General features: G+C 69.8%; 47 protein-coding genes and 2 pseudogenes (2 of these 49 cut by a window edge). 23 read left to right on the top strand and 26 right to left on the bottom strand.

Translation table 11 applies throughout. From position 1 onward, the window contains the following. Window positions 1–488, top strand: partial view of an ABC transporter permease gene (locus tag WMF26_RS08265; RefSeq protein ID WP_437336644.1) — the 3' portion only. It extends 322 nt beyond the left edge of the window; the window shows 488 of its 810 coding nt (coding positions 323–810); the start codon falls outside the window, past its left edge; the stop codon is at window positions 486–488. Then, complete coding sequence (locus WMF26_RS08260; protein WP_437999866.1) at window positions 485–1,315, top strand: ABC transporter ATP-binding protein; 831 nt, start codon at window positions 485–487, stop codon at window positions 1,313–1,315. The genes WMF26_RS08265 and WMF26_RS08260 overlap by 4 nt, the downstream gene beginning before the upstream one ends. Here the strand turns inward: WMF26_RS08260 and WMF26_RS08255 are convergent. From WMF26_RS08255 to WMF26_RS08245, 3 genes are read right to left on the bottom strand one after another with little or no spacing between them, the layout of a single operon-like run. Then, window positions 1,293–2,312 (bottom strand): hypothetical protein, encoded by a 1,020-nt coding sequence (locus WMF26_RS08255; RefSeq protein WP_437999865.1) that lies wholly within the window; start codon window positions 2,310–2,312, stop codon window positions 1,293–1,295. The two genes, WMF26_RS08260 and WMF26_RS08255, sit on opposite strands and share 23 nt — an antisense overlap. Before the next feature lie 3 nt (window positions 2,313–2,315). Then, on the bottom strand, window positions 2,316–3,569 hold the full coding sequence (locus WMF26_RS08250; RefSeq protein WP_437999864.1) for a FecR domain-containing protein: 1,254 nt from the start codon (window positions 3,567–3,569) through the stop codon (window positions 2,316–2,318). After that, entirely contained in the window at window positions 3,566–4,168 is a 603-nt protein-coding gene (locus WMF26_RS08245) for an RNA polymerase sigma factor (RefSeq protein WP_437999863.1), read from the bottom strand. Before WMF26_RS08245 ends, WMF26_RS08250 begins: the two co-directional genes overlap by 4 nt. Window positions 4,169–4,340: 172 nt before the next feature. Between WMF26_RS08245 and WMF26_RS08240 the strand changes: the two genes are divergently transcribed. The 3 genes from WMF26_RS08240 (at window position 4,341) to WMF26_RS08230 (ending at window position 8,712) form a co-directional block, all read left to right on the top strand. Then, the gene (locus WMF26_RS08240) at window positions 4,341–6,077 is read left to right on the top strand and encodes a hypothetical protein (protein WP_437999862.1); all 1,737 of its coding nucleotides are present in this window, start codon (window positions 4,341–4,343) and stop codon (window positions 6,075–6,077) included. Window positions 6,078–6,382: 305 nt separating this feature from the next. After that, window positions 6,383–7,417, top strand: a complete 1,035-nt coding sequence (locus WMF26_RS08235) for a pectinesterase family protein (protein ID WP_437999861.1) — start codon at window positions 6,383–6,385, stop codon at window positions 7,415–7,417. Window positions 7,418–7,470: 53 nt separating this feature from the next. Further along, window positions 7,471–8,712 (top strand): pectate lyase family protein, encoded by a 1,242-nt coding sequence (locus tag WMF26_RS08230; RefSeq protein ID WP_437999860.1) that lies wholly within the window; start codon window positions 7,471–7,473, stop codon window positions 8,710–8,712. A gap of 78 nt (window positions 8,713–8,790) precedes the next feature. Here the strand turns inward: WMF26_RS08230 and WMF26_RS08225 are convergent. The 5 genes and pseudogenes from WMF26_RS08225 to WMF26_RS08205 all read right to left on the bottom strand — a co-directional run. Then, window positions 8,791–8,880 (bottom strand): annotated as a pseudogene (locus WMF26_RS08225) (hypothetical protein); the annotation flags it as partial. A gap of 183 nt (window positions 8,881–9,063) precedes the next feature. Continuing rightward, on the bottom strand, window positions 9,064–11,490 hold the full coding sequence (locus WMF26_RS08220) for an ATP-binding cassette domain-containing protein (protein ID WP_437999859.1): 2,427 nt from the start codon (window positions 11,488–11,490) through the stop codon (window positions 9,064–9,066). Window positions 11,491–11,554: 64 nt separating this feature from the next. Further along, window positions 11,555–11,773 carry a hypothetical protein gene (locus WMF26_RS08215; protein WP_061624545.1) on the bottom strand — a complete coding sequence of 73 codons (219 nt, stop codon included), beginning with the start codon at window positions 11,771–11,773 and terminating at the stop codon, window positions 11,555–11,557. Next, on the bottom strand, window positions 11,770–12,210 hold the full coding sequence (locus WMF26_RS08210) for an SRPBCC family protein (protein WP_061624546.1): 441 nt from the start codon (window positions 12,208–12,210) through the stop codon (window positions 11,770–11,772). Before WMF26_RS08210 ends, WMF26_RS08215 begins: the two co-directional genes overlap by 4 nt. Next, window positions 12,207–12,536, bottom strand: a complete 330-nt coding sequence (locus tag WMF26_RS08205) for an ArsR/SmtB family transcription factor (RefSeq protein ID WP_437336633.1) — start codon at window positions 12,534–12,536, stop codon at window positions 12,207–12,209. The genes WMF26_RS08210 and WMF26_RS08205 overlap by 4 nt, the downstream gene beginning before the upstream one ends. A 141-nt stretch (window positions 12,537–12,677) precedes the next feature. Here WMF26_RS08205 and WMF26_RS08200 point away from each other — a divergent pair. Then, a pseudogene (locus WMF26_RS08200) lies at window positions 12,678–13,205 on the top strand (SDR family NAD(P)-dependent oxidoreductase); the annotation flags it as partial. Window positions 13,206–13,291: 86 nt separating this feature from the next. Here WMF26_RS08200 and WMF26_RS08195 read toward each other — a convergent pair. Further along, window positions 13,292–13,990 (bottom strand): O-methyltransferase, encoded by a 699-nt coding sequence (locus WMF26_RS08195; RefSeq protein WP_437999858.1) that lies wholly within the window; start codon window positions 13,988–13,990, stop codon window positions 13,292–13,294. 150 nt (window positions 13,991–14,140) lie between these two features. Here WMF26_RS08195 and WMF26_RS08190 point away from each other — a divergent pair, with 150 nt between their 5' ends. Continuing rightward, window positions 14,141–14,986 (top strand): AraC family transcriptional regulator, encoded by an 846-nt coding sequence (locus tag WMF26_RS08190; protein ID WP_437999857.1) that lies wholly within the window; start codon window positions 14,141–14,143, stop codon window positions 14,984–14,986. 56 nt (window positions 14,987–15,042) lie between these two features. Here WMF26_RS08190 and WMF26_RS08185 read toward each other — a convergent pair whose 3' ends face one another. The 3 genes from WMF26_RS08185 to WMF26_RS08175 all read right to left on the bottom strand — a co-directional run bounded on the left by WMF26_RS08185 (window position 15,043) and on the right by WMF26_RS08175 (window position 19,168). Beyond that, on the bottom strand, window positions 15,043–16,620 hold the full coding sequence (locus WMF26_RS08185; protein ID WP_437999856.1) for a DUF1552 domain-containing protein: 1,578 nt from the start codon (window positions 16,618–16,620) through the stop codon (window positions 15,043–15,045). A 52-nt stretch (window positions 16,621–16,672) separates the two neighbouring features. Continuing rightward, window positions 16,673–18,274, bottom strand: coding sequence for a DUF1592 domain-containing protein (locus tag WMF26_RS08180; protein ID WP_437999855.1), 1,602 nt, complete (start codon window positions 18,272–18,274; stop codon window positions 16,673–16,675). 138 nt (window positions 18,275–18,412) lie between these two features. Then, window positions 18,413–19,168, bottom strand: a complete 756-nt coding sequence (locus WMF26_RS08175) for an RNA polymerase sigma factor (protein WP_437999854.1) — start codon at window positions 19,166–19,168, stop codon at window positions 18,413–18,415. Between the two features lie 658 nt (window positions 19,169–19,826). On the opposite strand from WMF26_RS08175, the gene WMF26_RS08170 reads away from it, so the two are divergent. Together WMF26_RS08170 and WMF26_RS08165 are read left to right on the top strand one after the other, a co-directional pair. Continuing rightward, window positions 19,827–20,891 carry an aldose epimerase family protein gene (locus WMF26_RS08170; protein WP_437336625.1) on the top strand — a complete coding sequence of 355 codons (1,065 nt, stop codon included), beginning with the start codon at window positions 19,827–19,829 and terminating at the stop codon, window positions 20,889–20,891. Between the two features lie 96 nt (window positions 20,892–20,987). Continuing rightward, a complete protein-coding gene (locus WMF26_RS08165; RefSeq protein ID WP_437999853.1) occupies window positions 20,988–22,202 on the top strand; it encodes an alpha/beta hydrolase in 1,215 nt (404 codons plus the stop codon). A 76-nt stretch (window positions 22,203–22,278) separates the two neighbouring features. Here the strand turns inward: WMF26_RS08165 and WMF26_RS08160 are convergent, their stop codons facing one another. Then, the gene (locus WMF26_RS08160) at window positions 22,279–22,884 is read right to left on the bottom strand and encodes a Uma2 family endonuclease (protein WP_437999852.1); all 606 of its coding nucleotides are present in this window, start codon (window positions 22,882–22,884) and stop codon (window positions 22,279–22,281) included. Window positions 22,885–23,201: 317 nt separating this feature from the next. Between WMF26_RS08160 and WMF26_RS08155 the strand changes: the two genes are divergently transcribed. From WMF26_RS08155 to WMF26_RS08145, 3 genes are all read left to right on the top strand, one after another. Then, entirely contained in the window at window positions 23,202–23,978 is a 777-nt protein-coding gene (locus tag WMF26_RS08155; RefSeq protein ID WP_437999851.1) for an SDR family NAD(P)-dependent oxidoreductase, read from the top strand. 183 nt (window positions 23,979–24,161) lie between these two features. Further along, complete coding sequence (locus WMF26_RS08150; protein ID WP_437999850.1) at window positions 24,162–24,944, top strand: AraC family transcriptional regulator; 783 nt, start codon at window positions 24,162–24,164, stop codon at window positions 24,942–24,944. Between the two features lie 176 nt (window positions 24,945–25,120). Then, window positions 25,121–25,762: a glutathione S-transferase family protein gene (locus WMF26_RS08145; RefSeq protein ID WP_437945530.1), complete on the top strand. Its 642-nt coding sequence runs from the start codon at window positions 25,121–25,123 to the stop codon at window positions 25,760–25,762. 36 nt (window positions 25,763–25,798) lie between these two features. Here WMF26_RS08145 and WMF26_RS08140 read toward each other — a convergent pair whose 3' ends face one another. Beyond that, window positions 25,799–27,277, bottom strand: coding sequence for an RCC1 domain-containing protein (locus WMF26_RS08140; RefSeq protein WP_437999849.1), 1,479 nt, complete (start codon window positions 27,275–27,277; stop codon window positions 25,799–25,801). Window positions 27,278–27,513: 236 nt separating this feature from the next. On the opposite strand from WMF26_RS08140, the gene WMF26_RS08135 reads away from it, so the two are divergent. After that, window positions 27,514–28,836 (top strand): RICIN domain-containing protein, encoded by a 1,323-nt coding sequence (locus WMF26_RS08135; RefSeq protein ID WP_437999848.1) that lies wholly within the window; start codon window positions 27,514–27,516, stop codon window positions 28,834–28,836. Window positions 28,837–28,937: 101 nt separating this feature from the next. On the opposite strand, the gene WMF26_RS08130 is transcribed toward WMF26_RS08135, so the two are convergent. The 3 genes from WMF26_RS08130 to WMF26_RS08120 are packed head-to-tail and all read right to left on the bottom strand — an operon-like array spanning window position 28,938 to window position 31,931. After that, a complete protein-coding gene (locus tag WMF26_RS08130; protein ID WP_437336619.1) occupies window positions 28,938–29,996 on the bottom strand; it encodes a hypothetical protein in 1,059 nt (352 codons plus the stop codon). Continuing rightward, entirely contained in the window at window positions 29,993–31,312 is a 1,320-nt protein-coding gene (locus WMF26_RS08125) for a FecR domain-containing protein (protein ID WP_437999847.1), read from the bottom strand. The genes WMF26_RS08130 and WMF26_RS08125 overlap by 4 nt, the downstream gene beginning before the upstream one ends. After that, entirely contained in the window at window positions 31,302–31,931 is a 630-nt protein-coding gene (locus WMF26_RS08120) for an RNA polymerase sigma factor (protein ID WP_437999846.1), read from the bottom strand. The genes WMF26_RS08125 and WMF26_RS08120 overlap by 11 nt, the downstream gene beginning before the upstream one ends. Window positions 31,932–32,751: 820 nt before the next feature. On the opposite strand from WMF26_RS08120, the gene WMF26_RS08115 reads away from it, so the two are divergent. The 5 genes from WMF26_RS08115 (at window position 32,752) to WMF26_RS08095 (ending at window position 38,817) form a co-directional block, all read left to right on the top strand. Beyond that, complete coding sequence (locus WMF26_RS08115; protein ID WP_437999845.1) at window positions 32,752–34,377, top strand: DUF1592 domain-containing protein; 1,626 nt, start codon at window positions 32,752–32,754, stop codon at window positions 34,375–34,377. Window positions 34,378–34,412: 35 nt separating this feature from the next. Continuing rightward, a complete protein-coding gene (locus WMF26_RS08110; RefSeq protein WP_438002387.1) occupies window positions 34,413–35,759 on the top strand; it encodes a DUF1552 domain-containing protein in 1,347 nt (448 codons plus the stop codon). Window positions 35,760–35,819: 60 nt separating this feature from the next. Next, entirely contained in the window at window positions 35,820–36,578 is a 759-nt protein-coding gene (locus WMF26_RS08105; RefSeq protein WP_437999844.1) for a hypothetical protein, read from the top strand. Between the two features lie 465 nt (window positions 36,579–37,043). Next, entirely contained in the window at window positions 37,044–37,694 is a 651-nt protein-coding gene (locus WMF26_RS08100; protein ID WP_437999843.1) for a glutathione S-transferase family protein, read from the top strand. A 196-nt stretch (window positions 37,695–37,890) separates the two neighbouring features. Beyond that, window positions 37,891–38,817, top strand: coding sequence for a LysR family transcriptional regulator (locus WMF26_RS08095; protein ID WP_437999842.1), 927 nt, complete (start codon window positions 37,891–37,893; stop codon window positions 38,815–38,817). A gap of 12 nt (window positions 38,818–38,829) precedes the next feature. Here WMF26_RS08095 and WMF26_RS08090 read toward each other — a convergent pair whose 3' ends face one another. The 7 genes from WMF26_RS08090 to WMF26_RS08060 form a co-directional block, all read right to left on the bottom strand. Then, window positions 38,830–39,897 (bottom strand): alcohol dehydrogenase catalytic domain-containing protein, encoded by a 1,068-nt coding sequence (locus tag WMF26_RS08090; RefSeq protein WP_437999841.1) that lies wholly within the window; start codon window positions 39,895–39,897, stop codon window positions 38,830–38,832. A 336-nt stretch (window positions 39,898–40,233) separates the two neighbouring features. Then, window positions 40,234–41,139 (bottom strand): hypothetical protein, encoded by a 906-nt coding sequence (locus tag WMF26_RS08085; RefSeq protein WP_437999840.1) that lies wholly within the window; start codon window positions 41,137–41,139, stop codon window positions 40,234–40,236. 56 nt (window positions 41,140–41,195) lie between these two features. Beyond that, window positions 41,196–42,119 carry a hypothetical protein gene (locus WMF26_RS08080; RefSeq protein ID WP_437999839.1) on the bottom strand — a complete coding sequence of 308 codons (924 nt, stop codon included), beginning with the start codon at window positions 42,117–42,119 and terminating at the stop codon, window positions 41,196–41,198. Window positions 42,120–42,129: 10 nt separating this feature from the next. Then, the gene (locus WMF26_RS08075) at window positions 42,130–46,029 is read right to left on the bottom strand and encodes an RHS repeat-associated core domain-containing protein (protein ID WP_437999838.1); all 3,900 of its coding nucleotides are present in this window, start codon (window positions 46,027–46,029) and stop codon (window positions 42,130–42,132) included. A 24-nt stretch (window positions 46,030–46,053) separates the two neighbouring features. Next, entirely contained in the window at window positions 46,054–46,416 is a 363-nt protein-coding gene (locus WMF26_RS08070; protein ID WP_437999837.1) for a hypothetical protein, read from the bottom strand. Between the two features lie 230 nt (window positions 46,417–46,646). After that, window positions 46,647–47,126: an SRPBCC domain-containing protein gene (locus tag WMF26_RS08065; protein ID WP_437999836.1), complete on the bottom strand. Its 480-nt coding sequence runs from the start codon at window positions 47,124–47,126 to the stop codon at window positions 46,647–46,649. Between the two features lie 108 nt (window positions 47,127–47,234). Then, entirely contained in the window at window positions 47,235–47,951 is a 717-nt protein-coding gene (locus tag WMF26_RS08060; RefSeq protein ID WP_437999835.1) for a hypothetical protein, read from the bottom strand. A 161-nt stretch (window positions 47,952–48,112) separates the two neighbouring features. Here WMF26_RS08060 and WMF26_RS08055 point away from each other — a divergent pair, with 161 nt between their 5' ends. Then, window positions 48,113–48,526, top strand: coding sequence for a hypothetical protein (locus tag WMF26_RS08055; protein ID WP_437999834.1), 414 nt, complete (start codon window positions 48,113–48,115; stop codon window positions 48,524–48,526). 9 nt (window positions 48,527–48,535) lie between these two features. Here WMF26_RS08055 and WMF26_RS08050 read toward each other — a convergent pair whose 3' ends face one another. Both WMF26_RS08050 and WMF26_RS08045 read right to left on the bottom strand, forming a co-directional pair. Further along, the gene (locus WMF26_RS08050) at window positions 48,536–49,027 is read right to left on the bottom strand and encodes a hypothetical protein (protein WP_437999833.1); all 492 of its coding nucleotides are present in this window, start codon (window positions 49,025–49,027) and stop codon (window positions 48,536–48,538) included. 559 nt (window positions 49,028–49,586) lie between these two features. Beyond that, on the bottom strand, window positions 49,587–50,453 hold the full coding sequence (locus WMF26_RS08045; protein ID WP_437999832.1) for a hypothetical protein: 867 nt from the start codon (window positions 50,451–50,453) through the stop codon (window positions 49,587–49,589). Window positions 50,454–51,128: 675 nt separating this feature from the next. On the opposite strand from WMF26_RS08045, the gene WMF26_RS08040 reads away from it, so the two are divergent. The 4 genes from WMF26_RS08040 to WMF26_RS08025 form a co-directional block, all read left to right on the top strand. After that, window positions 51,129–51,269 (top strand): helix-turn-helix transcriptional regulator, encoded by a 141-nt coding sequence (locus tag WMF26_RS08040; protein ID WP_437999831.1) that lies wholly within the window; start codon window positions 51,129–51,131, stop codon window positions 51,267–51,269. Window positions 51,270–51,381: 112 nt separating this feature from the next. Next, window positions 51,382–54,117, top strand: a complete 2,736-nt coding sequence (locus tag WMF26_RS08035; protein WP_438002386.1) for a DUF499 domain-containing protein — start codon at window positions 51,382–51,384, stop codon at window positions 54,115–54,117. After that, window positions 54,117–55,133, top strand: a complete 1,017-nt coding sequence (locus tag WMF26_RS08030) for a hypothetical protein (protein ID WP_437999830.1) — start codon at window positions 54,117–54,119, stop codon at window positions 55,131–55,133. Before WMF26_RS08035 ends, WMF26_RS08030 begins: the two co-directional genes overlap by 1 nt. Window positions 55,134–55,159: 26 nt before the next feature. Next, on the top strand, window positions 55,160–57,671 hold the 5' portion of the coding sequence (locus WMF26_RS08025) for a DUF1156 domain-containing protein (protein WP_437999829.1). Its footprint extends 701 nt past the window's final position; only the first 2,512 of its 3,213 coding nucleotides appear in the window; the start codon lies at window positions 55,160–55,162; the stop codon falls past the right edge of the window.

The raw sequence follows: 57,671 nt of genomic DNA, 5'->3' as shown, positions 1-57,671 counted from the left end.
TGCTCGCCTTCGGGCGGCGCGGGCTCCTCGCCGGCTGGCTGTACCCGGAGGGGTGGTCGGTGACGTTCACGACCGCGGCGGTCGTCATGGCCGAGGTGTTCGTCTCGGCGCCGTTCTTCGTGCAGGCGGCGACGAGCGCGTTCCGGCGGGTCGACCCGAAGCTCGTGGTGGTGGCGCGGACGTTCGGCGCGTCGCCGCTCCGGGTGTTCTTCCGCGTGGCGCTGCCGCTCTCGGCCCCGGGGCTCGTCGCGGGGGCGGCCATGAGCTGGGCGCGCTCCCTCGGCGAGTTCGGCGCGACGCTCATGTTCGCCGGGAACCTGCAAGGCCGGACGCAGACGCTGCCGCTCGCCATCTACACGGCGCTCGAGTCGGACATGCGCGCGGCGCAGGCGCTGTCGATGGTCCTCGTCGCCGTGGCGTTCGCGCTGCTCCTGTTCGTGCGGGCCGCGGCGCGGCGCTCCGCCGGGCGCGGCGAGGCGGCGCCGTGACCGGCGCGGAGGGGCTGCGCGCCCGCGTGACGGCGCGGGTCGGGCGGCTGCGCGTCGACGCGGAGATCGAGACCGGAGCGGGGACGCTGGCCCTCGTGGGGCCCAACGGCGCGGGGAAGACGAGCCTGCTCTCGCTCCTGCTCGGCGTGCTCCCCGTGGACCGGGGGCGGGTCGAGATCGGGGGCGCGGCGCTCCTCGACACGGCCGCCGGCATCGACGTGCCGGTCGAGCGGCGCGGGATCGGCTACGTACCGCAGGACTACGCGCTGTTTCCGCACCTCACCGTCCGGGAGAACGTCGCGTTCGCGGTGAAGAGCGATCCATCGCGCCGGAGGGGCGCGTCCGTCGGCGCGCGCGTGGACGCGGTGCTGCACGACCTCGGCATCGCCGAGCACGCGGACCGCCGGACCGAGGCGCTCTCCGGGGGCGAGAGGCAGCGCGTGGCGCTCGCGCGCGCGCTCTCCGTGAGCCCGCGGGCGCTGCTGCTCGACGAGCCGCTGGCCGCGCTCGACGTCCATTCCCGCCGCGAGGTGCGGGCGTTCCTCGCGGGGTACCTGGAGGCGCTCGCCCTCCCGACGATCGTCGTCACGCACGACGCGGCCGACGCGCGGCTCCTCGGGAGGCGCATCGCCGTGCTCGAGGCGGGGCGCGTGACGCAGGCCGGGACGTGGGAGGAGCTTTCGGCCCGGCCGGCGTCGCGCTTCGTGGAGGAGCTCGTCGCGTCGGCGCGCGGCGAGGAACCCAGTCGATGCCCTGAGCCACGGCCGACCTCGGAAAACGAGCTGCCGCCCGCGCGCCGCTCCGTCAAAACGCGACGCCCAGGCTGAGCGCGCCCAGGGCTTGAGCGATGAGGGGACCAGAGCGCGCCTCGTCGACGGCGATGACGGGGCGCGGCAGGAGCGTGAGACAGGTGAGCTCGAAGCCGAGGCTCACGCTCGGAAGAAAGAAGAACTGGGCGCTCAGCCCCACGTCGGCGGCAAAGAAGAAAAACCCCTCGCTGCGCCCCACGAGCGGCAACGTGACGTCGCCGGTGGCCTGGAGGTGATAGGCGCCGATGCCGAGGAGCGGCCCCCATTCCCAGTGAGGACCGGCAGCTGCTTGCGCGAGGTTCCAGCTGGCCCGGAGGAGCGCGAGCTCCTGGCGCACCTGGGCAGCGCCGCCTTCACCGCGGAACTCGGCGCCGAAGAGGGGGCCGCCCAGGAGCAGACCGAGACGGAGGCTCTCGTCGACGCGATAGTGCGCCCCGATCTGCGCCCCCGCGCCGCCGCCGATCGGAGGCGTGAAGAGGACGAGCCCTCCGGTGCGCAGGTGGAAGCGGGGAGGCTTCTGGGAGAAGCGGAGCACCTCGGGGGCGGGCGGCTGCGCCTCGACGCCGAGCACGTCCCGCGCGGGGGCTTCGCCCGAGCCGAGCTCGAGGAGGCTCGCGCGCAGCAGATCGACGGCGCGCACGGCGAGGAGCATCGGGCCATCGCTCGAAGGGTCGATGAGGAGCCTGCGCGTGGTCGTCTTGCCGGTCACGCGATCCACGATGCACACCTCGGCGGCCGTGCCGCTGCCGTCGCGGCTCAGCGCGACAGCCGCGAAGGCCTCGCTCTCCTGCGCCTTTCGCTCGAGCTCCTCGGCCCCGGGAGGGCGCGCGCCGCTCCCGAGCGCGATCACCTCGAAGGACTGCAGCTCGAGCTCGGCGCTGAGCCGTCCGAAGGCCTCGAAGAGCGTGGCGTCGCGCGGGGGCGGCCGCACGACGAGCACCCGCTGCGCCCAGGCCAGTCGAGGGCAGACGAGCAGCAGCAGCAGGACGAGGAGCGTTCGCGCCCGCTGACCCATGGATCAGGGCTGCGCGGCGAGCTGTCGGGCCGTCTTGGCGTGGACCCCGCTCGGAAAGAGGCGCAGGTACTCCTGCGCCACCACGCGCGCCGCGGCGGGCCCCTCGAGGATCTGGACGGTGCGCATCTTTCCCGCGAGCGATTCGGCGGCGAAGGGGCCGCTCGGCGCCTCGCGGAGCGCCGTCTCGTACCAGGTCCTGGCGCGCGCGGCGGCGCCGCGGCCCTCGTGCAGGCGCCCGAGCAAGAAGGCGGCACGACTCCCTGCGGCCTTCGCGTAGCGCGAGCGCAGGGCCAGCAGGGCCTGCTCGGCGAGCTCGCCCTGCCCCACATAGCGGGCGGCGTCGGCCAGGGCGTTCAGATCGGCGGCGTCGCAGGAGGCGAGACAAGCCTGCTCGCCCCGCGCCGCGGCCTCCTGGACGACGCGCCGGAACTCGCCCTGAGAAACGAGCTTGGTCCAGGACGGTTTGCCGCTCGTCGGCGCGGCCAGGGGCGCCGGATCTTCGGAGGAGCTCGGCTCCGGGGAGCTCGCGGGCTCGGGCGGTGCCGGCGCGACCTCGGCGCCCTCTCCCTGCGCGGCGGGAGGCGCGGGCTCGGGGCCGTGCGCCGCGGCGTCGCTGACGAGGAGCGTCCTCGCCGACGCGTCCCCCACGAAGCGCTGCCCCGCGCGCACGCTCACGGCGCCGAAACCGGCATAGCCCTCCACCTCGACCGAGCCCTCGTGCAGGATCACCTCGAGCCGCTCGCGGTCGGCGTCCCAGTGGAGCTCGAAGCGCGTGCCCGTGACGCGGACCACGAAGGGACCCGCCACGAAGCGCCAATCGCTGTGCCCGGTGTGCGTGATCTCGGCGTCGACTCGGCCGCGCTCGACCGAGACGCGGGCGCCGCTCTCGTTCTTGATCTCGTCGATGCGAAGCCGCGCCCCTGCCGCCGCCCGGATCTGCGTCCGATCGGAGAAGGTGATGGCGGCCGGGTGATCGAGGGGCACGCGCACATAGCCGCTCTCCTCCTCCGCCCCTTCAACGACATAGTCGAGGCCTCGCTCCGGCAGCCAGAGGAAGAGAGCGAGCAACACGCTCCCGGCGAGGGCGAGCGGCGCTGCCCAGCGCACGACCGCCCGCGGCTTGCTCGCGCGAGCCTGCTCCTCGTCGACGCGGCGCAGGAAGGCGGCGCGCGCCTCGATGCGCTCTGTCTCGCTCAGCCGAGCGGCGCGCTGCAGGAGCTCCGCAACGGGATCGAGCTGTCGTCCGGGGTCGCTCATGGCCAGAGTCCTTCACGCTGAGACAAAAACTCCTGGAGGGCTGGCTCACGCGCCTTTCGCAAGAGCTCGCGTGCGCTCTCGAGCTCCCGGCGCAACGTCGATTCGGACACGCCGAGGGCCGCGGCCGTCTCGAGCATGTCGAGGCCTTGGACGTGGCGCAGCACGAAGGCCATGCGCCGGCGCGTGCTCAGCCTGTCGAGCGCGCGGTGGAGAGCGCGGAGCACCTCGCGATGCTCGAAGTCGACGCGCTCGAGGGCGCGCTCGGGGAGCTCCCCGCTCGGGGAGAGGCCCACCCAGCGGCGTATCTTGCGCTTCCGGATCTCGAGCGCCGCTTGCCGCGCCGCGATGGTCGCGAGATAGCCACGGAGGGCCTGCCCGTCCTGGATGCGCGCGGCGCCCTGGATCAGGGACAGGAACACCTCCTGGACCAGATCTTCGAGGCTCGTATCGGGGCCGAGGGCGCCATAGAGCACACCTCGCACGAGGCCGGAGTACCGATCCCAGATGACGGCCATGGCCTCGCGCTCTCCTGCGGCCGCGCCGGCGACCAGGCTCGCGTCCGACCGCTTTTCAGCGGGAAAGCGGGCCAAGGTGGGCACCGGCGGCGGTGATACGGAGCGCGTGGGGTGAGCCACTCCCTCCTAGTTACTTGGGGGCGTCTCGACCCGCCAGAAAAATTCGGCAGCTGCCGGCCCGCGGGGTCGAGGCAGGAAACTCGGAGCATTTTGCTTGCGCTCCACGGCATGGCCTCCCAGCTTTGCCTCGTTCCTTATGCGTCTCTCCCGCAGCACCTGGGTCCTCGGAGTCGCCGCGCTCTCGGCCGCGGCCTGGGGGTTTTCCTGTGAGGACCAGCTCATCCAGACGGCCACGCGGCTCCCCGGGGACGCGGGCCTCGGCGGCAGCTCTCCTTCCCTCGCGGACCTCGCTTGCGAGGGAGATTCGCCCGACGACGAGCTCCCTCCGGGCGCCGCCTTCGGGGAAGGAGAGGAGCTCGCGCGGTCGCCGCTCGTCAGCGAGAGCTATGGTGCGCTCGAGGGCCCCGGTCTCTCCATCACGGCGCGCGATACCTTCCGCGTCTATTGGAACGGCGCCCTCATCGCCGTGAGCGAATCGGCGCGCGCTCCGCGCTTCGTGCCCCTCTCCTTGCTCCCGGGCGACAACGTGATTGCCGTGAGCGTCCATGCCGCAGCGGGGACCCCCGCGGCGCTCGTCCAGATCGACGAGCTCGAGCGCAGTTACGGGAGCGGCAGCGACTGGAAGCTGAGCACGGCGCCGGAAGGAGACTGGACGGCGCCTGGCTACGACGACAGCGGCTGGATGGCGGCGCACGAGCTGGGGAGCGCGGGAGATCTGCCGGGCTGCGATCCCGGGGGTTCCTTTCCATCGAACACGACGGCTCGCTGGATCGGGCCGGCGCCCGGGACGAGGGGGCCCATCGCCCTCCGGAAGGTGATACGGGTCGAGCCGGTCGGCTTCGGCGAGGGCACCACCGGCGGCGCAGGCGCGACGCCCGTGCTCGTCTCGAGCTGGGCCGATCTCGAGAGGCTCGCCGGCTCCGACGCGCCGGCGGTGCTCCTGCTCGCCGAAGGCACCCACGATTTCCGCCGCAGGGGAGCGGACGTCGCGGACATCGAGGTGTGCCCGAGCGCCTGCGCGGAGGATGCCGAGAAGACGTTCTATCAGGTCCTCACCGGGGATGCGACCTGCGCGAGCCCGCTCGTCGGCGCGACGCGGAACGATCGCATCCTCCGCTTCGGCTCGAACAAGACGCTGGTCGGGCTCGGACGCGGCGCGGCGCTGCCGGGCGTGACCATGGCACTCGACGGGAGCCAGAACGTCATCATCCGCAACCTCGCCCTCTACGATCTGAACGCCGGCATTCTCGAAGCGGGCGATGCGTTCACGCTGACAGCCCCCTCCAGGGTCTGGATCGATCACGCGACCGTCAAGTGGATCAGCGACGCCTTTACCGACATCCTCGCGGGCACGAGCGCGGTCACCGTCTCCTATGTCCACTTCGACGGGAGCAACGAGGCGGAATGCGGCGGCCGCGAGCGCTGGGCCTCCACGATCACCGACTCCGAGGTGACGATGCACCACTGTCGCTTCGATGAAGCGAGCACGCGCGCCCCCCTCGCGGTCGGCTCCCGGGCGCGCGTCCACCTCTTCAACAACGTGTTCTCGAACATCTCGGGGTGGGCGGTCGGCGCTTCGTGCGAGGGGCAGCTGCTGCTCGAGGCGAGCGTGTTCGAGAACGTCGAGGCAGCGACGCGGCGCTCGATCTGCAGCGACTCGACGGGCATTGGGCTCCTCTTGGCCGTCCCTGGCTCGAACCTCTACCGCGACGGGAGCGGCGTTCACCTGGGCGGCGGGGGCGAGGAGCCAGCCGATGAAGTCTTCACGCCTCCTTACGGCTACGCGCCCGAGCGGGCGAGCGACGCCTTTCCCCAGGTGCTCTCTCGCGCCGGCGCGGGAGGGCCCTGGGCGCTGCCGCTCGCGCGCGAGTAGCGCCCGCTTTTTTTTTGACGGGTCCGACCTCCCTCGAACAACCACCCGTCGTGTTGCCCTTCAGCGCGCTCTTCCGCCATTCCGGCGGTGGTCGAAACTTCCATCATCGTTCGCTCGGGGCGGTCGCGTGGATCTGCGCGGGCCCTCTCGCTCTCGTTGGCTCGTTCGCCTGTTCGAGCGAGCAGGACGCCGCCCCGCTGACCTCCGCGGCCGGAGGCGGCTCATCCGCCGCATCCGGCGGGCCCTCGAGCGGCACGACCGCGTCCGGCGGGCCCTCGAGCGGCACGACGGGGAGCGGAGGCGCGGTGTCGCCCGGCGGCTCGGGCGGCGCTGGCACCGGCGCGAGCGGCAGCTCGGGGACCGGCGGCGACGGGGGCGGCGGCTCAGGCGCAGGTGGCTCGGGCGGCGGCAGCGGCGCGTCCGACTGCAACAGCGTGACAGGTGGGCCGCTCGTCGAGGTGAACCGGGATGGCTCGGGGGGTTTCACCTCGGTTCAAGCCGCGATCAACAGCGTCGCCAGGTCGAACACGACGCCCACCGTGATTCGCATCGCCCCTGGGACCTACACCGAGAAGCTCGTCGTCGACCGCCCCCACCTGACGCTCTGCGGCCAGGCAGGTCAGGCGGAGACGACCGTGCTCACCTACGGCGACAGCGCCAGTACCTCGAACGGCGCAGGGGGCACGCTGGGCACCTCGGGGAGCTTCAGCGTCAACATCTCCGCGAGCGACGTCTCGGTCGAGAACATCACCTTCGTCAACAGCACGGGCCCAGGCATCCAGGCCGTCGCTCTCCTCGTCTCCGGGAGCCGCGTGCAGTTCCGTCGCTGCCGGGCCCTCGGTTACCAGGACACGCTCTACGTGAAGAACGGCACGCAGTACTTCAGGGACTGTTACATCGAGGGCAGCGTCGACTTCATCTTCGGGGGCGCCACGGCCGTCTTCGAGAACTGCACGATGCACAACGCCGCGGGCGGGACGGCGATCACGGCGCCGAGCACGGACGAATCGATCCCTTTCGGGATCGTGTTCCTCGGAGGACGGGCCACGGCGGCCGGCTCGGTCAGGTCCGGCTCGGTCGCCCTCGGTCGCAACTGGAGGCCCTACGGCGCGACCGCCTACCTCGGGACCGAGCTCGGCGCGCACATCGCGCCCCAGGGCTGGGTCCGCATGGGCGACAACACGCTCGCGACCGCGCGCTTCGCCGAGCACATGACCACGGGACCTGGCGCGAAGCCGAGGGAGCGAGCCCCGGAGTCCAGGCAGCTCAGCGCGGCCGAGGCTGCGAGCTACACGGTCGAGAGCATGCTCGCGCCCTGGAGGCCCACGTTCGCGGACTGAGAGCGCCTCTCATCGACCCTTGTCCCTCAAGACCAAAGAAAGTTCAAAGCGCGATGAAACAGAACCTCTTCGCCTCCTTCCTCCTCGCGCTCTCCCCTCTCGGCCTCGCCCTCGCCTGCGGGACTTCAGCGCCCGACGGCCCGGGAGGCATCGACTCGCTGGCAGGGGGAAGCGGGAGCACGGGCGCGACGACGGGAGGCGCGGCGAGCGGAGAGAGCTCGGCCGCCGGAAGCTCGGTCACGGGTGGAGATCCGAGCCCGGGAGGCACGGGGGGCGGCGGCTCGGCGAGCACCTCGGGGGGAGCGGACGGCGGCGCGCCGGGCGCGGGTTCGGGGGGTGCGGGCGGCGACGGAGCCGGAGGCGCGGGCGGCGCCGTCGACAGCGAGGGTTGTCCCCTGACCCTGGAGGGCTTTGCCAGCGTGAGCGGCGAGGGCCAACACGGGACCTATGGCGGACGAGACGGAGAGACGGTCACGGTGACGACGCAGGCCGATCTCGAGAAGTACGCCGGCGCGGCCGAGCCCTATGTGATCCGGGTCCAGGGAAAGATCACGATGTCCCCCAAGGGCAAGGAGATCTCGGTCGCATCGGACAAGACCATCGTGGGCGTGGGCGCGACGGCCGAGATCTCCCAGGGGGGGTTCTTCCTGGGAAGCGGGGTGCACAACGTCATCCTGCGGAACCTGACCATCGGGGACACCTTCGTCGAAGGAGACTGGGAAGGGAAGACGCAGGACTTCGACGGCGTCCAGATGGACACGGCCCACCACGTCTGGATCGATCACTGCCATTTGCACCACATCGGCGACGGCATGATCGACAGCCGCAAGGACACCTCGTACTTGACGGTGTCCTGGAGCATCTTGAGCGACCACAACAAGGCGTTCGGGATCGGCTGGACGGAGAACCTCACCGCGCAGATGACCATCCACCACAACTGGTTCCGCGACCTGAACCAGCGCAACCCCAGCACGGACAACGTGCTCCGCGCCCACCTCTACAACAACTGGCTCCAGCGCATCGACTCCTACGGCAACTACGCGCGCGGCGGCACCAACATGGTGCTCGAGAACAGCGTGTTCGACACGGTGAATCGCCCGCATTACTATGACGACGGCACGCTGGTCGCCACGGGGAACATCTACCGTTCCACGTCGGGGGACAAGGAGTCGAGCGGCTCCGCGGTTTCCTTCTTCGATCCGAACGACTTCTACGAGTACTCCCTCGATCCCGCGGACCAGGTCGAGGCGCTGCTCACCAGGTGCGCAGGGCCGAGACCTGAGCTCGGCCTTTGAGCCACCGACCTCGATCCGGGCGAGCTCGATCTCGAGCTTCGCCTCGCGGGTGCGGGCCCTCGACTCGAACACGCGCAGGATGACGGCGGTCCGATCGAGCACGTCGACGCCGAGCGCCCCCTCGAGGTTCCGCAGCTGGCCAGGGCCGAGTTCGTCGTCGGCGACCACGATGAGGTGCTGCGCCGGCCGGGGCGCCGCGCGGTCGGCCCGGCGCGCGTCCGGTCCGCGCGGGACCTCGCCCGTGCCCCCGGTGAGGGCGGCGAGCTCGCGGAGCTTCCCCTCGCCGAGGTACGTGGGGGACGAGCGCGCGCTTTATCGCGGTCGGGGATCGCGGACAACCGGCGAGCGAGGTCACGCCCTCTGACGACGCGCCCGCGGCGGCTCCGGCGCGCCGCCCGAGGCGGCCTTCGGACGGCCGCCGACGAACGCCGCCAGATGCTCGCCGGTCAGCGTCGACTTCGCCGCCACCAGGTCGGCCGGGGTGCCTTCGAACACGATCCGCCCGCCGTCGTGGCCCGCGCCCGGCCCGAGGTCGATGATCCAGTCGGCGTGCGCCATCACGGCCTGGTTGTGCTCGATCACGATGACCGACTTGCCGGCGTCGACGAGCCGGTCCAGGAGCCCGAGCAGCTGCTCGAGGTCGGCCAGGTGCAGCCCGGTGGTCGGCTCGTCGAGCACGTAGACGCCGCCGTCTTCGCCCATGTGCGTCGCGAGCTTGAGCCGCTGCCGCTCGCCGCCCGACAGCGTGGTGAGCGGCTGGCCGAGCCGGAGGTAGCCGAGCCCCACGTCGGCCATGCGCTGCAGGATCGCGTGCGCGGCCGGCGTACGCGCCTCGCCGGCGCCGAAGAAGCGGGCCGCGTCGTCGACCGACAGGTCGAGCACCTCGGCGATGTTGAGCCCGCCGAACCGGTATTCCAGCACCGACGCCTGGAACCGCCGGCCCTCGCACTCCTCGCAGACCGTGGCGACGCCGGCCATCATCGCCAGGTCGGTGTAGATCACCCCGGCGCCGTTGCAGGTCGGACAGGCGCCCTCCGAGTTGGCGCTGAACAGGGCGGGCTTCACGCCGTTGGCCTTCGCGAACGCCTTGCGGATCGGCTCCAGCAGGTCGGTGTACGTCGCCGGGTTGCTCCGCCGCGAGCCGCGGATCGGGGTCTGGTCGACCGCCACCACCCCTTCCCGGCCGCACACCGAGCCGTGGATGAGCGAGCTCTTGCCCGACCCGGCCACGCCGGTCACCACCACCAGCACGCCGAGCGGGATGTCGACGTTGACGTTCTGCAGGTTGTGCGTGCGGGCGCCGCGCACTTTGATCACCCCCGACGGCTTCCGCACCGACGGCTTCAGGGAGGCCCGGTCGTTCAGGTGGCGGCCGGTGAGCGTGCCGCTGGCCCGCAGCGCGTCGACGGTGCCCTCGAAGACCACCTTGCCGCCGGCGGTGCCGGCGCCGGGGCCGAGATCGACGACGTGGTCGGCGATCGCGATCACCTCCGGCTTGTGCTCGACCACGAGGACGGTGTTGCCCTTGTCGCGCAGCCGCCGCAGCAGGTCGTTCATCCGCTGGATGTCGTGGGGGTGCAGCCCGGCCGTCGGCTCGTCGAAGACGTAGGTCACGTCGGTGAGCGACGACCCGAGGTGGCGGATCATCTTGGTGCGCTGCGCCTCACCGCCCGACAGCGTGCCGGACGGCCTGTCGAGGCTGAGGTAGCCCAGCCCGATCTCCACGAACGAGTCGAGCGTCTCCCGCAGCGTCGCCAGGAGCGGCGCGACGGACGGCTCGTCCAGGCCGCGCACCCACGCGGCGAGGTCGCTGATCTGCATCGCGCAGGCGTCGGCGATGTTGATCCCCTTGATCTTGGAGGACCGGGCGGCCTCGTTGAGCCGGGTGCCGCCGCACTCGGGACAGGTGGTGAAGGTGACCGCGCGGTCCACGAACGCCCGGATGTGCGGCTGCAGCGCGTCGACGTCCTTGGACAGGTACGACTTCTGGATCGACGGGATCAGCCCTGCATAGGTGAGGTTGATGCCGTCGACCTTGATCTTGGTCGGCTCCTTGTGGAGCAGGTCGTGCAGCTCTTTCTTGCTGAACTTGCGGATCGGCTTGTCCGGGTCGAAGAAGCCGCAGCCCCTGAAGATGCGGCCGTACCAGCCATCCATGCTGTAGCCGGGGATCGTGATCGCGCCCTCGTTGAGCGACTTCTTGTCGTCGTACAGCTGCGACAGGTCGATGTCGGAGACCGAGCCCATCCCCTCGCATCGCGGGCACATGCCGCCGTTGACCTCGAACGTGCGCGCCTCGGTCTTCTTCCCGCCGGCCTTCTCGACGACGATCTGCCCGGCGCCGCGGACCGAGGGGACGTTGAACGAGAAGGCGTTGGGCGACCCGATGCGCGGCTTCCCGAGCCGGCTGAAGAGGATGCGCAGCATGGCGTTGGCGTCGGTGGCCGTGCCGACCGTCGACCGGACGTTGGCGCCCATCCGCTCCTGGTCGACGATGATCGCGGTCGTCAGCCCTTCCAGGACGTCGACCTCGGGCCGGGCCAGCGTCGGCATGAACCCCTGCACGAACGCGCTGTAGGTCTCGTTGATCAGCCGCTGCGACTCCGCCGCGATGGTGCCGAACACGAGCGACGACTTGCCCGATCCCGAGACGCCGGTGAACACGGTCAGCCGCCGCTTGGGGATCTCGACGCTGACGTCTTTCAGGTTGTTCTCCCTGGCGCCCTGGACGCGGATCAGGTCGTGGCGGTCTGCGGCGTGCTGGCTGGAGGCGGTCATGTTTCGCGATCCTGTCATGGATGTTCGACGGTTTGTGAAGAGATCCCCCCGGCCGGCTGCCCGCTCAGTCGGCGCGCCGCCCGCTGCGCCACCTGGTGGCATACGGCAGCACGAACAAGTACAGACCGGTGAACAGGAGCAAGGCGAGCGGGAGCAGCGGCGAGTAGGTCACCCAGGCGGGAGGCTGCCCCTGTCCCGAGGCCAAGGCGACGAAGTTGGCGATGACGGCCACCGTGAAGGCGACCGACACCCAGCGGTGGCTCTCTCGAACCAGTTTGTTCACGGGAGCCTCGCGAGCAGCTCGACGAGCTTTCCGCCCATCATCTTCCAGCCGTAGCGCGCGCCGCCGAAGTTCTGCTTCTGGTCCGGCTTGAAGCCCGATTGCTCGAGCGACAGGCGGGTGCCCGACGCCGTGGGGGTGAGCGTGAAGGTCACGACGGTGTCGAGAAAAGGCACGTTCCACGTGTAGCTGATCTTCCTGTGCGCCTCGATCTCGAGGATGCGGCAGTCCACGGTGCCGTCCCACCCGGGGTACGGCTGCGTCTTGAACGTGAACGCGGCCCCGGGATCGAGCTTGAACCCGACGGCGGGCAGGAGCCACTCCGCGAGCAGCTCGGGGTCGGTGAGCGCGCGCCACACCTTCTCCGGTGAATGGCGCAGATCGAATTCGAAGGAGATGGATTCGGTTTGCGACGGGGCGGTCTTGTCGATGAGGCTCATTCGTCCATTTTCTCCAGCAGGGCTTCGAGGCGATCGATGCGGTCTGTCCAGAAGGCGCGGTAGTGTGAGATCCAGTCGAGGAGCGGCTTCATCCCGCGCGGCTCCACCCGGTAGTAGACGCAGCGCCCTTCGCGCCGGGCGTTCACCAGGCCGGCGTCCTTCAGGGTGGCGAGGTGCTGCGAGACCGCCGGCTGCGAGATGTCGAAGCGCGCCGTGAGGTCCTTCACCGCCGCTTCGCCGCGCGTGAGCGACTCGAAGATCGCCCGGCGGCTGGGGTCGGCCAGCGCCTGGAAGATCTTGTCCTCGGCCGCGGCCGCGCGCTGCATGACCAACCTATAAGCCGACGCTTATGGATTGTCAAGCGCGCAGACCGGGCCGCCGGGACCGGCGGAGCGGGGTCATGATCCTCACGCTCGGTGCGCGGCCTCCGAGAGCGGCCCCCTCCGCGGTGAGCTGCGGCACACCGAGTCAACAACGCGGGCATCGGGCTCCTGGGCGCCTTCGAGGTCACGCCGATGACCACGGTGCGCGAGGTGTTCGAGACCAACACCTTCGGCGTGATGGCGATGACGCAGGCCGTGCTGCCCCAGCTCCGCGCGCGCAGGTCGGGGGTGATCGTGAACGTGACCTCGAGCGCGACGCTCGCGCCCATGCCGCTCGTGGCCGTGTACACGGCGAGCAAGACGGCCATCGAGGGGTTCACCGCGTCGCTCGCGTTCGAGCTCGAGGAGTTCGATGTGCGGGTGAAGCTGGTCGAGCCGGGCTATGGCCCGAGCACGAGCTTCACGAGCAACGGGGGGGCCCGGATGCAGGGGCTGATCCCCGAGGCGTACGCGCGTTTCGCGCAGCGCATCTTCGCCTCTCTCGGGCAGCCGTCCGCGGTGACGAGGCAGTCCGACGTGGCCGAGGTGGTGTGGCGCGCCGCGAACGACGCGACCGGGAAGCTCCGTTTCCCGGTCGGCCCCGACGCGGTCGCGCTGGCTCGGTCGACATGAGCACCGTCGACGGGGCGCGGGGGCCGTCGCGAGCCGCGACCGGGACGCCGTCGCGCGCTCCTTCTCGGGGCTGCCGCTGGCCCCGGTCAGCCCGGGTGTGCCGGCTGCCGGACCGAGTACTCGGTGCCCGAGCGGAAGGGCACCGTCATCGACGCGAAACCGTGGCGCGGATCGCGCACGTAGGCGACGTAATCGCGGTAGTCGGCCCTGAAGACGCCGACGTTGTCGGTCACCACCACGGCGCCCGGACGCAGGGCCGGGGCGACGAGCTTCAGCACGTCGAGGGCTCGCAGGGGAAACCCATCGTTGAGCATGAAGTCCACCTCGCCGAGGTCGGCCCGCAGCGTCTCCGTCGCGTCGCCGACGCGGATCTCGGCGAAGGACGCGAGCCCCGCCTCCTCCAGGTTCGCCTGCGCGCGCCGCGCCTTCTCCGGCACGAGCTCGGTGCCGATGACGCGGCCGCCGCCGTTGTCGCGCACCGCCGCCGCCAGCCACAGCGTCGAGACGCCGAACGACGTGCCGAACTCGACGATCGTTGTGGCGCGGAGCGCCCGCGCCGTCAGGTAGCAGAAGGCGCCCTGGTCGCTCCCGATCGCGAGGTACTTGTCGGCGAAGTCGAGCTCCGTGCCCGGAACGTCGATGCGGCGGCCGAGGAGCATCCGCGGCAGCTTCGGCAAGAGATGGAGGATGACGCCAGGCACCTGCCGGTCGGCGTCGTCGTGGAGGCGCCGCAGCACGGCGCGCACCCGCCCGTCGGGCAGGATGGCGAAGGGATCGGATTTCATGGGAGGAGAGCCTAAGCAACCGGCGCCTTGACCGCATTGCGCAATCAAGACAAATTGTTGTTCAAAGCGGTCATGGCAGCGAAGCGGCGGAGCTCGGGGGCGACACGGATTGAGCATCCGACGGGCTGGACGATCCGCGGAGACGTCCAGGTGGCGAACGAGCCCCGTGGCGCGGCGGCGTCGCTCGAGTCGCTCGCGACCCGATTCGCGCTCGAGGCGCGTGGGCGCTGGAAGACCGAGGTCGCGCGGCCGGTGAACGCGATCGGGCTCAGCATGGCGAGCGGCGGGCTCGAGAGCGAGCCTCACGCGCACCGCGAATCGCAGCTCATGTACCTGGTGCGCGGAGAGCTGGTCTGCGAAGGGTCGAGCGCCCTCTGGATCGTGCCGCCGCAATCGGCGCTGTGGATCCCCGCGTCGGTGACCCATCGGATCCGCGCGCGCGCGCCGCTCGAGGGCTACAGCGTCTTCGTCGAGCCCGGCGCGGCGCCGCGCCTCCCGCGGGATTGCTGCGCGGTGTCGGTGACGCCGCTCCTCCGCGAGCTCTTGCTGCGCCTGGCGACGCGCCCCGCGCTCTACGACCTCGACGGGCCGGACGCGCGGCTGGTGAGCGTGCTCCTCGACGAGCTCGCGACCGTCTCCATCGAGAAGCATCGCCTGCCGATGCCGACCGATCCGCGGCTCCGTCGTCTGGTGGACGCGATGACCGCCGATCCGGCGAACGGCGCGACGACGAAGGCGTGGGCGAAGCGAATCGGCGTCGGCGAGCGCACCTTGAACCGTCTCCTGGTCGAGGAGACGGGCTTGAGCTTCGGCCGCTGGCGCCAGCAGCTCCACATCATCCTCGCCATCCAGAAGCTCTCCCGCGGCGCGGCCGTGCAAAGCGTGGCGCTGGACCTCGGCTACGAGAGCGCGAGCAGCTTCGTGACCATGTTTCGCAAAGCGCTCGGGACGTCGCCCGCGCGGTACATGGCGGGCCGCCTGGCCGCGCCTGCTTGAGCGGAGGTGGGATGGCGAGGCCCGGAGGCGGGCGCTCCGGGACGGGAGTCGCCGCGCTACCGCAGGATCTCCTCGAGCAACGCGTTCGGCGCGCCGCGGCGGTCCTCGCCGAACGACGTGACGCCCAGGCCGTAGTACTGGTTCATGATGGTGAACCACAGATCGCGGAGCTGGCGATCGCTGCCGAGGGCGCCGTAGGCGACGTGCGCGTCGTTCAAGAAGACGCCGTCGCCGCCGAGGAGCACGATGGGCAGGTCGTACCCGTCGTGATCGTGCGAGCGCATCTCGCTCATGTGCACCATGACGCAGTGATCGAGCACCGTGCCGTCGCCCTCGGGGATCGCGTCCAGCCGCTGCGCGAGCTGCGCGCTCTTCTGGTTGAGCCAGCAGTTGATCGCCGCGTAGTCGAGGTTGCTCTGCGCGATGATCTTGTACTGGCCATTCTGGGTCGCCTTGTCCAGGTTGCCGGCGGCGTGCTGGGAGGAGTGGTAGTGCAGGCTGCTCTCTCTCCTGTACGCGAGCCCCACCTTGGCGCGGACGTCCTCCGGGATGCACCGGTACTCGAACTCGGAGCGCATGTCGTCGAGCATGTGGGTGATCACGCGCGTCACGTCGCATTGAATGGCCATGACGATGAGGTCGATCATGACCTTCGCGTGATCTTCGTGCTTGTACGGGCCGGCTCCCGTGTTGTCGTTCTCGTTGAGCCCCTCCGCCTGGCCCGGCGGCTCGGGGACCACGCCGGGCTGGCCGATCGGGCTGCAGCCGAGGCCCCCTTGCCCCGGCGTCATCGTGTCCTGGACGCGGGTCGCGTTCTTCTCGATCTCGCGCAGCGAGTCCAGGTATTGCTGGACGATCTTGCGATCGTCGGAGCCGACCCGGTTCATGAGCGAGTTCGCGTCCGCGAGCACGCCGTCGATGACGCTCTTCTCGGCCGCCGCGCGGCGCTCCGCCTCGATCCTGGCCTCCTCGTCGCTCTGCCCTGGCACGCCGGCCCCCACGCCCGCGCCGACGAGCGCGTCGAACACCGCCTTCGGGTTGACCGAGCGCTTCAGCGGCTCGCGCGGGCTCTTCCACGAGACGACCTGGTTGTAGGCGTAGCTGCGCTGGTCGAAGAAGCCGGGCTTGACCCCGAGCCCCGTCTGCAGCGACGGGATGCGGGTCGCCTGCTCCGGGCCTGCCTTCTGGACGATGAGCTGGTCGACCGAGACGCCGTTGCCCACCCACTCGCCGAGGTCCTGGCGCGCCTCCCTCCCCAGCTGATCGGCGTCCACGCAGGTCGAGAGCGCCGCGCCGAGGCGCGAGTGGGAAGGCTCGATGTAGGGGTGCTGCTCCGTGCTCCACGTGTAGTTGCCGAGGCGGCTTATCATGAGCATCTTCGACTTCACCGGCGCGAAGTGCTCGAGCACCCTCGGCAGCTTGAAGTCGGCGCCCTTCAACGTCTTCCCGAACGCCGGGGCCGTCTCCCACCAGTGATGGGGCGCCCCGTTCGGGAACGTGCAGAGCAGGAAGCGCTTCGGGGTGCCGGGCTCCCCCGCGCGCGCCCCGCGCGGCGCGAGGCTCTCGAGCCACGGCAGCGCCAGACAGACGCCCGCGCCGCGCAACAGGTTCCTGCGTGTCATCAAGCGTTTCATGTGCGCATCGCTCCTTCGTGCCTCGCCTCGTGCAGAAACAACGCGCGCGGCCTCACCGCGCCTTGCCCTTCCCTCGAAGGCGGAACGCATCGCTGGTCACCACCTGCTTCACCAGATCCGCGATCGTCCCCCCGCCCCAGCGCTCGGCGATCTCCTTGAGCCTGGTCCTGTCGTCGCCGCTCGGGCGCCGGCGCAGGGCATAGCTGAAGAGCTGCTCCGAGGGGCACGCCCCCGACCGGGCGCCCTCGACGAGCGCCGGCACGAGGCCGGAGATGTCCTCGAACGCCGCGCCCTCGTACACCCCCGTCGCGTCGACCGGGTCGCCGTTCGGGTACGCGGTCCGGTAGGCGCCGATCGGATCGAAGTTCTCCAGGCTCAGCCCGATCGGGTCGAGCACGTCGTGGCAGCTCGCGCAGTCGGGCGACGCGCGGTGCTTCTCGAGCGCCTGGCGTACATTTTCGACGGGGCCCTCGTCCCCGCCCGCGTCGCCGAGCTCCGGGATGTCCACGTTGGGGGGCGGCACCAGGGGTACGCAGAAGAACTGCTCCAGGATCGTCTTCGCGCGGGACGTGGGAGAGGTCCTGTCGGCGCGGGACGACAGCGTCAGGAACGCCGGGAGCGTGAGGAACCCCCGGCGCACGCCCTCGGGGTCGTTCGCGGTGAGCGGCTCGACGAGCCGGCTCTCCGGGTGGGGCGCCGTGAGGAACTCGGACCAGGGCCGCCCGCCGGTCGTGAACTCGGCGAAGTAGGCGTTGGCCTGGTCGAGCATCGCGCCCTTCACCTCGTCGTTCCAGAGCGGGAACCGGGTCGCGTCGGCGTTGTGGCTGGGGAGCGTGCGCGTGCCGAGCCACTGCCCGAAGAAGTTCTGGAAGAAGGCGGCGCTCTTCGGGTCGGCCAGCATGCGGTCCACCTGCTCTTGGAGCTCGTCCTCGGTGGCCAGCCGATCGGCCTCCGCCGCGTCGAAGAGCTCCTCGTCCGGGAGCGAGCTCCAGAGCAGGTACGAGAGGCGCGACGCGACCTCGTAGCCGTTGAGGGCGCCCGCCGATCTCGCCGAGTCGGGGCCCAGCTCGATCCGGAGGAGGAAATGCGGCGACGTCAGCAAGGTCCGGACGACGTGCTGCACCGCCTGGACGGGGGACATCTCCAGGGCGGTCCGCGCGTGGGCGTACTGCGCCGCGTACCGCTCGACCTCCGCCGCCTCGAGCGGGCGCCGGAACGCGCGCAGCCCGAAGCGCTCGATGATCTCGCGCGCGCACCCGTCGCCCGCGCCTTGCGCCGGGTCGCACACGAGGATCTTGGCGCGCTGCGCCTCGTTCGAGAACGCGTCCTCGGCGAGGGTCCTGGCGGCGTCGTAATACCCCTGGACCAGGACCTGCGAGAGGTTCGAGAGCGCGCTCACGTTCGCGTCGTAGCCCTTCGCGCCGAAGGCCGGGAAGCCGTCCGCGGGCCTCAGGCGCGTTCCCAGGAGGTGGGCGACCGTCGAATTGTACTCCGAGGCTGTCATATGGTGCAGCGGCATCCCGTCGACAGCGAGGGCGACGTCCTGATCCGGATCGCCGTCGTCCTGCCCCGGAGCGCTATCGCTCCCGAGGGTACCAGTGCACGAGATGCTCAGGAGGCATCCCCCGGCGGCGAGCCAGGGACGCGCGAACACTCGCTCCAATCTGAACGTCATCATCGGCTCCCGCGTATGGAATCGGCTATTCCCCCTAGTGACCGGTGCGCGCGGATTTCGTGATCAAATCGACGTCGCGGCCGCGCGAAGATCAGGCCGTGCCCTGTGCACAGAAGTCTACGGTGATGGTGTTGCTCCCCGGGCTGCCCGGGTGTGGGGCGGACGTGGAGGGCCCCCTCGGAGCCTGGCGTGGTGGCGGTGCACCGCGTCGGAGAACGCCTGTCGAGCGGCCCTCAGCCGCGCATACACGGTGTTGACGTTCACCCCGATCTCCTGCGCGATCTCCGCCGCCGGCATCTCTTCCAGATCGGCGAGGAGGAGCACCACGCGCTTCTCCTCGTCGAGGGACGCCAGGAGGTCGTGCGCCATGCGCGCGGTCTCCGCCCTCGTCATGGCCTCGTCGGGGCTGAGGTCGCTCGGCCCTGCGAGCTGCTCGGGATCCACGATCTCCCCTGTCCCGCGGTGGGCCGGGCTCTGGCGGCGCAGCGACCGCCGGTGCGCCTGCACGACGTTGGCCACGATCCCGAAGACCCACGTCTTCAGCGAGGAGCGGCCCCGGAACTCGGGGAGCCGTCGGTGCACGACGACGAACACCTCCTGGCACACGTCCTCGTGCGACGAGGCGTCCACGCCGAGGCGGCGCACGGTCCGACCGACGAGGGGAAAGAGCTTGCGGTACACCTTGACGAAGTCGAGCGGCGCGGCGTCGTCGGGGACGGCGGAGACCGCGTCGGCGGGCGGAGCCGTCGACGGAGCGACCGCCGCGCGGGCGGTCACGGGCTGGGCAGCCTTCGCACGCACCATCGGTACGAACACAACCCTCTCGGGGTAGGAGCCGAGCTCGATCCCGATGGCGAAGGTGCCGGTATGCATCACGACCCCCTCAGGGCAAAGTCGAAGCAGGAATCCCAGTATTGTGAACGCTCACATTTTTTATGTCAACGAGGATCTGTCCATCCGCGGCCACGCTCGACGTCGCGTCGCTGGCGCTGGCGCTGGCGAGACTCCCCCGGAGCGGCGCGTCAACAAGACGGGCGCAGGGCCACGGTATTGTTCGATGTGGATTCCAATTTCGGGATCGAGGCTCCCTCGCGCCGATTCATTTGAGTTGACATGGTCTATGTGAACGCTCACAATTCTGTCTCGGGGCGTCCTTCCGCTTTGTCCCGGGTAGCCGTCGTGTGCACCGGACTCTTGGTCCTTGGTACCGGGCTCGAGATCCGCGCTGACTCCGCTCGGGTGTCGTAGACGCAAGCCATGGCGAGCTCGCGGGGGCTCGCCCGCGCTGGGCTCGCTCAGGCGGAGCCGATCCAAGTGAGCCCATCCTGACGGAGGGAGCAGAATGGCGATAGGTCGGACGAGATCGTGGTTCGGATTCACGATGACGGCGTGCATCGCCGGCGCGTGCGGCGGCGCGCAGACCGCCGACACGCCCCCTGCGGCAGCGCCGCCCGCGCCGGCGGCGGCCCACGCGACGGGCGCCCCTCCAGCGGCCCCGGCCGCCACATCCGCGCCATCTGGGGGTGAAGCCGTGAACGCAAAGCCCGCTTCCGTCTCCAAGGCGCCCTTCGGCAACGCCGATGGCAAAGAGGTGCTCCTTTACACGCTGACGAACGCGAACGGCCTGGTCGCGAAGGTGATGACCTACGGCGCGACGGTGACCGAGCTCCACGTCCCCGACAGGACAGGGAAGATGGGCGACGTCGTCCTCGGCCACGACAACCTCGACGGGTACCTGAAGAGCAGCCCGTACTTCGGGGCGACGGTCGGCCGCGTGGCCAATCGCATCAAGAACGCGCAGTTCCAGCTCGATGGCAAGACCTACAAGCTCTCCGCGAACAACGGCGCCCACACGCTGCACGGCGGCAAGAAAGGCTGGGACAAGGTCGTCTGGGACGCGGAAGCGACCGAGACGCCGCGCGGCCCGTCCATCAAGCTCACGTACGTATCGAAAGAGGGGGAAGAAGGATACCCCGGCACGGTCAGCGCAACCGCGACCTACACGCTCACCAACGAGAACGAGCTCACGGTCGAGATGTCGGCGACGACCGACAAGACCACGATCGTCAACATGGCCCACCACAGCTACTGGAACCTGGGAGGGCACGCCTCGGGCTCCGTCGCCGACCAGGAGCTGACGCTGCACGCCGACAGCTACACCCCGCCGGACGCCACCGACATCCCCTCGGGCCAGATCAAGCCGGTGAAGGGGACGCCGCTCGATTTCACCGCCGCGAAGCCGATCGGCAGGGACCTGAAAGCCGTGGGCGGCAAGCCGGTCGGATACGACCACAACTTCGTCGTCAACGGCGACCCGCACAAGCTCCGCCAGGCGGCGCGGGTCAAGGATCCGAAGACCGGTCGGGTGCTGACGGTCGAGGCCGACCAGCCGGGGATCCAGTTCTATACCGGCAACTACCTCGACGGGTCGATCAAGGGCAAGGGCGGCGCGGTCTACGACCAGTACAGCGGCTTCTGCCTCGAGCCGCAGAAGTTCCCGAACTCGATCAACGTCCCGGCCTGGAAGAACGAGGTCATCCTCAAGCCCGGCCAGCGCTACGCGCAGACGGTCGTCTTCCGGTTCACCACCGAGTAGCTCGTCGATCGTCGCCCGCGCTGCCCGGCGGCGCCTGCGCGCTCACGCGAACGTCGCGATCGGCGTCACGTCCGCCGACCGGCCCAAGGAGGATCCATGCCCCGCTCGAGCTCATGCAGTATCTCGCTCCTCGTCGCGCTTTCAATCGCTGCCTGCGGGTTCGACGACGGCGCCGCCGGCGGCGGCGGCTCGGGCGGCAGCGGAGGAAAAGGAAGCAGCAGCTCTTCGAGCAGCAGCAGCAGCTCTTCGAGCACCAGCACCAGCAGCAGCAGCTCTTCGGGCACCAGCACCAGCACCTCGGGCGCGGGCGGCACGGACGACCCGAACCCGAACGGCGGGGGAGGACAGGGCGGGACGGTCGATACGGTCGGCACCGAAGGCGACGGCGATTTCGAGATCGGGCCGCGCTACCAGGACGCCCCGGAGATCAAGAGGATCGACGGCGTTCCCCAGGGGCGGACGTTCACGTTTACCCTGTCCTCCCGGGAGAGCGAGATCTTCACCGGCCACGACCCGACCTTGAACGACAATGCCAAGGGGGATTTCAACCGCCGCGTGGAGGTCGCGATCCCCGCGACGTACGTCGACGGCGCGGAGGCGCCGTTCATGGTCGTGCAGGACGCGCGCGACAGGAACGAGATCATCAACACGATCAACAACCTCGTCGCGGACCCGGACGACCATTTCCCGAGCGTCATCGCCATCTTCGCCGCGAGCGGCGGGGGCGACTCGTACGGCAGCGAGCGGGGGCTCGAATACGATACCATGTCGGACGCCTATCAGAGGTTCGTCGATACGGAGCTCCTCGAGGCGGTCAAGAACGATCGAGCCGTCCGCGCCGCGTACCCCAACCTGAAGTTCACGAGCAACCCGGACGGCCGCGCCACGTATGGATGCAGCTCGGGCGGGGCGGCGGCGCTGACCATGGGCTGGTTCGGGCACGACACCTACCGCAAGATCGTCACCTACTCCGGCACGTTCGTCGACCAGCAGAACCCCCGCGCGCCCACCGAGGCCGAGTATCCCGACGGTGCCTGGGAGTACACGGAGGGGCTCATCCGGGAGAGCCCGCGCAAGCCGCTGCGCATCTTCCTGCAGGTCGGCGAGAACGACCTCGGCAGCACCAGGGATGAGGCCAGCCACCACAACTGGGTGATGGCGAACCAGCGCGTGGCGGCGATCCTCAAGGAGAAGGGGTATCATTACCGCTTCGTCTACGCGAAGGGCGCCGGCCACTGCGAAGGGAGCGTGATCAGGCAGACGCTCCCCGACACGCTGCGCTGGATGTGGCGGGGCTATCCGGTCGATTGACGCACGGTGGTCCAGCACTGCTGGGCCCCGCAGGCTGTGGGTCTACGAGCGCGTGCGGAGCTCGGGGAACGCTGTGCTAGGGTTCCCGCGCGGGCTGGTCGTCTTCGTCGTCGCCGAAGAGCACGCCGATGTGTAGCGGGGTCGCCTCGAACGGCTCGGCCCGGACCTGCTCGCCGCGTTCGGCGACGAGGATCTCGACGTAGCCTTCCGGCGTCCAGCGGTAGACGGCCAGGGTCTCCTCCTCGGGGTCGATGATCCAGTAGTGCGGAACCTGGTGCCGGTGATAGACGCGCTTCTTCCTGATGAGATCGTTCCGCTTGTTCGTCGAGAGGATCTCGCAGATCCAATCGGGGCGCACCAGGATCGGGGTACCGCGCGGGCGCTCCGGGACGCGGTCTCGCCGCCAGCCGACCACGTCTGGGCGGACGGTGTTCGCGGCGTCGAAGTGGACATCGACCTCGGTGGCGAACCACCAACCCCCGGGCCTGCGCCCGCCGGGCCGCTGATCGTAGGGGTCGACGTAGGCGGAGAGCTTGCGCTGCACGGCCCCGTGCTCGCCGGTCGCGGCCCCCTTCTCGACGATGCTGCCCTCGATGAGCTCGTGGCGCCGCTCCTCCTCCGGGATCGCGAGGAGATCCTCCAAGGTCGCGGGGCGGGCACCCTTCGGCGCGGACGCGGGCATGCTCCGAGGATAGCAAATCCCTCCGGGCGGCGCCTGGTGCGACATGGTGCCCGCTCTGCCCGCGGCCTCGAGGGCGGTCACCGGCACGCGCGGCGCCTCACCCACCGGCATTGCCTAGCCGCGCTCGCCAATCGCCGAGCGGGACCGTGCAATTGCCCCGCGGGCGTGCGCGCAGTGCCAATCTGGTGAAGCTCGGAAGACGCTCTCGAGGAGGTCGGGGCCCCTGGCTCCGGGGGCTTGCGATCTCCCCTGGACGCCACCAGGAGAGGGAGAGATTGGGAGCATATCCATAACGCTAACGCTCTCGGGAGAGGAACATGAGCAAGACCGAAGACCTGCAGCGTGATCTCGAAGGTAGGGTCGCGATCGTCACCGGCGCGGCGAGCGGCATCGGTCGGGCCACGGCGCTCTTGCTGAAGGCGCGCGGCGCCCTGGTCGTGGCCGAGGATGTCAACCCGGCGGTCCACGAGCTGCCCCGCGGTGACGGCCGCATCGTGCCGTTCGTCGGGGATGTCGCCCAGGAAGAGACGGCCAAGCGCGTCGTCGCGCTCGCCGTCGAGCGCTTCGGAAAGCTCGACATCCTCGTCAACAATGCCGCGCGCATCATCAACAAGCTCGTGGTCGACATGTCGCTGGACGACTGGAACTCGATCATGAACGTGAACGTCACCGGGGTGTTCCTGCATTCGCGCGAGGCGCTGCGGGCGATGATCCCGAACCGGCGCGGGGCGATCGTCAACATCGGCTCCTACGCCTGCTTCTTCGGGTTCCCGCAGATCGCCGCCTATGCGGCGTCGAAGGGCGCGCTGGCGCAGCTGACGCGGGTCCTGGCCCTGGAGGCCATCGACCATGGCGTCCGCGTCAACGCCGTCGGGTCGGGCGACGTGGTCACGAACCTGCTCAACGACATCCGGCCCGACGGCCGCGAGTTCTTGCGCGATCACGGCAAAGGCGCCCCCATCCGTCGCGCGGCCGCGCCCGAGGAGATCGCCGAGGTGGTCGCGTTCCTGGCGTCCGACAAGGCGAGCTTCATGGTCGGCTCCATCGTGATGGCCGACGGCGGATACTCCGTCGCCATCCAGCCGGGGGAGTGAGCGCCGGGCCCCGGCGGGCCAGCGAGCACGCCCCCTGCCCGGCGCGATGCCGGGGAGCGACACGCGCTCACGACGCGGTCGAGGCGCGCAACGGGAGGCATGTGCTACCGTCCAGCGCCGATGACGCGGTCACGGGCGCGATCGACGGACGCGAACGCCAAAGGACGGCTCGCACGGCCGCGCGTGGCCGAGGCGAGGGTCGCCCACGGGTTGCCGCTGCGGGTGAGGCAGACGGAGACCGATCTGCTCTTCGCGGACGTCGAGTGGGGCTCTCCGGCGCTCGTGCGCGTCCTGCAGGGCCAGAAGCAGCTCCGCCGCGCGGACGAGTCCCTCGCGGCGCGGCCGGGCGAGCTGCTCTATTTGCCCGCGGGCACCCGGGTCGACGTGCGCAATGTGCCGGCGCAGGGGGCCTACGAGGCGGAGGGCGTCATTCTGTCGTTCGAGCTCGCGCGCTACCTGCCGCCTGGCGCGGAGGCGCGCGAGCGCCAGCAGGTCCGCAAGCTCCGCGTGGCCGAGCACGAGGAGCTCGACGCGGCGCTCAGCCGTTGCCTGGAGGCGTTCGAGCGAGGCCTGCCCGCGGCCGTCCAGCGCTCGCGCCTCCTCGAGCTCGTCGCGTGGCTCGGCGAGGCGGGCATCGACCCCTTCGTCGCGGCGTCCGATCTTCGTGTCCGGCTGAAGCGAATGCTCGGCGAGCGCCCCGCCCACCCGTGGCGGTTGCCGGAGGTCGCCCGGCAACTGGGGATGAGCGACGACACGCTGCAGCGTCACTTGCGCCGCGAGGGCACGGGGTTCCAGCAGCTGCTGCTCGAGATCCGGATGGATCACGCCCTCATGCTCCTGTGGACGACCGAGCGACCGCTCGCCGTCGTCGCCGAGCAATCCGGCTACGACTCGCCATCTCGGTTCGCGGAGCGCTTTCGGGATCGTTTTGGCGTGCTGCCCTCGGAGCTGCGCCGCCGCCGCTAGCGCCCCTTCGCCCAGGGGCGTCGCGCGGCGGATTGCGGCGTCCGAGCGCGCGGTTGCGGTTCCGAGGCGACCCGGGGGCGCTACTGTTCAGGGGCATGAACGCGGTTCATGCGATCACCTGCTGCGCCGTCGTCGCGACCGCGACGGCGCCGGGTGCAGCACGCAAGGAGGGATCCATGCTGAAGATCCATCACCTCGGTCACTCCCAATCGGAGCGCATCCTTTGGCTTTGTGAAGAGCTCGGCGTTCCCTACGATCTCGAGAAATACACGCGCGATCCCGTCACGCGCCTGTCGCCGCCGGAGCTGAAGGCGCTGCATCCGCTCGGCGCGGCCCCGCTCATCGAGGTCGACGGGATGCTGCTGGCCGAGTCGGCCGCGATCGTCGAATTCATCCTCGTCCGGTACGGTCGCGGCCGCCTGCGCCATGGGCCGGACCACCCCGATTTCGCTGCCTATCTCTACTGGTTCCATTTCTCCAACGGCAACCTGCAGCCGGCGATGCTCCGCTCGATGATGGTGGGGCGGTGCGGGCTGGCGCCGGATCATCCGGTTCAGGCGTCGGTGCAGGGGCGACTCGACCAAGTGCTCGCGCTGATCGAAGCCCGACTGGGGCAGACCGACTATCTCGCGGGGAGCGAGCTCACCGCAGCCGACGTCATGAGCGTCTTCTCGCTCACCACGATGCGGCTGTTCCATCCGGTGGATCTCGCGCCCTACCCCAGCATACGCGCCTATCTCCAGCGCATCGGCGCGCGGCCCGCCTACCGGCGGGCGATGGCCAAAGGCGACCCGGACCTGACTCCCGTGCTCACCTGAGCCCAGGTCGACGCCCGCTCACCGCGGCTCCTCCCCTCAGGGCGCCTTCACCTCGACGGGGACCGCGGAGCTCGTCCCGGCGCCGTCGCCGAGCTGACCCAGGGTGCCCTTGCCCCAGCACAGGACCTGGCCAGGGCCCGTGGGGCCGCACGCCCCCTCGACGATCGCGCACGCGTGGAAGAAGCCGGCGCTCACCGCGACGACCTTGGCGAGCGCGGTGCCGTCGCCGAGCACGACGGGCTCCAGTCGCGCATTGTCGCCCATCATCGGCGTGCTGCGACCGAGCTGCCCTTGCTCGTTGCTGCCACGGCAGCGGAGCTGCCTTTGGTCGTCGACCGCGCAAACGAAGACGTAGCCGGTGGACATCGGCCCCCAGACACCGGGGATCGCAGCCGCCGTCCCGGGCGGGGGAGCCTCGGCGCCGTGCTGACCCGAGCTGTTGTTCGCCCCCCAGCAGAACAGGCCTCCCACGTCGTCGCGCGCGCAGCCGAAGTTCGTGCCGTAGGAGATCTCGGAGAGGGGCAGCGTCGCTCCCGCCTCGATGAGCGGCATGTGCGCGCTGTAGTTCACGCCGCCCTCGGAGCTGGAGGGGGTGTTCGTGAGGATATAACCGCCGCCCATGGCGCCCCAGCAACGCAGCCCGTCCTCCGCGACCCCCGTCGAGAAGCAGCTGCCTATCGAGCCGATGCCCCGCGCGAGGACGGCCCTCGGACCGGCCGTCGCGGTGAAGTTGAACGCCTTCACCGGGACGAGGCTCTCCTCGCCGCGCGCGTCCGGCCCGAGGCTCGAGAACAGGTTGGCCCCCCAGCAGTAAATGTTGCTGGTCGAGGTGAGCGCGCACGCCGAGTACCACTCGGGCGCGATCTTGCGCACGAGCAACGGGGCCGCACCATCCTCGACGATCGCCGGGGTGTCATGGGCCATCGCGTCCTTGGAGCCGTTGGCGAGGAGCCCGGTCTCGTTGTTTCCCCAGGCCCAGAGTCGGAGCTGGCTGTCGATCGCGAAGGTCGTCCGCTCGGTCAACGCGATCTGCGTGATCGTCGCCGCGCCGAGCGTCGCGGGGAAGAGCACCCTCACCGGCGTGCTCGAGGAGACCGCCGTCGCCTGCGGGACACCCAGCTGGCCGAACGAGTTGTCCCCCCAGCAGTAGAGAGAGCCGTCATGCCGGATCGCGCACGTATGGCTGTCGCCCGCAGCCACCATGATGGCGTCGGCGAGCGTGGGGCTGTCTGGCGGGATCTGGCATCCAGGATCCCCACCGCCCCCGCCGCCGGACGCGCCCTCGCCGCCTCCGCCGTCGCCCCCGCCGCCTCCGCCCGACGCGCCGTCGCCTCCGCCGGACGCGCCGTCGCCTCCGCCGCCCTGCGCATCCATCGGACCGCCGCCGGTTCCGCCACCCGCGCCGCTGTCCGTGAAATGCCGGTCGGGAGCGGAGCATCCCGCCCCCGCAGCGAGGGTGGCGGCGATGACGAGAACGGAGCAGAAGTTCGGTCGCGTCTGGGTGTTCCTCTTCATCTCGAGCATCCGGCTACACCCCCAACGTCCCTTACGCAGCCTTACCGGACGGAGCACAAGAAGTCCAGTCGGGCTCGATCGCCGATGTCCTCGCGTTTCCGGAGGGCCTCAGGGGCGCTGCGGCGCGCGCCTACCGAGCGTATGCCGTCCCCGTTGCCGACGGCGCCACGCGGCGCCTCCGCGCTCCCCCTGTCGAACCCGACAGGCGGGCTTTACGCTCTGTCCTGTCGCCTGCTATGCGTGACGATCTGATGATGACGCGCTCGAACACGCGGCACCCGCGCCGGGGTCCGGCCGCGACGCCGGGCTCCGCGGCGGCGCCTCATATCCGCGCGGCGCGCCGCTGGGTGGCCGCGGTCGCGTCGCTCGGGCTCGCGGCCTGCGAGAAGGCGCCGCTCGACGCCGTGGCGCCGGCGACGACGACGACGTTGACGCAGGACCTCGTCGCGTACTGGCCGTTCGACGAGGGCGAAGGGACGGTCGTGGCCGACCGGTCCGCCAACCGGCGCCACGGCGAGCTCACCGGCGGCACATGGGTGAAGGACGGCCGGTTCGGGCACGCGCTGCACTTCGACGAGGGCGAGTTCATGACGGTGGGCGATTTCCCGAACGCCACCTCGAGCTGGACCGTCTCGGCGTGGGTCCGCGTGCTGACCGACCAGCCCCCCGCCGGCGACACGCTGAGGGCCGTGATCAGCGCGGAGGACTCCGGCGGATGGGAGCTCAGCATCGACTACGACGGCGGGGCGCCAGGCATGCGCTTCGGGTTCTGGAAGGGGCCCGAGATCACCGACGACCAGGCCATCGTATGTTCCTGCCTGGAGCTCCAGCGGTGGACGCACGCCGTCGGGGTCGTCGACGGCGAGGCGCTCACCATGAGCCTCTACGTCGACGGGCGGCTCCACAGCACCGTGCCCGTCGAGGAGACGATCTCGCCCGGCCCCACCAGCCTCTACGTCGGCCGATGGCCGCAGGAGGGCCGGCTCCTCGTCGGGGACGTCGACGACATCGCGATTTACAGCCGAGCGCTCGCCCCGGCGGAGGTCGCCGAGCTCTTCCAGCACGCCGTCCCGGCGGAGGTCGAGGCGGACATCTCGACGGACACCACCTACACCCTGATCGGCGTCCAGAGCGGGCTCTGCGTGGACGTCGACGCCGCCGTCGTCACGGCCGACGATGTCGTCCTGCAGCTCTGGGATTGCAACGGCGGCATGAACCAGCAGTTCCGCTTCGAGGCGATGGACGGCGGGTATTACCGGATCCGCAATGTCCACAGCGACAAGTGCCTCGACGTCCGCAGCGCGTCGACCGCCGACGGCGCCGCCATCGTCCAGTACACCTGCCACGAGAACCCCAACCAGCAATGGTCCGTCACCGAGGCAGGCGGCGGCGCCGTCCGCATCACGTCGCGCCTCAGCGGCAAGGTCATCGACGCTTACGCCTCCCCGCCCGCCAACGGCACCGCCCTCGTCCAGAGGGCCTCCAACGGCGGCGCCAGCCAGCAGTTCAAGCTGACCCCGCTCGAAGCTGGCACCGGCACCGGCGGCGCGGGCCCGTGACGCCCGGCGCCTCTCCGCGGGCGAGCGGCCGGCTCAGCGACATCGACCGCCGATGAACGTCGACCGCCACGCGCGCGGGGCGGCGCCGCTCGTCCTCCGGATCACAGCCACCCCACGAGGCTGAGGCTGCCGAGCAGCGCCGGGCGCGCGACGCGCGCCGCCTCGGTCTCGACGAAGCGGACCACCGGGTACGGGTGCGCGACCAGCGCGTGCGCCTCGACGACGACGTCGAGCCGCGGCACGATCCCGAGCTCGACGCCGGCGCCGGCGTCCGCGGCGAACGCCCATCGCGCGCTGTGCACCCCCCGGTACGGCCACGACGCCTCGCCGTCCACGGCCACGTGGAGCGCCCCGAGGCCGGCCGAGAACCTCGGGCGCAAGCGGAGCTCGGGCCAGGGGAGCGCCGCGAGCTCGACGAGCCCGAACCGCTGCTGCACGGTCGCGCTGCCCTGCGGCCCGGCGACGCGCGGCGCCGTTCCGAGCCCGGCGAGCGAGAGGCGCGCCTCGATCGGCGCGAGCGGCGCGACGCGCAGGCGCGCCACCCCGAGCAGCGCCGGGCCGATGCCGCCCGGGCTCGCGAGCAACCCGCCCCCCAGCTCGACGCCCCACATCGTCCGGCGCGGCGGGTCGAGCGGCGGCTCTGCCCGTCGAGGCGCCTGCCGGCTCGCCTCGCTCGGGGGCGGCGCGGCGGCGGGCGCCGCGGAGCGCCGCGAGGACATCCGGAGCTCGAGCAGGCTCGCGCGGAGCAGCTCGACGGCGCGCACCGCGAGCACCTCGGCGATGTGCTCCGGCGCCTCGCCGCGCGTGTCGATCCGGCGCACGAGCGTCTTGTCCGTCCGCGGGTCGACCACCCAGAGCTCGGCGGCCTGACCGTCCGGCGCCAGGAACAGCCCGATCAGGGCCGCGGAGCCGGCCAGCTGCTCGGCGTCGTCCATCGCCGGCCGCGGGGCGGAGGCCGACTGCGAGCCGAGGAGCTCCACGTCGAAGCCATCGGCGACGAGCTCCCCGTGGATGCGGATCAGCGCCTCGGAGATCGACGGGTCGGCGGCGCTGGGCCGCACGAGGACCACGCGCGCAGGCTCCGCCGACGCCGCGGGGCTCGCGGCGCAGAGGAGGAGCGCGAGGGCCCCGGAGAGCGCCTTCGCCCGCGCGAACCTCACGGCGTCCGAGCGAGGGTCCGCGCTGCCTGGGCGTAGGTTCCGCCGGGGAACCGGCGCAGGTACTCCCGGGCGACGATCTCGGCTTGCGCATCCCCGTGGAGCCGCCGCACGATCTCCATCTTGCGCCCGAGCGCCTCGGAGGCATAGGCCCCTTGCGGCGCTTCCTTGAGGTACGTCTCGAACCACGGGAGCGCCGCGGCGCCGCCCTCCTGGGTCTCGGCGAGGCGGCCGAGCAGGAAGGCCGCCTCCCGGGCGCGCTGGGTCGCGGGGAAGCGCCGGCGCTGCGCGAGCAGCGCCCGCCGCGCGACGTCGCCCCGCCGCGTGTAGCGCGCCGCGTCCGCGAGCGCCGAGAGCTCCGCGCTGCTGGACTCCGCGAGGGTCTGGTCGAGCCCCCGGCGCTGCGCCTCGCCGACGATGGCGTCGAGCTGCCCGGCCGCGAGCTGCCCGGCCCAGTCGCGCTTGGGCGCGGCGGCCGCCTCCGCGCGCGGGGCCGCGGGCGGCTCGGCCTCCGGCGGCGCGCCGGGGAGCGCGGCGCCGGCCGAGGGCGGCTCGGCCTCCGGCGGCGCGCCGGGGAGCGCGGCGCCGGCCGAGGGCGGCGGGGCGGAGCCCGGCGCCGCCTCCGCGCCCTTCTGCGCGCCGAGGTCGCGCAGGAGCACCTCGCCGGTGCGCAGCCGCACGGTGAGCCACTGCCCGGCGCGCATGGCGATCGGCTCGCCGGACGGCGGCCCGCTGACGGTGACGGCGCCGTTCTCGAGCCGCAGATCGAGGCGCTCGTCCTCCGGCGCCCAGGCGAGCGCGAAGGCCGTCCCGGTCACGGTCACCACGAACGGCCCCGCGTCGAACAGCCACTGCGTCTCCGAGCGGTGGACCACGTGCGCGCGGACCTCGCCCCGGTCGAGCGCGACCCGGGCGCCCTGCCCGGTCACCGACGCGACATGCGCGCGCGCGCCCTCGGCGAGCTCCACCTCGGTGCCGTCGGAGAACCGGAGCTTCGGCCGGCTCGCCGCGTCGGCCTGGAGCGAGCCGTCCTGCGAGGCGGCGCCCCCCTCCACCTCGTAGGACAGGAGCTCGGCGGGCGAGCTGCGTTGCCACCGCTCGAAGGCGACGAAGCCCGCGGCCGCCACGGCGATCGAGAGCGCGACCGCCGGCAAGGGCGAGCGCCGGAGCGCCCGGCGCGACGCCGTCCGCTCCGCGACGCGGATCAGCCCTCGCGTCCGCTGCTGGTGGGACATCTCGCCGAGCGACCGGCGCGCGAGCCCGACGAGGAGCGCGGCGTTCGCGCTCAGCTCCGGCTCTCTCCCCTCGTCACGGTTCATCTCGCGCCGCCCCTTTCTTGCAGTAGCCGGCGAGGGACGCGTCGTGCTCCACGCGCGACGACACGAGCTCCGTGGCCCGGCTGAGCCGTCGCTTCACCGTGGCCAGCGACACGCCGGCCGCCTCGGCGATCTCCGGCAGGCTCATGCCCTCCATGTGCCGGAGCACGAACACGGTCCGGTCTTCCGCGTTCAGCGTGTCGAGGATCGCGTAGAGGCGCCCGAGCGCCTCGCGCGCCTCGCTGTCCACCGGCTCCACCGCCTGCTCCGGGAGCTCCGCGCCCTCCGAGAGGTGGAGGATCCGCCGCACGCGCCTCCGCCGGAGCTCCCACTTGAGCATCCGGAGGGTGACCGACACGATGAAGCTCCCGAGCGCGTCCGGATCCCTCAGCTCGGGCACCTTGGAGAAGACGCTCGCGAACACGTCCTGGGTGAGGTCCTCGGCGTCGGCGCCCGGCCCGAGCACCCGCGCCACGATCCGGAACACCTTCGGCGCGTGCCGGTTCCACACCGCCGCCGCCGCCCACGGCTCCCCCGCCACGAGCGCGCGCACCAGCGCGCCGTCGTCGAGGCCGCCGCGCTCGGCTTCCGGAGGAGCGATGGCAACGCTGGCTCTGCGCACGACGGCATCGCTCCGGGGGCTCATGATCCCCGCACGGCGGCCGCGCGGGGGAGCCACGGTATCGAGCCCATGTCTCCGTTGCAAGGAGCTCGTCGCACACGGCCAGAGGCCATCGCAGCGGTGTTCCCCGGTGAGGATTGCATGGCTGCCAGCCGCGGCGAAACCACCCCACGCCGGCAAGACCCCACGGGGTACGGTCGGCTCCCCGGCCGGGGTGGCGAAGCGCATGTCAGGCAGTAGCGCGGCGACGCCGAAACGGCTCACCGCGCGCGGGCAGGTGGACGAGCCGGCGGATTACGGTGAGCTCGCCCACGGGCGCGACGCGCAGGCGCACGCTTCGACAGGAAAACTTCACCTCGGCGCTATTCGCTCACGTGGTGAGCCGGTCCGAGGGCGTTCCGCTACTGCATGGCGGGCGCTCCACTTACGCTTCCTGATCGCTTCGTCCTCCCGGTCGGTCCGCCGCCACGGGCGGGACGCCCGAGCCCGGCGGCGGCAGGTCGGCGAGGGTGCGCCCGCCGGCTGGCGGCACGTCCCGAGATTCGATTCCTCATTTCTATCGATGGAACGCGGATCCGCCAGAGCGATCCCGGTCGTCCCTGCTTCGCCGTAAGCCCCGCTGGTGGGGCCTGCGCGATGATCCTCTGATCCTCTTGTGAAGAAAGCCTGTTGTTCGATGAGAGAACTTCAGCATGCCCGGAGCGGGCGAGGAGCGACAACGATGTCCAGGTCCTCACATCACGAGCAGGCGCGTCCTTTCCGAGGCTCTCGGTCGGCGATCCTGGCCGCGTTGCTCCTGGCGAGCGGCTGCATCGGAAACGTGGGTGGTGCTGGTTCCGGCGACGAGCCCGGCACCGATCCTGACGACGTCAAGGATCCCACCACCGGGGCCCCGCTCGCGTGCAAGGACGGCGTGGTGTACCCCGGGCGAGCGCCGCTGCGGCGGCTCACGCGCATCGAGTACAACAACACCGTCCGCGATCTCCTGGGCGACACGACAAACCCCGCCTTTTCGCTGCCCAGCGAGGATGTCGGGAACGGCTTCGGCAACGACGCGGACACGCTGTCGGTCTCGAGCCTGCTTGCCGAGCAGCTGAGCACCGTCGCGGAGGGCGTCGCCCAGCGCGCGACCGCCACCCCGGAGGCGCTCGCGAAGCTCGCCCCTTGCGCGCGCAACGTGGCGGCGGCGGACGAGGAGGCGTGCGCGCGCACGATCATCGAGGGGTTCGCCCCGGTCGCGTACCGCAGGCCCCTCGCCGACGGCGAGGCGAACGAGCTCCTCGCGCTGTACCGAGTCGGCAGGACCGACGCGACGTTCGCCACCGGCGTCGCGACGGTGATCGAGGCGCTGCTGCAATCGCCGGACTTTCTCTACCGCATCGAGCGCGGCATGCCCGACCCGGAGCGCCCCGAGCTCCGCCGGCCCACGGGCGACGAGATGGCGACGCGGCTCTCGTACATGCTCTGGGGCACGACGCCCGACGAGCAGCTGCGCACGGCCGCGCAGGCGGGTGAGCTCTCGACGAAGGAAGGCGTGCGCAAGCACGCCGAGCGCATGCTCGAGGATCCCCGGTCCCGGCCCACCATCCGGTTCTTCTTCGACAACCTGCTCCCCATCAGCAGCCTCGCGGATCTCGAGCGGAACGCGGAGGCGTACCCGACCTTCTCGCGCACCATCGGCTCGCTGATGCGCGAGGAGACACAGCGGCTCATCGAGCACGAGGTCTTCGAGGGGGGCGGGACATGGCCGTCCATCTTGACGGCCCCGTACTCGTTCATGAACGAGCAGCTCGCGGCGTTCTACGGCGTCTCCGGCGTGACTGGCGATGAGTTCCAGAAGGTAGAGCTCGACACGACCCAGCGCCTCGGCCTCCTCACCCAGGCGGGCTTGATGGCCGGGACGACGCACTCGAACCACACGAACCCCGTGACCCGCGGCTCGTTCGTGCTGCAGAAGCTCATGTGCATCATGATCCCGCTCCCCACCGGCGACATCCTGGAGCAGGTGAAGCCGCCGGATCCGTACTCCGGCAAGACGGCGCGGGAGCGCTTCAGCCAGCACAGCCAGGACAAGGCGTGCGCGGGGTGCCACCAGTTCATGGATCCGGTCGGCTTCGCGTTCGAGAACTACGACGCGGTCGGGCTGTACCGCACCACCGAGAACGACGTCGTCATCGACCCGAGCGGCACGGTCCCGGGGACGCTGGGCGACGTGAGCGGGCCGATCGAGCTGGTGCAGAAGCTCGCCGCGTCGGAGGAGGTGCAGGACTGCTTCGCCAAGCGCTGGAGCGAGTTCGCCTACGGCCTCACCCTGCGCAAAGAGGACAAGTGCACCGAAGAGGCTGTCACGACCGCCTTCAAGGCGTCCGGGTACAACGTGAAACAGCTCCTGATCGATCTCACGCAGACGGACGCTTTCCACTATTTGGCTTCAGGACAGGAGTGAAGGTCATGTCGAAATTTCGTTTGAGCCGACGTGCCATGCTGCGGGGCGCCGGCGCCATCGCGGTCTCGCTCCCCTGGCTGGAGATCATGGGCACCGAGCGCCCGGCGCACGCGGCCCCCGCCCCCGCCAAGCGCTTCCTCGCCGTCTACACGCCGGGCGGCACCGTGCTGAACCGCTGGAGGCCGACCGGCTCGGAGACGAGCTTCACCTTGAGCCCCATCCTGGCGCCGCTCGCGCCGGTGCAGAACCGGCTGATCGTCGTCGACGGCCTCGACATGAAGTGCGCGCGCGGCGAGCAGCACCAGGCCGGGATCATCGCCTGGCTCACGGGCACGTCGCAGGAGGGCTCCAACAACGGCGGCTACGGGAAGGGGCCGTCCATCGATCAGGTGATCGCCGCCCGGATCTCCGCCGGTCAGAAGGCGAAGGCCAGCATCCAGATCGCGTTGCGCTGGGCCACGGGCAAGTCTCACGGCCTGCTGTCGCCGATGAACGCCGCGAATTTCGAGAACGACGCGCCGCACAAGCCGATCCCGCCGCGCCTCGATCCGGTGGAGATCTTCACCGAGCTCTTCGGCACGCTGAACCCGAACGACAGCAACGACGCTGCCCGTCGCCTCGCGCGGAAGCAATCGATCCTCGACTTCCTCGACCGGCGCTACGCCACCCTGTCCGGGCAGCTCGGCGCCGCCGACAAGCAGAAGATCGACCAGCACCTCACGAAGATCCGCGAGATCGAGCAGAGCCTCAGCAACATCCCGGTCGAGACGAGCGCGTGCAAGGTGCCGACGAGGGTCGACACGTCCGACTACAACCCGCGCACGGGGCTCAACGCGGACGACAAGGGCGACATCAAGGACACCTCGACCGACGCGGCGATCCCCAAGGTCGGCAAGCTCTTGACGGACATGATGGTGATGGCGTTCGCCTGCGACATCACCGGGGTCGGCACCCTGCAGTGGAGCGACACCGAGGCGAAGCACACCTTCCCCTGGCTCAACCTGACCGAGCACCACCATTTCTACCAGCACGACGGCGGCTTCAGGCCGAACGAGTGCGAGGCCATCTGCACCTGGTACTCGAAGCAGCACCTCTATCTGCTGCAGGAGATGGAGAAGATCGACATGGGCGGGCACTCGCTGCTCGACGAGAGCGTCGTCTTCTTCGGCTCCGAGCTGTCGGATCCGCCGTCGCACAAGAAGAACGACATGCCGTTCCTGCTGGCCGGCGGCGGCGGCGGCCTGCGCACCGGGCGCTGGCTCCGGTACCCGAACCTCCCGCACAACAACCTGCTCGTCTCGATCTTGAACCTGTTCGGCGACACCCGGACCACGTTCGGCGACCCGCGGGACTGCACCGGGCCGCTCACCAACCTGACCTAGCCACTCGAACGAGGCGCGGCGCACTCGCCGGACTGGTGTGAAATGAGAATCTCTCTGCTCGTGATCCCTGTGACGATGGTCCTTCTCGCCTGCGGCTCCGAGGCCGACCCGCCCGCGAACAACCAGGCGACTTCCAGCGCGACGGGCGCTGGGGGCTCGGGCGGGGGAGCTGCGACGGGCGCCAGCACGAGCGCCTCCAGCAGCGCGAGCTCCGGCGGGACCGGCGGCAGCGGCGGGACCGGCGGCAGCGGCGGGGCCGGCGGCAGCGGCGGGGCCGGCGGCAGCGGCGGCGAGGACCCGCGCGCCGCGGCCGCCAGCATCGACGGCTTTCGCTGGGAGCTGCCGTGCGACCAGGACCCAGGCAACCGTGACGAGTGCTCGACGTCCGCGCGGGTCGACGAGACCAGGACGTTCGGCGGCTCGCCCGACACGACCTACCAGGTGACTGTCCGGCTGCGCGGCGTCGTCGAGCCGATGACGTACCAGGGCGGCACATCCGACGGCATGCACTTCCGCGTCGGCGGTTCGCCCAGCAACCCGACGTACAACATCTACAGCTTCGCTGTCTCCGATCCGCCCGAGGTCTACTATCTCAACGATAACCCCACCGTAGGCCACGACACGTTCATCATCGACCACACGAAGACCATCCCGATTCGGGGCGGAGCCGCCGTGACGTTCGTCGGCGACGGTCAAAACGCCGTCGAGATCGCCAACTTCAAGCACCTCGTCGTGGACGGCATCCCCCCGGCACCCGAGCCGTTCATCGGTCAGTTCATCCAGCTCGACGTGCTGTCGGTCGAGGCGGCGCAGCCCTGACCGTGCGCCGCGCGGGATGAGCTCCTCGTAGCGGCCGTCTCACCGTACAACCACGCAACACGCGCGGGTTGACCTAGAACACCTCACGCGCTCCACCTCCCTCCTGGAAAAGTAGCTGAGCCGCGCCGTCGCCTCGGGGACGAGGTGGCGGCGCGGGTCGTTCGCGAGGCAATCGGTCGGCTGCTCGGGCTGCCGGTGGCACCGGAGCGGCGAGCAAGCTTCGGCCGAACGTCGAGCTCGCCGCTCGCGTGGACTCGCTGCCGGGGCCTTGCCGCTGCTGTCCGACGACATGGAGCGTCCTCAGGCCGTAGGCTGAACCGGCATTTGACATAAGGCACAAAAAGTGCGATCCACGGATCCGCCTACAAAGACCGACAGACCCAACGAGCTCACTGGCTGTGTAATATTGGCCACGCCCCGCTGAGAATTGTTCCCAGCCGACGAACACAGGAAAGGCTTGCTGCAATGAGCAAACTGACCATCTGGACCTACGACTGGGTGCCTGGAATGCCTCGTGGTTTTGTGCGTGATCTAAGGCTGAGGTGGGCGTGTGAGGAGGCCGGTCTCCTCTACGAAGTCCAGACGATCCCGTTCGATGATCGCGAGACCAACCATCTCGCGCGCCAGCCATTTGGCCAGGTTCCGTTCCTGAGCGACGGAGAGCTGGAGCTCTTCGAGAGCGGCGCGGGGCTGCTGCATCTGGCCCGGAAGAGCGACAAGCTGATGCCGCGCGATCCGGCTGGAGAAGCGGAGACGCTTCAATGGACGATCGCCGCGCTCAACTCGATTGAGATGGTCAGCGTACCGTGGTGGTTCCTGAAAATGTGCGGCGATGCGCAGAACAAACTTACCGGATGGCTGGGCAAGCGCCTCGACCAGCTCGAAAAGGTGCTGAGCGAGCGAGAGTGGCTCGCGGCCGGCCGCTTCACCGTCGCAGACCTGCTGATGGCGGATGTGCTACGGATCCCGGACGTCCGCTCTTTCGGGGATCGGCCGGCGACCGAGGCCTATGTGACTCGAGTCACCGATCGCCCCGCGTTCAAGAAAGCCCGGGCCGAGCAGATCGCTCTTTTCGAGGCGGCCGACGCGAAGAGAACAGAAAAAGGGTCGGGCTGACGAGCGTCTTGGCCTCTGTCATTCCGGCATCGGCGTTCTGATTGGGCCAGCGTCTTCATGGTTTGGCGCAGCCTCATCGTCGATGCATGGATAGGTTGCTGATACAGCGTCAATTTCCCGGAGGGATGCGGATCGCGTAAGGTTCTCTGGGTCAACCGCCCCCACCGCCGTTGCGCGCGGAGGCGGCCGGGGTACGATGTCCATCGTGTCCGTGGAGCTCGATCTCGATCCCGCCGAGCTTCGGCGCTTCATCGCCGTGGCCGAGGAGCGGAGCTTCCGTCGCGCCGCCGAGCGCCTGGGCATGGCCCAGCCTCCGCTCTCGCGGGCGATCGCGCAGCTCGAGGGCAAGCTGCGGACGCGGCTCCTGAACCGGACGACGCGCCAGGTGTCGCTCACCCCGGCGGGGGTCGTCCTGCTCGATCAAGCGCGCCACGTCCTCGACGCTATGGCGGCCGCGGCGCGCCGCACGGCGCGCGCGGGGCAGCCTCGCGCCCACCTGGCCGTCGCGCTCAAGCCAGGGAACGGCGGGCGCCTGCTGCGCCGGCTCGTCGATCATCACGAGCGCTCAGGGTCGCAGGTGCGCCTCGAGGTGCTCGTCAGCGGCTGGGGCGAGCAGACCGCCATGCTCGCGGACGGCCGCGCCGATGTCGCGTTCTTGCGAGGCCCCATCACCGCGCCGGGCATCGACGCCGAGCCCTTGTTCACGGAGCCTCGCTGCGTCGCGCTCGCCGCGGCTCACCCGCTCGCGGGCAGGCGCGTGCTCCACCGCGAGGATCTGGCGCGGGATCCCGTGCCGGTGTGGCCCGCGGCCAGCGCGGAGCTCGCCGCCTACCGCGCCGCGGCCGACAGGGCCGACGATGCGCCCCGCGGCCCGGTCGTCCACGACGCGAGCCAGCTCCTCGAGGCCGTGGCGCTGGGCCAGGGCATCGCGTTCGTCCCCGCCTCCAGCGCCTCGCTCTACGCGCGCCGCGACGTGAAGTACGTGAGGATGGCCGGCATCTCGGCGAGCACGCTGTACGTGGCGTGGCCGGACACCTGTCGTTCGAAGGAGGTCGCGCGCTTCGTCCGGCTCGCCGTGGAGGTCGCGTCGAGCCTCGGCGGCGACGCCGCGGCGCTCGCCTGAGACGGCATCAGGTCACGGGCGGAGCACGGTCATCTTGAAGGGACCGGCGTTGGCGGCGGCGTGCGCGACCGCCTCGTTCGCGCGATCCAGGCTGAACTCCGTGAAGTCGAACGGGTCGAGCGTCAGGACACCGGACCGGATGAGCCCGATCAGGCGGACGGCGGCCTCGCGTGGGAACATCCACTGGCCGCGCAGCGTGATGCAGTTGCGCATGAGGTGCCGATAAGGCAGCTCCAGCCCGGCCGCGACGCCTCCCATCAGCACGATGGTCCCGTGCGGCCGCACCGTCAGCGCGGCGGCGCGCACCGCGGCCGCGGGCGCCGAGGGCGGCAGCAGGTCGAGCACGCGGTCGATCGGGCCCGGCGCCGCCTTCAGCATGCGGCTCCGGTCATCCTCCTCGCTGCCGAGGAGCTTCACGGTGCGGACGCGCGGACCGAAGCGGCGGGCCAGCGTCGCCAGCGCCGCTTCGTTCCGGCCGGGCGCGATGACGCAGCCCGCCCCCATCGCCAGGGCGACCGCGACGCCGGCGCTGCCGAAGCTCCCGGTGGCACCGCTGATCAGGACGGTCTCCCCCGCCTGCAGGTTCGCCGCGAGGAGCCCGCCATACGGCACGAGCAGCACGTTCAGCGCGCACCATCGCGCGGCGTCCGCCGCGTCGATCGCGCCGATGCGGAGGGCGTTCTCGGTCGGGATCCTGATCTGCTCGGCGAACGATCCATGGCGGAAGTGCGCTTGCAGCCGCAGGCCACCTTCGCCCGCCGCGGTCCATCCTTGCAGCAGGATGTCGGGAGACACGGCGTCGTCGCGCGAGCGCACGGTCGGGTCGCAGAAAACCCAGTCGCCGGGGGCGAGGCGCGTCGCGTCCGGTCCGACGGCGCGCACCCGGCCGACCGCGCCGACTCCCGGCGCCAGCGGCAGATCCAGCAGGTAGTTCCGCGCGCCGCTGAAGGCCTCGTTCGCGTAGGAGACCACAGGGGCGGCCACGACATCGACGATGACCTCCCCCGTGCCCAGGATCGGGTCCGGCAAGGTCTCGATGGCGAGGGGGGAGCCAAACGCCTTCAACACGGCAGCTTTCATGGATGCATCCTTTGCTGGCATGGGGCCGCTCTCGCGGGCCGCTGGTTCGCGGGACGTGCTCGAGCCTCGGCGCGGGCGGAGGGGCGCCGCGCGGGCAGCGCCCTGCTGGCGTGCTCGCAGCGGCGTGCTCGCCGGGCGGGCGGTGCCTTGGGTTTCGAACGACGGTGGCGTCGTATGAACCGGTCGGCGCGCGCGCGCCAATACGCGGGGCGCGCCGATTGATACCGCCGGCGCATCAATGGACGGCGCGCCGGGGGGCCCCGCGCGCGGGCGCTGGAGCGAGCGTGGAGCGAGCGCCTCAGCCCGCAGGCTGCCTGCGGAGGAGGGATGACGCTCTCACCGGAACGGCCACGGCTCGTCGACGCTCCGCGAGGCGATGCGGTAGTCGCCTGGCGCGCCCCACACCGCGGCCTCCCGGTCGGGCGCGCTCTGCCCCATCGCGAACGTGAACGACAGGACAGGCCGCTGCCCCGCGCGCGGCCGCCGCTGGGGCCCCGACCAGCGCACCTCCAGGTTCGTGGAGAGCGCCGCCTCCAGGGCGGCGACGGCCTCGTCGGCGTCGGTGGTCGTGACCCGGGTGCCGACGAAGAAGCCCGGGGTGTTCTGCTCCACGATGTGGAGGTGCTCGCGCAGCCACGCGACCCCGTGCGCCCCTGAGGCCGGGGCGAACGGCGGCGCGGAGAAGACCTCGGCGAGCGCGGCGCCGACCAGGCCGGCAACGCTGATGTGGTGCCACTGCAGGCGCTCCGGCTCGGGCGGCCAGGGCTCCGTCTCCAGCTCGATGGCGAGCGCCTCGAGGTACTGCGCCGGCCCGTCGAACGCCGGCGCCACGCCCGCGGCCTCGGTGTCGACCAGGTACACCGTGCCGCCCTCGCCGATCCAGATGGAGGGGTATCCCTTCGCCACGACAGGCAGCAGCACCTTGCCTCCCGCGCGCGGCAGCCTCTCCGGCCCGAGCGGCCGCCCGCCTTCGAGCGCCTTCAGCGAGGCGAACACGCCGAGGCGCTTGTTTGGCGGGAGCGGCGCGCCCCCGGCGAGGCCCTCGAGCTCGAGCGCGGCCTCGTAGGCGGGCAGCCCGCGCGCTTCGAGCAGGGCCCGCAGCGCGTCTAGCGACGTGGTGTGCTCGGGGTCGCAGCGGAGGTCGAGCTCCTGGAAGACCTCGACCGCGTGCGGGCTCAGCCGCCTGCGTGCGCTGTCGGCGAGCCGGATCGGACGGTCAGTGTGCCGGCGTGCCTTGCTCATCTGTGTCGCTCCCGGCGGCGGTGCTGCCGCATGCCCTACCCCAATCGCGGCTCGTGTCAGGAGCTCGCCGGCGCTCCTGACGGGAGCCGCAGGGTCGCCTTCCCATCCTCGTAGGTGGTCCAGCTGAGCAGCCGTCCTTCGGCGGTAGTCTGGTACTGCTCGATCCGTCGCGAACCGCGCGCGCCGATGACCCACACGGTACCATCGTGGTGGTCGTCCTCGTCGCCGTACTCAAAGCGGACGGCATCGGGGGCGGCGCTCCACGAGCCCGCAGGAGGGATGCTCGACTCCTCATCGGCGGACAGGCGCACCACCGTCGCCCCCACGCGGTGGACGCTCACGCGGAGCGATCCGACCACGTGGGCAGCCGACTCCAGGATCGCCGCGACGTGCTCGAGCGAGGGGGCGAGCACGAGGTCCGCCCGCGCCTCGTACACCTCCGGCTGCCGGTAGTGGCGCAGGAGCACGCCGCCCGAAGCGAAGTAGGCCTGATACGCGTCGGTCGCCTCGGAGACGACGGTGAGACCGAGCGACGCCGCGAGGGCGTCGCCCGTCGCGGGGCGGACCTTGACCCGGTATGCGCGATGCGCTTCCGCGGCCGAGAGCAACGCGCGCTGCTCGATGTATTTCTCGATCGAGGCGCTCCTGACGTTAGGCTGGGTGATCACCTCTCCCGCCTCGTTCATGAACAGTCCGCAGACCCCCTCGCTGCCGATCGGCACCATCGTGCCGTCGAGGTCGAGCGGGTCGCTCTCGTCGCGCATCGGTTCGTCATAGTAGATCCCGAGGGTGTCCTCGCCCCACGACAGCCCCCCATAGACGTGCTCGAAATCGATGGCCGCAGCGAACAGCGGCCGATAGCACTCGGCCAGTCGGCGGGAGACGCTCTCGCGATCGCGTGCGATGTCGTCGCGTTCCGCGGAGAGGAGGAACTGCTGAGCGCGCGGGGAAAACAGGGGCAGAGGCAGGGGAGGTCGCATGGGCGGTCTGTCAGCGGAACACGGGCACGTTCTGGATTGTGAACACCTGGGCGATGTTGGGCATGGCCTGCGCGGCGGCCTGCGGCGTCATGACCCGGTTCGACAATCCCATGTTGTTGAGGGTCGGACCGCAGAAGTCGCACGGCGCCTTGTAGCTCCCCGAGGTCGGGCCGCCCTTGTTCATGGGCACGACGGCGACGACCCCCTGCTGGATCCGATTCAACATGGTCGCGTTGCCGGGGTTCGGCTGCGTCGCGAGCCAATTGCGATAATCGGTGAGCGCCGCCGGCTCTGCGCATTTTCCTCGCTGATCAGGGCTCGCCGTGGAGCCCTGAGGCAGCTGGTCCGCGGGGGGAATGTGGTTCGAGATATCCGGGTGCACGTTCTGTGGGCTGCCACCAGAGTTGCGCCTCCACGCGTACAGGTTATTGCCGTTGGGGTCCTGTCCCACCAGCCGCTCCGGAGGCCCGTTGTTGGTTATCATGACACACTGACAGGGGACAAGGCCATGCGGGTCTGTCATCGTGTTGGGATCCCGCACATAACGGTACAAGTTGTGTCCGCCACGCAGCGAGATAGGGTCGTGCGACAGGTACCGGCCCGTGTCTGGATCGTAATAGCGAAAGTGATTATAGTGGAGGCCCGTCTCCTCGTCCTCGTACTGACCCGCGAAGCGAACGGCTGTGCGCACCTTGGAACCAGGGGCAGGCACCGTCCTGCCCAGCCCGGAACGCGAGAGCTCGCCCACGACGGCGCCACGAGCATCCACGAGGTGCGTCGGCGCTCCGTTCGGATCGTTCACATAGTGCACCCACTCGCCGACGGCCGCGCCGCGGGCGTCCCAGCGCACATCGCGGTGAGCGAGCACGACGGGGCCATCTCCCGCTACCCAGTACCTTCGATCGTCGATGACGGGGTTGCCCAGATCGTCGGCCGAGCGCTTGATTTCCTGTATGACCGCCGCGCCATCCCAGACGAACCTGGTGGTCGAGCGGTGCGCGCCCCGCGCTCCCGCTAATGGGGCGTCGAACACACGCTTCTCGAGGCGACGGCCGAGAGGGTCATAGAGGAACTGCACCAACGATCCATCCGGACAGGTGACGCTGCTCAGGCGGCCGGCGGAGCTCCAGGTATATCGATAGGCCCGCTTCGCGCCGTCGTCGCCGACCGCGGACTTCTCAATCAGCTGACCGACGTCGTCATACTGGTAGTGTGTCGTGCCGCGCGCGACGAGGCGGTTGCCTCGCTCGAAAACCGAGCTCGTGCTCCCGGCGCGGACGATGTTGCCTGTGGCGTCGTACGCGTAATGATCCTCTCGGCCTCGCTCGCGAACGGCGCAGAGCAGCTGCCCGAGCGCATCCATCTCGTACCGGGTCTGCCCGTGGCGCAGATCCCAGTCCGCCCGTATGTGGCCACCCGGCGAGTAGTCGTGGACTCGGCGCACGGAGAGCCCTCCGTCCCGCGAGCCGACCCACTCGGGGTGGCCTGGCGCGACGGCGGGGGTGGTGAAGGGGCTACGCGCTCGCCGCTCTGCGAGGCGGCCCATCGCGTCGAACACGCTCTCCAGCCGTCCCCCTCCGGGTAAAATCCGCTCGACCTCGCGCCCATAGACGTCCGAGCGGCTCTCGATCTCGTGCGCCTCACCCAGGAGGTAGCGGCGCACGAAAGCATTTGGCCCCTCCGTCATCGCGATCGTGTGGCCGAGCGACGTCATCGTTACGTGCGCGCGACCTTCTCGTCCGCGCGCGACCGCGAGCGCCTCTCCGCGCACGAACTGCGTCTCGCGCAGGATCCTCCCTGCGGCGTCCCTCTGAAACTGCACCTCAACGTCCGGGCCGACGGCCCGAACGAGATCCCCACACTCATCGTACTCGAGCGCTTCTGTCGTACCATCGACGTAGCGCCGCTCAACGACCATGCCGGAGGCGTCGCGGACGAACTCCATGATTTCCCCCGTCTCGCCGATGACGGCGACGAGCCGCCCCGCGAGATCGCGGCGGTACCTCTTCCGTACGCCGTCGAATGTCACCTCCGCGACGAGCCGGCCGCTCGCGTCGTGCTCGTAGTGGTGCTTCTCTCCTTTCGGGTTGACAAGCGCCACCGGAAGCCCGTCGAGATCGTAGAACATGCGCGTGACCCCGCCTGCCTCGTCCACGATCTCACAAAGTTTGTTGTACCCTCCCCATCGGAACGAGCGGACGCGACCGCTGGGCCACGCGATCTGCGTCATCTTGGCTTCACCATCGTAAGCGTATCGCGTCACGCCGCCCAGCTCGTCGTAGGTCGCGACATGATCGCCCCGGCCTGAATAGGAGAAGCGGACAACCGCGCCGAGAGGATCGGTCACCGACATCCTGCGCCCCAGCGCATCGTAGCCGAACCGGGTGACCGCGCCGCTCGGCTCGAAGACAGCGGTCATGTTGCCGTGCGCGTCGTAATCGAAGCGCGTGGAGTGCCCATGTGAATTGATGATCTCCTTGATAAGCCCACGCTCGTCGTAACGATACGACGTAATCGCGCCCGTGGGATCCGCGACGAGCTCGGGGTTGCCCCGCTGGTCCCGCTCGATCCGCGTGACGCCGCCCGCAGGATCAACGATCTCGACAGGCAGGCCGTAAGCGCCGCGCACGATGAGGGCGCTGCACCCCTTCGGATCGGTGAGCCGCGTGAGCCGACCACGGGCGTCCACCTCGTAGAGCGTCGTTCCTCCGAGTTCGTCCGTACGGCTGGTCAGGTGACCCGCGGCGTTGTACGTGCAGCTGATCACGCCTTGCCCCTCCACGCGTTTGTCGAGTAGGCCGTGCTCATTGCCGAAGAACCGTCGAACGCGCGCCGAGTCCACGACCTCGCTGTACCCGTCGTCGAGGTACTCCATCTTGCAATGACTGATGCCCTTGACCCGTGTCCGGCCGTCCGCCAGCACCTGCGGCAGGCCCTCCGCCAGGCTCAGATCGCGCTGGCCGGGGTACTCGCCCCACGACTCGATGCAGCGCCGGTGCCTATCGTACACGAAATAAAATGTGAGACCGGCGCGATCCGTGTCCTTCGTGAGCAGGTGTTCTTCATCGTATTCGTAATGTGAGGAGAAGCCGTCCGCGTCCCTGCATTCCACGAGGTTCCCGTGCCCGTCGTACCGGTACGTCGCGAAGGTGAGCCATACGCCGCCGGCCACGGCGTTCTTCGTCTCGATCGAGGCGATGCGCCCTTCAGGGGTGGTGCGGACACGGAGGCTCCGCCCGGCGCTGTCGACGATCGACGCGATCTTACCCTGTTTATAAATGATTGTGATTCGATTCTTGTTCCGGTCCTCGATCGCGCTGAGGCGGTACCGGAGACCAGGCTCGTCGCGCTCGGAGAACGTGCGGTACACGTCGTCATTTGCATCGACCACGAACCCCCAGGTCTCTCGGCGGAGCGCCCAGCCAAAGGGGCCCACGACCTCGTCTCCCGGCCGGATCATGGGGAACTCGACGGGCATGCCTTGCTCGTTCCAAACCACGAGACTCCGCCGGCGCACCTCGACCTCCCAGCCGATGGTGTGACCCCAGCCGAAGCCAAGGCCCGTGTCCCGAGCCGCCATGGTCGTGGAGTACATCCGTCGGAAGAGAAGCGGCAGGGGCCCCGGCAGGTGCACGTCCACGATCGGGTACGTGAACGCCCGTCCGGTGACGACGTCGACTGGGTGCGATGCGTACCCGCATTCCGGGTGCTTCTCGTAGTCCGGGGCGCCCTTCCCGCCGCCGCCGGCTCCCTTGCCCCCATTGCCGCCGCCGGCTCCCTGATCGCCGCCCTTCCCGCCGCCTCCCTTTCCGCCGCTTCCTCCGCCGCCCGCGCCGCCGCCCATGACGAAAACGCCGGGGTTCATTCCTGGGATGGCGGGGATATTTGGTACAGGAGCCGTGCGCGCCATGGCGGAATGATCTCAACGGAGGCTTCAGGAGGCAAGGATCTCAGGCGACCACCGGACGGGGCGGGCATCGGCCGCCTCCGTGCCAGCATGCACGAGCCTCATCGCCGCTCGTTTTCCCACCGCTCCCCGTGGCGTCCGCAGTTCCTCCATGGCGTCGCCAGGCAGCATCGCGGCGAAAGGGTCTTCGCCTGCGCACGCCGCCGCGCTTGCCTCCCCGGCACAGGCCTGCTGCTTGCCGACATCGCTGGCGGCATCCGAGGCGCTTTCGGCACGCAGCCACCGCTCGAGGGCGATCTCAGTAGAGCCTGCGGGCGATCGCGAGCGGCAAGGCTCCGGCAGCCAATCGACGCGAGCGGCGGGCTCGACGTTCGGCCCGAGCTTGCTCACTCCTCCGGTGTCACCGGCAGCCCGAGCACCGCCTCCAGCGCTCGCCGCTGCAGGTCCTCCGCGAGCTTCCTGGCCTCGGCGACGAAGCGCACGTCGAACGCCTCGTCCGCCTCGACCAGGCGGCCCTGGAGCGACTCCGCGAGCCCCGGCTGGTGGCGGTGCGCCTGGGAGAGGGGCCCTCCAAGCCTCCGCGTCGCGGCGGTCCGGTCGCTCCGCGCGAGAGGCAGGCATCACCCCAGGTAGCGCGCGAAATTCTCCAGGGACGAGCGAAGCCCGGCGTCGTGGTCGGCCTGGCTGATGCCGGGCGGGACGTTCTCCGCGGTGATGGTGATGCGGGTCCCTGCGGGCAGCGACTCGAACGACCACGTCATCACCATCTCGCCCGCGAACGAAACGTCCGACGACTCGAACTCGACCGACTGGACGATGCGCTTGCCCGGCTCCAGCGAGAGGAAGCGCCCGGCGCTGACGTCGGTCCGCCCTGTGGTCTTGCCCCCGCCGGAGGGCGCTGCCTCCTCGTAGGTCAGCTCGATGCGGTAGCGACCGCCCTCGCGGAAGTCGTAGTCGAGGACGCGACCGGTCATGCCCTCGGGCGGGAGCCACGTGATGAGCGCGTCGGGATCGGCGAAGGCACGGTAGACCGCGTCGGGTCGGGCTGCGACGACGAGCGACGCGGTATCCGTTCGACCTCTGGCGGCTGGATTTCGCACGCGCACAAGCTATCGCGTCAGCGATCCTCTGACCAGAGCGGAGAGTCTGCCGACGTGCGTCACCCTGCAGGGTGATGGGCGTTGGGGCCGCCGCCCGCCGGCCGATGTTCAGGGCGTCGTGGGCGCGGGGGTCGCGGGCGCGGGCGCCGCGGCCGGCTTGCCGTTGGCCTCCGCCGGCTTGCCGTTGGCCTGTCCGGCCTCGGCGGCCTTGCGGGCCTTCTCGCGCCGCGCCGCCGCGCGCCGGCGCCGCTCGTAGGCGCTCGTCACCTCGCGGGCGATCTCGGGGTGGCGCCGGAACACGTGGGCCGCGGCCTTCCGGATGGCGCCCACCCGCTCGACCATGAGGCGCAGCGGCTGGTTGCGGATCGTGGTCGCGGCGGCCGACACGCCGGCTTCGGGGGCCGCCTCCAGCGCTCGCCGTTGCAGGTCCTCCGCGAGCTTCCTGGCCTCGGCGATCACGCGCACGTCGAACGCCTCGTCCGCCTCGACGAGGCGGTCCTTGAGCGACTCCGCGAGCCCCGCGTAGTCGCGGAGCGCCTGCGAGAGGGCGCTCGAGCGCTGGCCGTCCTGCGCGTGGAACTCCTTGATGCGCGCGAGCTGCGCGTCGGCGGGCTCGGCGACGTCGTCGTCGAGAAGGAACTCGAGCGCCGACTCGAGCTCATCGACGACGAACCGGGCGCGCTCGCCGAGATCGGCCACGGCCGGATCGACGATGAGCAAGAGCCGCGTCTGCGCCTCCTGCACGGCGTGCACGACGGAGAGCAGCTCCTCGCTGCTCGAGGCGGGCAGGCGGGCACCAGCGCGCTCGGGCAGCTCGCGCGCCAAGGCCCGGGCAACGGCCGTGCGCCAGGACGCGTACGCGCGCGACGAGCTCGCGCCGAGCGAGCGGTTCGGCGTGCCTGCGGCCGTTCTGCGCCCCTGTGACCGCGCGCCTGGAGCGGCTCCCGCAGCTGGCAGCCCCTCGGCACGGAAGTACAGTGCACGCCATGACCAACGAGGAGCGGACCGACGCGGAGGAAGACCTGGAAGAAGAGCTCGCATGGACGGTCTATGCCCAGGTCTCCGCCCTTGGTTATATCTACCTTCTTGCCTGCGCGCTGAAGCGCTGCGACGCCGATCTTGGGGTGGCTCCCTCCGCGTGGGAGAACACCATGGTCGCCGCCGAGTGGGCGATGATGGAGCATGTGAACGGGCGCGTTCAGGGCCCCACGACCATCACCGTGGCGGACGTTGAGCGGATGCGCCGACTTCACACGATGGGCTCCGCCGCGCTGGCTGGCGGGGAGCGGCCGCCCGAGCTGTACCGGCTCTCGCTCCAGTGCATGGAGAGTCTGTTCGGCTCAGATTGGGAGCGAGCCGCGCGAGAAGCCGTTCGTGGCTTGCGTGATCCCGATCAGTAACCTTCGCCATCAATCGTTATCAATGCGACAGAACGACCTCCACAAGGCGAAGACACAAAGCTGGCCGTTGGGATAGTAATACCAACAACTGCTAGCACGGAAGACGCCTTCTTTTCTGCACTGTCCTAGGGATCCGGCTGCGACGTTACGATCCCTTGGATGAGGTCGCTTCGCTGCACACGAGATCCCCGCTTCTGCACACTTCTCCATGCATGGGATGCCACGATCGGCTTTCTTGCATCGGATGATTTTCAACAGCCCGATCGCGTCGAGCGACGCTTCCATGGATTCTTCCACAGCCTCGCCGTCCATCGCCTCGGCAGCTTCTCGTTCGCTCGTCGCGCCGTCTGCCTCCGACAGGGCCATTTCGCCGGCTTGTGGCTCGCTCGCAGTGCCCTCGGTCTCCGGAATCACCTCCGATGGTGGCATCCAGCAGGAGGCAACACAGGGAGCGATCCACGGGAGAAAGACGACAGCGGAGATGAGCCGACCGATCTGCATGATGTTTGAGCATGCGAGTCGCGGGCCAAAGCCGGTCGAGCGTGGATGGACCATGCGCTGGGTAGTTTGCGGCGTTCGGCGAGGTGCCGAGGGTGGTCCGAATGCGCCTTCCGATGAGGGAATTTGCGATCGAGCGGCCGGCGTGACCGGCCCTCGCAGCAGCGTCTTTTTTCTTGATAACAAGCCCCAGACCCACCTCCCCGTGGTAGGCACCCTGGCGCCGCCCAGCGGCAGCGTGGACGCGCCAAGGGGCGTCGCGGGGAGCCCTGGCGGCGAGGCGGGCCGCTGTGCCGCCCAGCAGCGGCGTGGACGCGCCGAGGGGGCCGTGGAGGGTACGGGCGCCTCGCCCCGGCGAGGCGGCGAGACGTTTCACGAGGTGTGGATCATCTCCTCGGGTAGAAGCGCCGCGCGAGCTTGGGGCCGTCGCCGTCCATGGCCACCTGGTCGAGCTCGGCCACGTCGCGGGCGAGCTCCTCGAGCGTGGGCACGGCGCCGCGGCGTGAGCGACCGCGGAGCGGCCGCGGGCGCCGATGTGGACGCCGGCGACCTCGGGGTCCTGTTAGGAGGTCGCGGGCGCGGGGGTCGCGGGCGCGGGCGCCGCCGTCGGCTTGCCGTTGGCCTCCGCCGGCTTGCCGTTGGCCTGTCCGGCCTCGGCGGCCTTGCGGGCCTTGTCGCGCCGCGCCGCCGCGCGCCGGCGCCGCTCGTAGGCGCTCGTCACCTCGCGGGCGATCTCGGGGTGGCGCCGGAACACGTGGGCCGCGGCCTTCCGGATGGCGCCCACCCGCTCGACCATGAGGCGCAGCAGCTGGTTGCGGATCGTGGTCGCGGCGGCCGAGGCGCCGGCTTCGGGGGCCGCCTCCAGCGCTCGCCGTTGCAGGTCCTCCGCGAGCTTCCTGGCCTCGGCGATCACGCGCACGTCGAACGCCTCGTCCGCCTCGACAAGGCGGTCCTTGAGCGACTCCGCGAGCCCCGCGTAGTCGCGGAGCGCCTGCGACAGGGCGCTCGAGCGCTGGCCGTCCTGCGCGTGGAACTCCTTGATGCGCGCGAGCTGCGTGTCGGCGGGCTCCGCGACGTCGTCGTCGAGCAGGAACTCGAGCGCCGACTCGAGCTCGTCGACGACGAACCGGGCGCGCTCGCCGAGATCGGCCACGGCCGGATCGACGATGAGCAGCAGCCGCGTCTGCGCCTCCTGCACGGCGTGCACGATGGAGAGCAGCTCCTCGCTGCTCGAGGCGGGCAGGCGGCTCTTGACCCGCTTGAGGCCCGGGCGATCGCCTTCGGGCTCCCAGTACTTCTTCACGAACGCCGCGGCGACGACCGCCTCGCGCACGGCGATGTCGTACGGGATGTTCAGCGGGTTGTCGGTCCGGTCCGACTTGGCGGCGACCTTCACCCAGCGATCGAAGTCCGTTGCTTGCTTTGCCATGATGACGTTGACCCCTCCTCCTGCGACCCGCACCCGTCGGGGCACGACGCAGAGCGGCAAGGATGAGCTCGGTCGGAGGGGCGTCCAGCACGGAGCAGGGTCTGGACGGGGGTGGGGGGAGCCGGGAGGGGAGGCGGCGGGGTGGGATGTCCGGGTGGGCGGGGGGATGTCCAGATGAGCCTGCCCCCTGTCCAGATGGGCGACGGGGATGTCCAGATGACCCCGCCCGCTGTCCAGATGGGCGGGCCGGGTGTCCAGATGGATCGGGCGATGCCTAGATGGGCCGGGGGCGCGAGCGGCGGGGGCGGCGGCGATGCGCCACTCGGCGCCAGGTCGCCCGGATGCTGGCGCTCGCGCACCCCGTCCAGGACGCCATCTTTCTGGGGCTCATCGCAGACCAGCCCACCGTGGCCCGCATGCTGGCGCTCGCGCGGGCGCGGGTGACGCAGCTGCTCGACCTGCTGCTCCCCGCGCCCGATCTTCAAGACGCCGTCCTGGCGCTCGAAGCTGTCGACGGCGCCGAGCTGATGGCCGGCGGCGTCTCCGGGCGGTGGCCCCCGCGGGGATGTGGGCCGTGCAGCGGGCGGCGTGGGCGCGGAGATGCCCTAGATCGCCTTCAAATTTCGTCCTTGGCGTTGTTTTGGTGGAAGTGTTTCCGTATCCTCGTGCGGCCAGATGCCAGCGCGAGGACTAGCCCAGCCCGAGGACATCCTCACCATCCGAGACGTTGCGGACTACCTGGAGGTGACCGAGCGCACGTTCTACCGCTTGGTCCATGAGGGAACGCTCCCGGCCTTCAAGGTCGGCAATTCCTGACCGTTCCCCCGCGAGAATCCGGAGCGGTGGATCTCCGAGCAGTCACGCGGAACAGGCACGAACCAGGAGGACGACTGACTTGAGTACACCATCTGCCGAACGGAGCCGAACTATGCTGGGATTGACGCTGCGCGAGGAGTTTCAGGGCCGCCGCCTCAAGGGCACGGCTATCGAGCTCGCGAACGAGAACAACACGGGCGCGACGCAGATTGGCACCGCCGAGTTCCTCGGCATCACGTACCCGACGGCCGACGTGATCTCAGCGATGGAGGCAATCGGGCCCGGGCGCGGCCAGCCCGTCGTGCTCATCGGCGAGCGCGGACAAGGTAAGTCACACCTGCTAGCGGCCGTGTACCACGGGTTCACGAGCCCCGAGGTCACCTCGGAGTGGCTCAAGGCGTGGGCCATCCGCCTGGGCCACCCGAAGCTCGGCGAGATAAAGCTGCGACCGAAGACACACGTCATCAGCGAGAGCCTCCACCGCCAGAACTACAAGTTCCTGTGGGACCTCGTTTTCGAGCGTCATCCGCACGGCAACTACATCAAGGGGAAGTGGGAGGCGCAAGGCGACAAGAAGACCGACATCCCTGGTGACAAGCTCCTCATCGAGCTCTTCAAGCACACTCCGACAGCGCTCATCCTCGACGAATTCCAGACCTGGTACGACGGCCTCACAAACACCAAACAGTTCCCCTGGCGAACCTGGGCGTTCAACTTCATCCAGCTCCTCTCCGAGATTGCCAAGGAGCACCCCGAGTTGCTCGTGCTCGTCATCTCGGTCCGTAACGGCGAGACCGAGGCGTACCAGCAGGTCCACCGCGTTAACCCGCGTCAGATCGACTTCAAGGGGCCGCACGCGAGGCGTGACCGCCTGCGGCTCCTCTTACACCGCCTCTTCGACAACCGCATGCAGGTGCCCGTGCAGCAGATCGAGACGGCGCTCTCCGCGCACCTCTCGGAGCACATTCGCCTCGCGGACGTTGCGCCCGCCGAGCACCAGCGTGTCCGCACCGACTTCATCGAGGCGTGGCCCTTCGCGCCGCACCTCATGACGTTGCTCGAAGATCAGGTGCTCGTTGCGACGCAGGCGCAGGAGACCCGCGACCTGATCCGCATCCTTGCCGACGTGTTCAAGTCACGGAACGCCAACTCGCCCATCATTACAGCAGCCGACTTCCGTCTCGATGACGACAAGAGCGGCATCGCGGCGCTGCTCGACTCCGTTTCGAACCAGCACCACGCGAATCTTCGCGAGAAGGCGCAGCGCAACCTCAGCGCCGTGCTCGACGCGGTGAAGGAGCCGGCGCAGAACGTTCCGCACCTCGCTGAGATCGTGGGGGCGCTCTGGCTCCGCTCGCTGTCGATCAAAAACGCTGGCGCCGAGCCTGCCGAGCTCCACGTCGACATCACGCGAGCGAAGGCGATCGACGACAACTTCTTCTCGGCCGAGCTGTCCACCATCGTCGAGAACAGCTTCAACATCCACCAGGACGGCTCGCGCCTCGTCTTCCGCGAAGAGGAGAACCCGCAGGCGAAGCTCATCGCGAACGCACGCAACGACAAGCTCTTCGTCGGTGGTTCTGACAAGCAGCAGCTCGCGCGCGAAGTGCGCTACGTCATCGGCGGCACCGAGAGCGTTGCCAAGGCGTTTCGCGTCGTGGTTCTCGGCGCGAGCTGGACGACCGACCCGTGGGCGGGCGTCGAGGACAGCGATCTGCCGGCACAGTGGGATGACCGCATCCCGCTGCTCGTCGTTCCGGAACCGCCGGACAAAGTCGAGGCGCAGCTCGGCACCTGGCTCAAGGAGCGGCTGCAGACGCGCCGTAACGCGGTTCGCTTCCTCCTGCCGCGCGACGGCAGCGAGAACTTGTTCTACGACCGTCACCTCCTCGTGCTCGCGCGCGCGGTGCAGCTCGCAGAGAAGTGGAAGACGCAGAACCCCGAGTTCAAGAAGCTGCACACGAAGTACGAGCGCGAGCTGCGCGACGTCCTGAAGCGCCGCTTCGATCGTTTCGCGATCCTCGCCACGTGGAACTTCCAAAACCCCTCGCAGTGCACGTTCCACGTCGAGAGCCACAAGGCCGAGGGCGCGCAGATCCCGGAGACCGTCGACGTGCTCGTCTCCAAGAACCTCTTCGTCTCGGAAGACTTCGACGCGCTCGTCCTTGTGGCTGCCCAGCAGAACGAGTCGGTCGGCAAGCTCCTCCGCGAGCTGCAGGAGCCGCGGCCGGGTGGCGAGGACTGCATCCCGTGGCTCGGAGAGACGCTGATGAAGGAGAAGCTCGTCAAAATCTGCGCGCGCGGCGAGATCGCCATCAATCTGCGTGGCATGGAGTACTTGCAGGTGCGCGCCGGGGAGAACGAGGACAGCGCGTGGAAGCGCATGCGCGGCAAGCTCGGGACCGGCAAGCACCTCGATGAGACCTACATCCTTCTCCCGCAGGCGGTCTCGCACGCGGAAGGTGTGGTGCCGGCGCAGCCGCCCGTCGTCACGACGTCGAACGGCGGCGCGGGTGGCCAGCTTCCTCTCGGGCCGCAGCCGCCGGTCACGGGCGGTGATCCTGGCGCGACTGCTGGCGCGGGCCAGGGTCCGATCGCGACGCCGCCCGGCGGCGGCATCTTCGGTGGCCGCCCGAGCACGACGGTTCGTCCGTTGAGCACGGCGGGCGCCACCTCCGCGCTCAACCTGCTCGGCAAGGTGGAGAGCTGGGGCATCACCACCGGCACGCAGGTCCAGGATGTCCAGCTCAAGGTCGCGAACCTCACGGGCGCACAACTCAACGATCTCCTGAAGAAGCTCCCCGACGGCATCACCTACGAGCTGACACTGAACAAGGAGGAGAAGTGATGCCGTTGTCGCTCACGCTTCTCCGGCAGCTTCAGGCTGCGTCGCCGGCCGACGCCTGGGCACGGCTCTTCGAGCACGCATGGAACACGTGCTCCACGTCACTCGCGCCCGACAGGGCGTCCTCGGAAGTGACCAAACGCGACGCCGACCTCGGGGCAGCGGACCTGTTCCTCGCGACGGCGGGATGGGACCTGTGGAAGTCCTACGAGGCCCTGGTCCCTCGCACGGCCGACGTCCTGGCCTCGTGGTGGGCCGAGCGTGGCGCCGGGCGCGCCGTGCTCGTTCTCGACGCGCTCTCGCTCCGTGAATTGCCGTGGCTCCTTAAGGGGGCCACTGAGCGGGGCTACACGATCCATCAGGCTCGCGCCACGGGCGCCGAGCTGCCGGCCGACACGACGCCGTTCGCCGAGGCCCTTGGCTTTGCGAGCCGCGGCTCGCTGCAGAACAACGGCGGGGCTAGCAAGGGACGCCTCCCGGGCGCGACGACCGACTCGACCGACTTGCCGTGGGAGGACTGCGCGGCGCAGATCAATGCCTCGCAGGACTGGCTGCTCTGGCACCACTGGCCCGACGAGCGACTGCACGAGCTCGGCGCGCCTGGGCACGGTCTCACTGCGCTGGCCAGGGAGGCCGCCGAGAAGCTCACGAGCGATGCATTCTGGAGCCTCGTCCACACGCTCACGACGGGTCGACGCCTCGTCATCACGGCCGACCACGGGTACGCGGCGAGCGGGCACTTCCCTGACACCGCCGACCCTGCGCAGGCGCATTACCTGAAGGACCGGCTCAAGCGCGGACGCTGGACCGCGCTCGCCGAGCTCGAACAGCCCGATCCGGGCAGTTGGGTGCCACCACTCGACCTACATCTGAAGACCGCCCACGCCGACGCGACCTTCGCGCTCGGCCGTCGCAAGTGGAAGAGCCAGGGCGGCTATCCAACTCTCACGCACGGTGGCCTCTCGTTGCTCGAAGTCGCGGTGCCGTTCATCGAGCTTTCGCGCACGGGTGGAGCATAGACATGGCTAAGGCAAGCAGCAGTGGAATGACGAAGGCCCAGCGCGTGGCGAAGGCGGTTGCCGACGCCGTCAGCGCAGGCCGCGCAGTGCAGGTCGAGACGGTCGACTTCAACGATCCAAACCGGCCGAAGACTTGCCTCGAGGTCGACTTCCCAATCCTCCCGGTGAATCAGATCGCGGCGATCGAGGGCAACGCGGGCAAGCCCATCTACCAGATGTCGAAGTGGTGGGCGCGGCGTCGCTCGAGCGTGTTCCGTTCGCTCTTGCTCTCGGCATCAATCAAAGCGCCCGAGGACAGGTCGCAGGCAGCGAAAACCGTGTGGGACGTCTACTACGCGAACCACCAGAAGAAGCGTTCGTTCGCAAACCTTAAGGTCGCCGACATCTTCATGGGCGGCGGCACCACGGTCGTCGAGGGAAGTCGCCTCGGCATGCAGATGTTCGGCAACGATCTGAACCCGGTCGCGTGGTTCGTTGTGAAAAGTGAGCTTGCCGACGTGAAGAAGGCAGAGGTCGAGGCACTCCTCGCTGACGTGGAGGCGGAGGTCAAGCCGCAGATCATGCCGTTCTACGCGTGCAACGGCCCGCACGGTGAACGTGGCAAGTGGACGCGACTGTCCGACGGGAAGGTCATGGACGAGACCTTCGAGCCGCTCGCGTTGAAGCCCGAGGAGCGAAAGGGCTTCAAGTATGAGGGCCCAGAAGTCCTGCACGTGTTTTGGTCGAAGCACGGCCCGTGTCAGGTGACGGGGTGTGGCCACCGAACGCCCATCATGAGTTCGCCGGTTATCGCGGTGAAGGAACTCACCGTGAAGTCCTGGTCTCACACTTGTAAGTCTTGCCGCGCCAACTTCGACATCGAGGACTCTGAAGCTCGCATGGCTCCCGACGTGCCCCTCGTGCTTGGGGCCGACGAGCGCCCGTTCGAAGTTCTTCAGAAGAGCGGCGCCATCAAGTGCCCAACGTGCGGCGAGATCGAGACGTTTCCCGCACTCGGCAAAGGCAGTCGAAAGAAGGTCTCGCTCTCGCTACTCGCGCACCCAGGCTGGCTCGCCGGAGAGTCGAGCGAGGGCGGAGCCCTCGGCGGAACCGTCACCGATGATGCGGCCTCTACTTTGCGTTGGCTCCAAACGCGTGCCGCACGAAGCGCGCTCATCGAGGTGCGCGGCGGTCTCCCCCCGGAGGTTCAACTTGCGGACGGCACGACCCTTCGCATTGACTCCAAAGGCGGAACCGTGCCAAAGGACGCGCACTTCGCATGTGGTGCGTGCGGTAAGGTGCAGCGGATCGTCGTGTCCGTTGAAGCTACCGGAAAGTCGGGGCCTGTCGCCCCGCTCGCCATCCAGGGCTTCAGCCCCGAGCTGAAAGCGTCGGGGGCAGCATACGGTGGCAGGTTCTTCGTGCCCGTAGCGGACGCGCGCGCATTCTCGGCAGCTTGGGTTGAGTGGGAGAAGCGCAAGGACGGAGACCTAGCGAAGTACTGGCCCCGCAGCGAGATCCCGTACGGGCATATGACCCACGAGCGGCAGCCACTTCCGCAGCACGGGTATCGTCGCTGGAGCGATTTCTTCAACCCGCGTCAGATGCTTGTGCATGCGCTCTTTCTGCGAGCGATCGTCGAAGTGGAGCCGAAGAAGCATCGCTGGGAGGCTCGTGAGTTCGTGCTCGCCGCGTTCCAACAGTACTTGCGCAACCAGAACATGTTTTGCTTCTGGCATCGCTCTCACGACCACTTCGCGCCGGCGCTCTCGAACAACAATTTTCACCCCAAGGACGTTGCCATCGAGGTCGGCGTCTTCTGCCCGGTAGGCTACGGGCCCTGGCCGTCGACCTCCGCAGCTTTGCGCGATGGGCTCGAGTGGTCGGAGGCCCCTTGGGAACTCGTGAGCAACGAGTGGCTGCGCCAGACAGTTCCGGCGATCTCTCATGACCTCAGCGGAAAGAGCGAGAAGGTGTATCCGGGCGACCTCGTCAGCAGCGATGCTGGGCGGGCACTCTTGTCCATCGGGTCTGCGACGGACCTGTCGTCTCTGCAGTCTGGCACCTACGACCTTGTCGTTACCGATCCACCGTTCGGTGGACTTCTCTTCTACGCTGAGCTTTCCGACTTCTTCTACGTCTGGCTCCGGCTGGTTCTTCGTGATCGGTACCCCGGGTTCTTCGACGCCGAGTACACGCCGAAGACCTTGGAGGCCATCGCCAACCCGGCGCAGAACCCGGACGATCCTGACAGGCACTACCAGCGCATTTTGACGGAAAGTTGGCGTGAGGCATCGCGGCTGCTGAAGCCGACGGGTTTGCTCACCTTCACATTCCATCACAGTGAGGACGCGCCGTGGGTGGCAGTCCTCGAAAGCCTTTTCGACGCGGGCTTCTACCTCGAGGCGACGTACCCGATTCGAAGCGACGAGTCGAAGGGAGACGGTGAGTTTGGCTCAAAGCAGATCGAGTACGACATCATCCACGTCTGCCGAAAGCGCACGGAAGATCCGACGGCCGTGAGCTGGGCGAAGATGCGGCGTCAGGTCCTTGCGGACG

It is taken from the genome of Sorangium sp. So ce185 (assembly GCF_051526825.1).
Classification (GTDB): Bacteria; Myxococcota_A; Polyangia; order Polyangiales; family Polyangiaceae; genus Sorangium; species Sorangium cellulosum_D.
Note: the sequence above shows the minus strand (reverse complement) of the source record. Positions and strands in the feature narration are given on the sequence as shown.

Coding starts and splice junctions, on each gene's coding strand:
- WMF26_RS08255 (WP_437999865.1), bottom strand. CDS start 2,312: ATGGGTCAGCGGGCGCGAACGCTCCTCGTCCTGCTGCTGCTGCTCGTC.
- WMF26_RS08250 (WP_437999864.1), bottom strand. CDS start 3,569: ATGAGCGACCCCGGACGACAGCTCGATCCCGTTGCGGAGCTCCTGCAG.
- WMF26_RS08240 (WP_437999862.1), top strand. CDS start 4,341: ATGCGTCTCTCCCGCAGCACCTGGGTCCTCGGAGTCGCCGCGCTCTCG.
- WMF26_RS08230 (WP_437999860.1), top strand. CDS start 7,471: ATGAAACAGAACCTCTTCGCCTCCTTCCTCCTCGCGCTCTCCCCTCTC.
- WMF26_RS08220 (WP_437999859.1), bottom strand. CDS start 11,490: ATGACCGCCTCCAGCCAGCACGCCGCAGACCGCCACGACCTGATCCGC.
- WMF26_RS08210 (WP_061624546.1), bottom strand. CDS start 12,210: ATGAGCCTCATCGACAAGACCGCCCCGTCGCAAACCGAATCCATCTCC.
- WMF26_RS08205 (WP_437336633.1), bottom strand. CDS start 12,536: ATGCAGCGCGCGGCCGCGGCCGAGGACAAGATCTTCCAGGCGCTGGCC.
- WMF26_RS08195 (WP_437999858.1), bottom strand. CDS start 13,990: ATGAAATCCGATCCCTTCGCCATCCTGCCCGACGGGCGGGTGCGCGCC.
- WMF26_RS08185 (WP_437999856.1), bottom strand. CDS start 16,620: ATGAAACGCTTGATGACACGCAGGAACCTGTTGCGCGGCGCGGGCGTC.
- WMF26_RS08175 (WP_437999854.1), bottom strand. CDS start 19,168: ATGCATACCGGCACCTTCGCCATCGGGATCGAGCTCGGCTCCTACCCC.
- WMF26_RS08165 (WP_437999853.1), top strand. CDS start 20,988: ATGCCCCGCTCGAGCTCATGCAGTATCTCGCTCCTCGTCGCGCTTTCA.
- WMF26_RS08160 (WP_437999852.1), bottom strand. CDS start 22,884: ATGCCCGCGTCCGCGCCGAAGGGTGCCCGCCCCGCGACCTTGGAGGAT.
- WMF26_RS08155 (WP_437999851.1), top strand. CDS start 23,202: ATGAGCAAGACCGAAGACCTGCAGCGTGATCTCGAAGGTAGGGTCGCG.
- WMF26_RS08145 (WP_437945530.1), top strand. CDS start 25,121: ATGCTGAAGATCCATCACCTCGGTCACTCCCAATCGGAGCGCATCCTT.
- WMF26_RS08140 (WP_437999849.1), bottom strand. CDS start 27,277: ATGAAGAGGAACACCCAGACGCGACCGAACTTCTGCTCCGTTCTCGTC.
- WMF26_RS08135 (WP_437999848.1), top strand. CDS start 27,514: ATGCGTGACGATCTGATGATGACGCGCTCGAACACGCGGCACCCGCGC.
- WMF26_RS08125 (WP_437999847.1), bottom strand. CDS start 31,312: ATGAACCGTGACGAGGGGAGAGAGCCGGAGCTGAGCGCGAACGCCGCG.
- WMF26_RS08110 (WP_438002387.1), top strand. CDS start 34,413: ATGCTGCGGGGCGCCGGCGCCATCGCGGTCTCGCTCCCCTGGCTGGAG.
- WMF26_RS08100 (WP_437999843.1), top strand. CDS start 37,044: ATGAGCAAACTGACCATCTGGACCTACGACTGGGTGCCTGGAATGCCT.
- WMF26_RS08095 (WP_437999842.1), top strand. CDS start 37,891: ATGTCCATCGTGTCCGTGGAGCTCGATCTCGATCCCGCCGAGCTTCGG.
- WMF26_RS08090 (WP_437999841.1), bottom strand. CDS start 39,897: ATGAAAGCTGCCGTGTTGAAGGCGTTTGGCTCCCCCCTCGCCATCGAG.
- WMF26_RS08085 (WP_437999840.1), bottom strand. CDS start 41,139: ATGAGCAAGGCACGCCGGCACACTGACCGTCCGATCCGGCTCGCCGAC.
- WMF26_RS08080 (WP_437999839.1), bottom strand. CDS start 42,119: ATGCGACCTCCCCTGCCTCTGCCCCTGTTTTCCCCGCGCGCTCAGCAG.
- WMF26_RS08075 (WP_437999838.1), bottom strand. CDS start 46,029: ATGGCGCGCACGGCTCCTGTACCAAATATCCCCGCCATCCCAGGAATG.
- WMF26_RS08055 (WP_437999834.1), top strand. CDS start 48,113: ATGACCAACGAGGAGCGGACCGACGCGGAGGAAGACCTGGAAGAAGAG.
- WMF26_RS08050 (WP_437999833.1), bottom strand. CDS start 49,027: ATGCAGATCGGTCGGCTCATCTCCGCTGTCGTCTTTCTCCCGTGGATC.
- WMF26_RS08045 (WP_437999832.1), bottom strand. CDS start 50,453: ATGGCAAAGCAAGCAACGGACTTCGATCGCTGGGTGAAGGTCGCCGCC.
- WMF26_RS08040 (WP_437999831.1), top strand. CDS start 51,129: ATGCCAGCGCGAGGACTAGCCCAGCCCGAGGACATCCTCACCATCCGA.
- WMF26_RS08035 (WP_438002386.1), top strand. CDS start 51,382: ATGCTGGGATTGACGCTGCGCGAGGAGTTTCAGGGCCGCCGCCTCAAG.
- WMF26_RS08030 (WP_437999830.1), top strand. CDS start 54,117: ATGCCGTTGTCGCTCACGCTTCTCCGGCAGCTTCAGGCTGCGTCGCCG.